The 57671-nt window shown below is 47.2% G+C and carries 49 protein-coding genes, 1 tRNA gene and 1 pseudogene; 22 read left to right on the forward strand and 29 right to left on the reverse strand.

Going from position 1 to position 57671, the window contains the following annotated elements; genetic code table 11:
* Nucleotides 1–300: pseudogene (locus tag N836_RS0137405) on the reverse strand (photosystem II q(b) protein); the annotation flags it as partial.
* 327 nt (nucleotides 301–627) lie between these two features.
* On the opposite strand from N836_RS0137405, the gene cofG reads away from it, so the two are divergent.
* Nucleotides 628–1584, forward strand: a complete 957-nt coding sequence (cofG, locus tag N836_RS46790; RefSeq protein ID WP_023071587.1) for a 7,8-didemethyl-8-hydroxy-5-deazariboflavin synthase subunit CofG — start codon at nucleotides 628–630, stop codon at nucleotides 1582–1584.
* A 23-nt stretch (nucleotides 1585–1607) separates the two neighbouring features.
* On the opposite strand, the gene N836_RS46795 is transcribed toward cofG, so the two are convergent.
* Entirely contained in the window at nucleotides 1608–2828 is a 1221-nt protein-coding gene (locus N836_RS46795) for a type IV pilus twitching motility protein PilT (RefSeq protein WP_031292016.1), read from the reverse strand.
* Between the two features lie 308 nt (nucleotides 2829–3136).
* Here N836_RS46795 and rpsB point away from each other — a divergent pair, with 308 nt between their 5' ends.
* From rpsB to N836_RS46825, 6 genes are all read left to right on the forward strand, one after another.
* Nucleotides 3137–4003 (forward strand): 30S ribosomal protein S2, encoded by an 867-nt coding sequence (gene rpsB, locus N836_RS46800; protein ID WP_023071589.1) that lies wholly within the window; start codon nucleotides 3137–3139, stop codon nucleotides 4001–4003.
* A gap of 132 nt (nucleotides 4004–4135) precedes the next feature.
* Nucleotides 4136–4903, forward strand: coding sequence for a translation elongation factor Ts (tsf, locus tag N836_RS46805; protein ID WP_023071590.1), 768 nt, complete (start codon nucleotides 4136–4138; stop codon nucleotides 4901–4903).
* Between the two features lie 207 nt (nucleotides 4904–5110).
* A complete protein-coding gene (locus N836_RS46810) occupies nucleotides 5111–6334 on the forward strand; it encodes a hypothetical protein (protein WP_023071591.1) in 1224 nt (407 codons plus the stop codon).
* On the forward strand, nucleotides 6334–8808 hold the full coding sequence (gene recG / locus N836_RS46815) for an ATP-dependent DNA helicase RecG (protein WP_023071592.1): 2475 nt from the start codon (nucleotides 6334–6336) through the stop codon (nucleotides 8806–8808). The genes N836_RS46810 and recG overlap by 1 nt, the downstream gene beginning before the upstream one ends.
* Before the next feature lie 193 nt (nucleotides 8809–9001).
* Complete coding sequence (locus tag N836_RS46820) at nucleotides 9002–10006, forward strand: trypsin-like serine peptidase (RefSeq protein WP_023071593.1); 1005 nt, start codon at nucleotides 9002–9004, stop codon at nucleotides 10004–10006.
* Nucleotides 10007–10292: 286 nt separating this feature from the next.
* Nucleotides 10293–13403 carry a CHAT domain-containing tetratricopeptide repeat protein gene (locus N836_RS46825; protein WP_023071594.1) on the forward strand — a complete coding sequence of 1037 codons (3111 nt, stop codon included), beginning with the start codon at nucleotides 10293–10295 and terminating at the stop codon, nucleotides 13401–13403.
* Nucleotides 13404–13486: 83 nt separating this feature from the next.
* Here N836_RS46825 and N836_RS46830 read toward each other — a convergent pair whose 3' ends face one another.
* Both N836_RS46830 and N836_RS0137410 read right to left on the reverse strand, forming a co-directional pair.
* Nucleotides 13487–13690, reverse strand: coding sequence for a hypothetical protein (locus tag N836_RS46830; RefSeq protein ID WP_023071595.1), 204 nt, complete (start codon nucleotides 13688–13690; stop codon nucleotides 13487–13489).
* A 646-nt stretch (nucleotides 13691–14336) separates the two neighbouring features.
* On the reverse strand, nucleotides 14337–15272 hold the full coding sequence (locus N836_RS0137410; RefSeq protein WP_235071051.1) for an ABC transporter ATP-binding protein: 936 nt from the start codon (nucleotides 15270–15272) through the stop codon (nucleotides 14337–14339).
* A gap of 86 nt (nucleotides 15273–15358) precedes the next feature.
* Here N836_RS0137410 and N836_RS46835 point away from each other — a divergent pair.
* The 4 genes from N836_RS46835 to kaiC all read left to right on the forward strand — a co-directional run bounded on the left by N836_RS46835 (nucleotide 15359) and on the right by kaiC (nucleotide 18726).
* A tRNA-Arg gene (locus N836_RS46835) sits at nucleotides 15359–15432 on the forward strand.
* A 308-nt stretch (nucleotides 15433–15740) separates the two neighbouring features.
* Nucleotides 15741–16592, forward strand: a complete 852-nt coding sequence (locus N836_RS46840; RefSeq protein WP_031292021.1) for a circadian clock protein KaiA — start codon at nucleotides 15741–15743, stop codon at nucleotides 16590–16592.
* Between the two features lie 77 nt (nucleotides 16593–16669).
* On the forward strand, nucleotides 16670–16972 hold the full coding sequence (gene kaiB / locus N836_RS0137415) for a circadian clock protein KaiB (protein ID WP_031292023.1): 303 nt from the start codon (nucleotides 16670–16672) through the stop codon (nucleotides 16970–16972).
* 197 nt (nucleotides 16973–17169) lie between these two features.
* Nucleotides 17170–18726 (forward strand): circadian clock protein KaiC, encoded by a 1557-nt coding sequence (gene kaiC / locus N836_RS46845; protein WP_023071598.1) that lies wholly within the window; start codon nucleotides 17170–17172, stop codon nucleotides 18724–18726.
* Nucleotides 18727–18756: 30 nt separating this feature from the next.
* Here kaiC and N836_RS46850 read toward each other — a convergent pair whose 3' ends face one another.
* Entirely contained in the window at nucleotides 18757–19512 is a 756-nt protein-coding gene (locus tag N836_RS46850; protein ID WP_023071599.1) for a hypothetical protein, read from the reverse strand.
* 153 nt (nucleotides 19513–19665) lie between these two features.
* Between N836_RS46850 and N836_RS46855 the strand changes: the two genes are divergently transcribed.
* Together N836_RS46855 and N836_RS46860 are read left to right on the forward strand one after the other, a co-directional pair.
* Nucleotides 19666–20091, forward strand: coding sequence for a c-type cytochrome (locus N836_RS46855; protein ID WP_023071600.1), 426 nt, complete (start codon nucleotides 19666–19668; stop codon nucleotides 20089–20091).
* A 33-nt stretch (nucleotides 20092–20124) separates the two neighbouring features.
* Nucleotides 20125–21045, forward strand: a complete 921-nt coding sequence (locus N836_RS46860; RefSeq protein ID WP_023071601.1) for an NAD(+) kinase — start codon at nucleotides 20125–20127, stop codon at nucleotides 21043–21045.
* A 14-nt stretch (nucleotides 21046–21059) separates the two neighbouring features.
* Here the strand turns inward: N836_RS46860 and N836_RS46865 are convergent, their stop codons facing one another.
* The 9 genes from N836_RS46865 to N836_RS73000 all read right to left on the reverse strand — a co-directional run bounded on the left by N836_RS46865 (nucleotide 21060) and on the right by N836_RS73000 (nucleotide 27533).
* The gene (locus tag N836_RS46865; RefSeq protein ID WP_023071602.1) at nucleotides 21060–21551 is read right to left on the reverse strand and encodes an SH3 domain-containing protein; all 492 of its coding nucleotides are present in this window, start codon (nucleotides 21549–21551) and stop codon (nucleotides 21060–21062) included.
* Nucleotides 21552–21658: 107 nt separating this feature from the next.
* The gene (locus tag N836_RS46870) at nucleotides 21659–23173 is read right to left on the reverse strand and encodes an AAA family ATPase (protein WP_023071603.1); all 1515 of its coding nucleotides are present in this window, start codon (nucleotides 23171–23173) and stop codon (nucleotides 21659–21661) included.
* A gap of 15 nt (nucleotides 23174–23188) precedes the next feature.
* On the reverse strand, nucleotides 23189–23692 hold the full coding sequence (locus N836_RS46875) for a YceD family protein (protein WP_023071604.1): 504 nt from the start codon (nucleotides 23690–23692) through the stop codon (nucleotides 23189–23191).
* A gap of 98 nt (nucleotides 23693–23790) precedes the next feature.
* A complete protein-coding gene (locus N836_RS46880) occupies nucleotides 23791–24312 on the reverse strand; it encodes a Jag family protein (protein ID WP_023071605.1) in 522 nt (173 codons plus the stop codon).
* A gap of 55 nt (nucleotides 24313–24367) precedes the next feature.
* Nucleotides 24368–25657: a membrane protein insertase YidC gene (yidC, locus tag N836_RS46885; RefSeq protein ID WP_023071606.1), complete on the reverse strand. Its 1290-nt coding sequence runs from the start codon at nucleotides 25655–25657 to the stop codon at nucleotides 24368–24370.
* A gap of 248 nt (nucleotides 25658–25905) precedes the next feature.
* The gene (locus tag N836_RS46890; RefSeq protein WP_023071607.1) at nucleotides 25906–26295 is read right to left on the reverse strand and encodes a PH domain-containing protein; all 390 of its coding nucleotides are present in this window, start codon (nucleotides 26293–26295) and stop codon (nucleotides 25906–25908) included.
* Nucleotides 26285–26665, reverse strand: a complete 381-nt coding sequence (gene rnpA, locus N836_RS0137420; protein WP_031292032.1) for a ribonuclease P protein component — start codon at nucleotides 26663–26665, stop codon at nucleotides 26285–26287. The genes N836_RS46890 and rnpA overlap by 11 nt, the downstream gene beginning before the upstream one ends.
* Nucleotides 26666–26691: 26 nt before the next feature.
* Entirely contained in the window at nucleotides 26692–26829 is a 138-nt protein-coding gene (gene rpmH / locus N836_RS74480) for a 50S ribosomal protein L34 (protein WP_071789030.1), read from the reverse strand.
* A 98-nt stretch (nucleotides 26830–26927) separates the two neighbouring features.
* Nucleotides 26928–27533 carry a DUF2808 domain-containing protein gene (locus N836_RS73000; RefSeq protein ID WP_161634942.1) on the reverse strand — a complete coding sequence of 202 codons (606 nt, stop codon included), beginning with the start codon at nucleotides 27531–27533 and terminating at the stop codon, nucleotides 26928–26930.
* An 836-nt stretch (nucleotides 27534–28369) separates the two neighbouring features.
* Between N836_RS73000 and pntA the strand changes: the two genes are divergently transcribed.
* From pntA to N836_RS46915, 4 genes are all read left to right on the forward strand, one after another.
* A complete protein-coding gene (gene pntA, locus N836_RS46900; RefSeq protein ID WP_023071610.1) occupies nucleotides 28370–29995 on the forward strand; it encodes a Re/Si-specific NAD(P)(+) transhydrogenase subunit alpha in 1626 nt (541 codons plus the stop codon).
* Nucleotides 29996–30105: 110 nt separating this feature from the next.
* On the forward strand, nucleotides 30106–31530 hold the full coding sequence (gene pntB, locus N836_RS46905; protein WP_023071611.1) for a Re/Si-specific NAD(P)(+) transhydrogenase subunit beta: 1425 nt from the start codon (nucleotides 30106–30108) through the stop codon (nucleotides 31528–31530).
* Between the two features lie 110 nt (nucleotides 31531–31640).
* A complete protein-coding gene (locus tag N836_RS46910) occupies nucleotides 31641–31949 on the forward strand; it encodes a DUF6883 domain-containing protein (RefSeq protein WP_023071612.1) in 309 nt (102 codons plus the stop codon).
* Between the two features lie 36 nt (nucleotides 31950–31985).
* Nucleotides 31986–32219 (forward strand): DUF4926 domain-containing protein, encoded by a 234-nt coding sequence (locus N836_RS46915; protein WP_023071613.1) that lies wholly within the window; start codon nucleotides 31986–31988, stop codon nucleotides 32217–32219.
* A gap of 127 nt (nucleotides 32220–32346) precedes the next feature.
* On the opposite strand, the gene N836_RS73005 is transcribed toward N836_RS46915, so the two are convergent.
* The 6 genes from N836_RS73005 to N836_RS46935 all read right to left on the reverse strand — a co-directional run bounded on the left by N836_RS73005 (nucleotide 32347) and on the right by N836_RS46935 (nucleotide 37096).
* Nucleotides 32347–33114, reverse strand: a complete 768-nt coding sequence (locus tag N836_RS73005; protein WP_081716811.1) for a YdcF family protein — start codon at nucleotides 33112–33114, stop codon at nucleotides 32347–32349.
* 126 nt (nucleotides 33115–33240) lie between these two features.
* Nucleotides 33241–34107: a vitamin K epoxide reductase family protein gene (locus N836_RS46920; RefSeq protein WP_023071615.1), complete on the reverse strand. Its 867-nt coding sequence runs from the start codon at nucleotides 34105–34107 to the stop codon at nucleotides 33241–33243.
* Between the two features lie 139 nt (nucleotides 34108–34246).
* The gene (locus N836_RS73010; protein WP_023071616.1) at nucleotides 34247–35122 is read right to left on the reverse strand and encodes an anti-sigma K factor; all 876 of its coding nucleotides are present in this window, start codon (nucleotides 35120–35122) and stop codon (nucleotides 34247–34249) included.
* Nucleotides 35122–35724, reverse strand: a complete 603-nt coding sequence (locus tag N836_RS46925) for a sigma-70 family RNA polymerase sigma factor (protein ID WP_031292038.1) — start codon at nucleotides 35722–35724, stop codon at nucleotides 35122–35124. The genes N836_RS73010 and N836_RS46925 overlap by 1 nt, the downstream gene beginning before the upstream one ends.
* Before the next feature lie 166 nt (nucleotides 35725–35890).
* Entirely contained in the window at nucleotides 35891–36754 is an 864-nt protein-coding gene (locus N836_RS46930) for a spondin domain-containing protein (protein ID WP_023071618.1), read from the reverse strand.
* Nucleotides 36755–36862: 108 nt separating this feature from the next.
* The gene (locus tag N836_RS46935; RefSeq protein ID WP_023071619.1) at nucleotides 36863–37096 is read right to left on the reverse strand and encodes a hypothetical protein; all 234 of its coding nucleotides are present in this window, start codon (nucleotides 37094–37096) and stop codon (nucleotides 36863–36865) included.
* Between the two features lie 48 nt (nucleotides 37097–37144).
* On the opposite strand from N836_RS46935, the gene fghA reads away from it, so the two are divergent.
* A complete protein-coding gene (gene fghA / locus N836_RS46940) occupies nucleotides 37145–38005 on the forward strand; it encodes an S-formylglutathione hydrolase (RefSeq protein WP_023071620.1) in 861 nt (286 codons plus the stop codon).
* A gap of 36 nt (nucleotides 38006–38041) precedes the next feature.
* Here the strand turns inward: fghA and N836_RS46945 are convergent, their stop codons facing one another.
* Nucleotides 38042–39532: a CPBP family intramembrane glutamic endopeptidase gene (locus tag N836_RS46945; protein WP_023071621.1), complete on the reverse strand. Its 1491-nt coding sequence runs from the start codon at nucleotides 39530–39532 to the stop codon at nucleotides 38042–38044.
* Between the two features lie 166 nt (nucleotides 39533–39698).
* On the opposite strand from N836_RS46945, the gene N836_RS46950 reads away from it, so the two are divergent.
* The gene (locus tag N836_RS46950; RefSeq protein WP_023071622.1) at nucleotides 39699–40808 is read left to right on the forward strand and encodes a TRAP transporter substrate-binding protein; all 1110 of its coding nucleotides are present in this window, start codon (nucleotides 39699–39701) and stop codon (nucleotides 40806–40808) included.
* A 200-nt stretch (nucleotides 40809–41008) separates the two neighbouring features.
* On the opposite strand, the gene N836_RS46955 is transcribed toward N836_RS46950, so the two are convergent.
* On the reverse strand, nucleotides 41009–42178 hold the full coding sequence (locus N836_RS46955; protein ID WP_023071623.1) for an MFS transporter: 1170 nt from the start codon (nucleotides 42176–42178) through the stop codon (nucleotides 41009–41011).
* An 800-nt stretch (nucleotides 42179–42978) separates the two neighbouring features.
* Here N836_RS46955 and N836_RS46960 point away from each other — a divergent pair.
* Nucleotides 42979–44097: a hypothetical protein gene (locus N836_RS46960; RefSeq protein ID WP_152532088.1), complete on the forward strand. Its 1119-nt coding sequence runs from the start codon at nucleotides 42979–42981 to the stop codon at nucleotides 44095–44097.
* A 51-nt stretch (nucleotides 44098–44148) separates the two neighbouring features.
* Nucleotides 44149–45555: an MBOAT family O-acyltransferase gene (locus N836_RS46965; RefSeq protein ID WP_023071625.1), complete on the forward strand. Its 1407-nt coding sequence runs from the start codon at nucleotides 44149–44151 to the stop codon at nucleotides 45553–45555.
* 42 nt (nucleotides 45556–45597) lie between these two features.
* Here the strand turns inward: N836_RS46965 and N836_RS46970 are convergent, their stop codons facing one another.
* From N836_RS46970 to N836_RS47000, 7 genes are all read right to left on the reverse strand, one after another.
* Nucleotides 45598–46929, reverse strand: a complete 1332-nt coding sequence (locus tag N836_RS46970) for a TRAP transporter large permease (protein ID WP_023071626.1) — start codon at nucleotides 46927–46929, stop codon at nucleotides 45598–45600.
* Nucleotides 46919–47491, reverse strand: a complete 573-nt coding sequence (locus tag N836_RS46975; RefSeq protein ID WP_031292042.1) for a TRAP transporter small permease subunit — start codon at nucleotides 47489–47491, stop codon at nucleotides 46919–46921. Before N836_RS46975 ends, N836_RS46970 begins: the two co-directional genes overlap by 11 nt.
* A 159-nt stretch (nucleotides 47492–47650) precedes the next feature.
* Nucleotides 47651–49057 (reverse strand): aromatic amino acid lyase, encoded by a 1407-nt coding sequence (locus tag N836_RS46980; protein ID WP_071789031.1) that lies wholly within the window; start codon nucleotides 49055–49057, stop codon nucleotides 47651–47653.
* A gap of 42 nt (nucleotides 49058–49099) precedes the next feature.
* Complete coding sequence (locus tag N836_RS46985; RefSeq protein ID WP_023071629.1) at nucleotides 49100–50323, reverse strand: ABC transporter substrate-binding protein; 1224 nt, start codon at nucleotides 50321–50323, stop codon at nucleotides 49100–49102.
* 39 nt (nucleotides 50324–50362) lie between these two features.
* On the reverse strand, nucleotides 50363–51472 hold the full coding sequence (locus N836_RS46990; protein WP_023071630.1) for a substrate-binding periplasmic protein: 1110 nt from the start codon (nucleotides 51470–51472) through the stop codon (nucleotides 50363–50365).
* A gap of 13 nt (nucleotides 51473–51485) precedes the next feature.
* A complete protein-coding gene (egtC, locus tag N836_RS46995; protein ID WP_023071631.1) occupies nucleotides 51486–52283 on the reverse strand; it encodes an ergothioneine biosynthesis protein EgtC in 798 nt (265 codons plus the stop codon).
* A 98-nt stretch (nucleotides 52284–52381) separates the two neighbouring features.
* Nucleotides 52382–52762, reverse strand: coding sequence for a DUF423 domain-containing protein (locus N836_RS47000; protein WP_023071632.1), 381 nt, complete (start codon nucleotides 52760–52762; stop codon nucleotides 52382–52384).
* A gap of 296 nt (nucleotides 52763–53058) precedes the next feature.
* On the opposite strand from N836_RS47000, the gene N836_RS47005 reads away from it, so the two are divergent.
* The gene (locus N836_RS47005) at nucleotides 53059–57624 is read left to right on the forward strand and encodes a CHAT domain-containing protein (protein ID WP_023071633.1); all 4566 of its coding nucleotides are present in this window, start codon (nucleotides 53059–53061) and stop codon (nucleotides 57622–57624) included.
* The last annotated feature ends 47 nt before the right edge of the window (nucleotides 57625–57671 follow it).

The following is a 57671-nucleotide window of genomic DNA, read 5'->3' on the forward strand; positions in this document are numbered from 1 at the left end:
AGCAGCTTCCCAGATGGGGTAGAAGTGAAGACCGATAGCGTTGGAAGAAGGAATTACAGCACCAGAAATGATGTTGTTTCCGAGAATCAAAGAACCAGCAACGGGCTCACGGATACCGTCGATGTCAACGGGAGGAGCGGCGATGAAGGCGATTACGAAACAGGCAGTGGCAGCCAGCAGTGTGGGGATCATCAGCACGCCGAACCAACCTACATAGAGGCGGTTCTCAGTGCTAGTAACCCACTCACAAAACTGATCCCACAGATTAGCGCTTTGACGCTGCTGTAGAGTAGTTGTCATGATTTATGAATCCTATAAATATTGTCGAGGTACGACAGCAGGCGAATTCGCCTGCATGCATATATTAAAATAAATACCTACTTTTGTAAACTTCCTTATCTTGAGTTTTTCTTGAGGAATCGATTCCCAACGTCATTGCTTAAGATGTTTTCGGACAAGTGTTTATCTCTCAAAACCTTTTACAAAAAGGACTTAAGCTCTCAAAATCTAGGCTCCTTGGCCTTTGTAGACCGACCTGAGCTATCCTGAGTTGAGCTCAGGCACTCAGAATTTGGCCTCTAATATTTTTGAGTAAGCACTCATTTTTTATAACGATTAGCAAAGAGGTTGGCGACATTGAGCCTGCGCATCACCTATAGTCCGGCTTATACCCTGGTGCCAACCTATGAGTGTTTCAACCAGTGTAGTTACTGCAACTTCCGAGTCCAGCCAGGCTCTGACACATGGCTCAGTCTTGCTCAAGCAAGGGTTACCCTTAGAGAATTGAAGGCGATTGAAATACTAATTCTGAGTGGGGAAGTTCATCCTCACAGCTCTCGACGCGCTGATTGGTTAGAACATATATATGCGCTCTGCCAACTGGCACTTGCAGAAGGATTTTTACCCCATACCAACGCTGGACCTTTAGGGTTTGAGGAAATGGCTAAACTCAAGCAAGCCAATGTTTCTATGGGATTAATGCTAGAGCAGCTAACACCTACATTATTGGACAGCGTTCATCGCCGTGCCCCTAGTAAACAACCGGCAGTTAGGCTAGAACAGCTAACGTGGGCAGGACAGCTACAGATTCCGTTCACAACCGGATTACTTTTAGGAATTGGTGAAACTCAAGCTGATTGGGAAGAGACACTGATTGCGATCGCGAATCTCCATCACCAATACGGCCACATCCAAGAAGTTATTCTCCAACCCCATCAACCAGGAGAACGCCAGCAGCAGCTAGGCCAACCCTGCGATGACGCCATGCTGCTAGCCGCCGTCAAACTGGCACGTCAACGACTACCTGACGACGTTACCATCCAGATCCCCCCTAATTTAGTGCAGTCTTCGCAGACACTGATTGACTGCATAGAGTCCGGTGTCAGAGATTTAGGCGGTATTGGCCCCATTGATGAAGTCAACCCGACCTACCATCACCAAAGCCTGAAGTCCCTCACAGACTTATTGCAATCCAACGGCTATAGCCTGCAGCCACGACTGCCCATTTATCCGCAACACGATGACTGGCTCTCACCCCCACTCAAACAAAAAGTCCAATCGTGGAGAACACGACTGGACTCATGACAATTAACGAACGTGCGTCAGACCTAAATCCGTCCGCGCAGCATCTGGGCCATTTCATTTTGACGAGGAGACATTTCTAGGGCCGTTTCCTCTGTAATTCGCCCTGACTCATAGAGAGCGTAGAGAGACTGGTTCATATTGCACATGCCATCAAAGGTACATTTCGGCAGTAAAGCCTCCACTTCATCAAGCTGGCCGCGCTGGATATAGTCCTTAATGGCATCTGTATTGATCATGATTTCATGAAAGGCCGCACGTTTGCCGTCCGTAGTTCGGCATAACCCCTGAGCCACAACTGCCACTAGAGATTCAGCAATGGATATCCGCACAGCGCTCTGTTGTTCAGGCTCGTACATACCTAAAATACGTTCCACCGTTTTCACAGCGCTATTGGTGTGCAAGGTACCAAACACCAGGTGACCCGTTTGAGCAGCTTTTAAGGCAATATCTACGGTTTCGCGATCGCGAATCTCACCAATCAGAATGACATCAGGATCTTCACGCAAAGAAGCCTTGAGAGCATTCTTAAATTCCAAAGTATGAATGCCAACTTCACGCTGCTTTATCAAAGATGTCCGACTGCTATGCACAAACTCCACCGGATCCTCAATGGTGACGATGTTCTTGGGCATATCCGTATTGATATAGTCAATCATCGCCGCTAGCGATGTAGATTTACCCGACCCAGTAGGTCCCGTTACCAGCACTAAACCCTTGTGATAATGACAAATATCCTTTAGCACTACAGGCAAATTCAGCTGATCGATCGTCAAGATTTTGACCGGAATCAGACGCATGACCAGCGATGGCCCCCGCAAAGTATTAAAGATGTTAATCCGCACACGCGTAAAATCAAAGTGTGCAGCGCCATCAAAGTCCATGGTCTGCTTGAAATCCTGAATCTGATCTGGCTTCAGTACTTCAGAAAGCCAACTATAGAATATCGCTTCATCTGTCGCTGGATAATCTGTAGTCTCAATTTCCCCACGATTACGAAAACGAGGAACTTCGCCCACACCCAGATGAACATCAGAGAATCCTTTATCGAAGGCTTCACGAACAATGCGTTCTAGAGTTAATCCGCCTCCAACCCTGACACCACCAGCGGATTTTGGCATCGGTGGTGGTGTAGCTGTACGAGCCCCTGCAGCCCTACCCATTCCTGGCGGTGGGGGCGGCACAGCCCGCTTCGGCGGCGGCGGTGGAGCAGAGGGCATTGAGGAGGGGCGTTGCGAATCAGTCATAAAACACCAAAAGCCTTACATAACGACGGGCAACATCAAGGAAGCACGTCTGTGCCACTTTGTGAGTTGCAGACACACTTATCAATCATCCACAGCCTACCCAAAATTGCAACCTCAAATAGCAGACTCCAGCTACGGTCATCGCTCAAGCACACCAGCTCCTTAACTGTGCTACTCTTATCTAGCTGTAAAAAATTCACACACTTGGATATTTCGGGTGTTTTAGGATCGAGCCGCCCAATTTAGGGCTATAAGCTATTACTGAGATACGCACCAAGTGGAGGTTTAACCCGAAAGGAGAAAATTAAATGCCTGTTGTAACGTTGGCTCAACTGCTTGAGTCAGGGGTTCATTTTGGTCATCAGACCCGCCGCTGGAATCCCAAAATGGATCAGTACATCTTCACTGCTCGTAATGGTGTACATATTATTGATCTAGTCCAGACCGCCAAGCTACTAGACAGTGCTTACTCATTTGTGCGTAGCTCAGCTGAGAAAGGTCAGAAGTTTTTATTTGTTGGTACCAAGCGGCAAGCAGCTGGCATTGTAGCTGAAGAGGCGAAACGCTGCGGCTCTTATTACATTAACCAGCGGTGGCTGGGCGGCATGTTAACCAACTGGACCACCATCAAAACTCGTGTAGAGCGGCTGAAGGAATTAGAGCGCATGCAGGAGACAGGTGCTTTAGCTCTCCGGCCTAAGAAAGAGGCTGCAGTTTTACGGCGTGAGCTGGAGAAATTGCAGAAGTATCTGGGCGGTATCAAGCTGATGCGACGTCTGCCCGATGTTGTCATCATGGTTGACATTAAGCGTGAATACAACGCCGTACAGGAATGTCAAAAGCTGGGGATTCCCATCGTGTCACTATTAGACACAAATTGTGACCCCGATGTGGTCGATATCCCCATTCCAGGTAATGATGACGCGATCCGGTCGATCAAATTAATCCTGGGTAGTTTAGCGAATGCGATCTACGAAGGATCCCACGGTCAGGCACCTCAGGAGCAAGGTGATGAAGACGACATTTATGCTGACTATCCGAGTGCCGAAGAAGATTATGATTATAGTGAGGCCGATGTCTCCGCCACTGGAGATGCCTCTGAAGCAGATGAAGTAGTCGCAGCAGATGAAGTAGTCGCAGCAGATGAAGTAGTCTCTGCAGTAGAGAGCGAATAACGTGCTTTAGACTTTTATGTCTTGCATAAGCAGCTGATCCTGTTGTGGGATCAGCTGCTTATGCTTCAAGCAATAGTCTTGGCATTAGCAGAGTACTTGTTTGAACGTAAAACATTAGTGTAGGAGGAGATAATGGCAGGCATTTCTGCAAAACAAGTAAAGGAACTGCGTGACACAACAGGCGCAGGCATGATGGATTGTAAAAAAGCTCTCCAGGAATCAGAAGGCGACCTGCAGAAGGCTGTCGAATGGCTCCGCCAAAAAGGCATTACTTCAGCAGCCAAAAAAGAGGGCCGGATCGCAGCTGAAGGACTGGTTGAAAGCTATATCCACACGGGTGGTCGTGTTGGCGTGCTGGTAGAAATCAACTGCGAAACAGATTTTGTTGCCCGCCGTGATGAGTTCAAAACCTTAGCTCGCGACATTGCCATGCAGATCGCCGCTTGCCCCAATGTTGAAGTGGTCAGAAGCAGCGAAATCCCTGAAGCATCCATTGCCCGCGAACGCGAAATCGAAATGGGTCGTGAGGACTTGGCCAGCAAACCCGAAAATATTCGAGCCAAAATTGTAGATGGACGTATTCAAAAGGGCTTGAAGGAAAAGTCTTTGATGGATCAGCCATTTATTAAGGATCAGAATATCACTGTTGAAGAGTTGATTAAGCAATCGGTCGCGACCCTCGGTGAAAATATTCAAGTTCGCCGATTTTCTCGCTTCACCTTGGGTGAAGGTATTGAGAAAAAGGAAGAAAACTTCGCAGAAGAAGTAGCCGCTCAGACAGGTAAGAAAAAGGCAGAGAAACCCGCCGAGACAGAAGCACCTAAAGCTGAGAAAAAGCCAGCAGATAAGGCAGCGCCTAAAGCTGAGAAAAAGAAAAATACAAAGAAAAAGAAAAAGTAATCACTACCTTGAAAGGTAATGATTACTCTTCTTAACTTATAGGGCAGGCTCTTTTGGATGCCTGCCTTAGTTTTGAGGATGAGCGATTAAGAATGTCTACATGGGATATTCTCACCCATGAGGACATTTGTCATAGGTTCTATACTAGGATTTGCAGCTTAGCCTTCGGGCTATTGCCCTATTAAAATTCTGTCTAATATCCGCCGAATGGTTAATTCAAGTGGTCATATTGAACAGCAGCTCTCCAAACTTCAAACACAAACTGCTGATATCGCCACTGAGCTTGAAGCACTAGTTGATAAGTATTTGCGAGTTTTGAGTCAGGCTGGTAAACGGCAGTTGGTACTGGCGGCATATCATGTATGCACTCAGGTTTATCCTGAAAATTTTCTAGCCCTGAGTTTGTCTCAGCGTGATCGCCTACAGCAAAAGCTACGGGAATTAGGCAATCAGATTGAAGCACAGCTCAACGATAAGTGGGATACGGCAAAGCGTCTTAGCTTACAGCCAGCTGAGGAAGATGGTCTGGCAGTCATTCGACAGCTATTTTTAGAGGCAGCTTCGGCAAGGGAAACCCCTGAAGTGGAGAACGCTTCCCCTGAGCCTGAGCGCCAGCCTGCAGCCGAGGATACATCTACGGATAGTAGTGATGATGAGCAGTGGGCTACAAACACGACCTCCGAACAGCCCACAACAACAAAGAACTCTCAAGACAAATTATTGGCTGACATCCGTTCACTCATAGACAGTGAATCACTCAATGCAGTGAAATCAAGCCAAACGCCAATCGAACCCATGCAACCTGCGCAGCTAATGAGACGGCAAATTCTCATTGAAAAAGCAATTCGAGATGTGCTGAAAGTCATCTCAGAAAAAGCGAACGAAATTTTGCAAAAGGCAGATGTGATGCCAGAGATCCCCCAGGCGCTATTAACGGCTACTGCAGAGTCAGAGCGTTTTGGGCATATTCCGATGAAAACACCCAACTTGGTCAGACTGTCGATCAAGATATTGCACGAGCCCCACAAGGAACGGTTTGAGAAGAGTGATGAGCCATCTGAACTAGACTCTGATGTAGATGAAGATGATGAGGCTAAGTCAGAAGAATGGTCTGAGGCTGAACTCTCTGCGGCCATACTTACTGAGGATGATACTGCGGAAGATGAACATGATGGTGCAGACAACCGCGCCGAGGAGACTATATCAATGCCGCAATTCCTGCAGTTAGAGTCTCTGCCTGATTTTGTCATGATTCATTTACGGCTTTCAGAAATTGAATTTGCTGAGACTAATGTTGCCGTTTGGCGTAGTCGGATTCGTAAGAAAATGGCCCATCTTAAACAAATTGGGCATGCCTATAAGGATTCTGAACGACAGCTTGCGATCGCACAAGCCGAGGACGCCTGGAGAGCAAGCTGGACCAACGACTGATGGCCAATCAGCCTGACTGGCTCCGTCTGCAAAAAGCGCTCAGTGTCGAAGCTGAAGCAGGATTTAATGACCTACAAGGTCACCAAAAACGATTTAGCGAATTTTTGCGTGATAGCTTACGCAGCTCCCCCAGCAATCTTCCTCCCATCGACCAAGAACGCTGGCGGAGTCTATCTGAAGACTTTGATAAATACAGCGCCCTCAGTTTTGCCCAACGACAGCATCTGGTCGCTGACACCCGCAGGTTTTTACAACAAAGCCGCCAGCTACTGGATAAACCCAGTCCTAAAGTCGGTGAAAACACCCCGAAATCTAACCCGCTAGCCAAGACCAAATCCCTCATCGCTAAAGCTCCAAACTCAACGCGATCGGGCCACCCCCTGGAGCAGCCCATCACCTACCTCAAGGGCATGGGTCCCAAAAACAGCGAACGTTTAGCAAAATTAGGTCTGTACACCGTGCGGGATGTGCTCTACTACTATCCCCGCGACCATTTAGACTATGCCCGTCAGGTAAAAATTCGCGATCTCACGGCAGGTGATACGGTCACGATTGTGGGCACCGTACGGCGTTGCAATTGCTTTAATAGCCCCCGTAATGCCAAACTCACTATTTTTGAACTCAGCCTTTATGACGGTACTGGCACCCTCAAAATCAGCCGCTTCTTTGCCGGAACACGCTTTCGGAATCGCGGTTGGCAAGAACGTCAAAAACGACTCTATCCTGTCGGGTCAACAGTAGCCGCATCCGGCCTCGTCAAAAAAGGGAAATATGGCATCACCCTGGATGATCCCGACCTGGAAGTACTGGGAGATGCGCAAGCAGCAATTGACTCTGACACGGTGGGGCGTATAGTCCCTGTGTATCCTCTAACTGAAGGAGTGCCAGCATCTCTGGTGCGTAAAGCAGTTGTAGCAGCTCTGCCTGCCGCTGTAGAAATTCGCGATCCATTTCCCACCGCTCTGCGGGAACAACATGGGCTGACTCAGCTACCTATGGCCATCGCCCACATCCATTTTCCACCCGATAGTGAAGCTCTAGCGATAGCCCGTCGTCGTCTGGTCTTCGATGAGTTTTTCTATCTACAACTGGGGCTACTGTCCCGTCGCCAACAGCAACAGGCACAGACCAAAATTCATATGGCGCCCACAGGAGAACTGATCGAGCAGTTCTACCATTTGCTGCCATTTCAACTGACTGGGGCTCAGTCGCGAGTAGTGCAAGAAATTTTGGTGGACTTACAGCAATCGACACCGATGAATCGATTGGTCCAGGGTGATGTAGGCTCCGGTAAAACGGTGGTAGCTGTCGTGGCCATCCTCGCTGCCATTCAGGCTGGGTATCAAGCCGCGCTCATGGCACCGACTGAAGTTCTCGCCGAGCAGCACTATCGCAAATTAGTCGAGTGGTTTAATCTGCTGCACTTACCTGTGGAGTTGCTGACGGGCTCGACCAAAACAGCTAAACGTAGAGAAATTCATTCTCAATTAGCAACTAGGGAGCTGCCTATTTTAGTCGGAACCCACGCTCTGATTGAAGATCCGGTGAAATTTAGCCGTTTGGGCCTAGTCACTATTGATGAGCAGCACCGATTTGGGGTGGCACAACGAGCCAGATTACAGCAAAAAGGAGAAAATCCTCACGTTCTGACGCTGACAGCTACCCCCATACCTCGTACTCTGGCCCTGACGCTCCATGGAGATCTAGACGTTAGTCAAATTGATGAGTTACCGCCGGGGCGAAAGCCAATTCAAACAACGCTGCTGACGGGTCGCGATCGCAACCACGCCTATGATTTGATCCGTCGAGAAATCGCCCAGGGACGCCAGGTCTACATCGTTTTACCCCTGGTGGACGAATCTGAAAAGCTAGACCTGCGTTCTGCCATCGAAGAACATCAGCGCCTGAGTGAGGTTGTCTTCCCAGAGTTTCAAGTGGGGTTACTCCATGGCCGTATGACCTCTGCTGATAAAGATGCTGCCATTACCCAATTTCGCGATCGCCACACCCAAATTTTGGTATCCACAACGGTTGTAGAGGTGGGTGTGGATGTCCCTAACACCAGCGTCATGTTAATTGAGCACGCCGAACGCTTTGGTCTATCGCAGCTACATCAGCTAAGGGGACGTGTAGGCCGAGGGGCTGACCAGTCTTACTGTTTACTAATGAGCAGCAGCAAAAGCGAAACCGCGCTACAGCGGCTTAGGGTACTAGAACAATCCCAAGATGGTTTCTTTATTGCTGAAATGGATTTGCGCTTTCGCGGCCCCGGTGAAGTCATGGGTACCCGCCAATCGGGGCTGCCAGACTTTGCCCTGGCCAGCCTGGTTCACGATCAAGAGGTGTTAGAACTCGCTCGGACAGCCGCAGAGCAGTTAATTCAACAGGACTCGACTCTGGAACTATGGCCCTTGATCAAAAAAGAATTGAACCGACGCTACATCAAGCTGATGGGTGGGGCGATCTTTACCTAGTAGCTCGTCAAGTTTAGAAATTTGGGTGATTTGTTGACTACGACATGCTCAACACCGGAGAATCGACTTCTTCTGGACCTGAGTTGTATCAAATTCTGATACCTAAAGCCTGACGCCAATCGACCAAACTAAACTGTTTTATGGATCGCCCACATTGATATCGCCCAAATCTTTAAACTCGTGAGGAGCCTCTATGAACAAGCATATCTCGGTATTCGCTATCGTGGGTCTGTTGGGCTTCAGCAGTCTGAGTGAACGCCTGCCTTCTGTTGCCCAAACCCCAGCTGATGAAGAGGCTCCTCCGGCAGTAAACCTACCCTTCAACCCATCTACCGATAGGGCTACAACGATGCCTATCAACCTGATGCAGTCTAATAACCCGTACGGCAATGATCGCGTTGTAGTTGGTCCTGACGATAGAGAGCCAGTGCAAACTCAAGCATTTCCCTGGTCAGCCATTGGCCGCCTTGATTGGATATATGAAGGACAAACTTTTGCTTCCTGCACTGCCACACTCATTGGCACAGATCTAGTTCTGACCAATTCCCATTGTCTGCTAGTGCCGAATAGGGATTCTCAAGATGTTTTGGTGACGCCCGCAATCTATGCTGACATGCCGGCCAAACTGGTGTTTAAACCGAATCTGATTGCGGGCGTCACCGACGAGGAGGCTACGGTCACCACCTTTGTCACCGGCTGGACTCCAGAATCTGAGGCTCCAGCTGATGACTGGGCGCTAATGACAATTGACCAGCCTTTGGGAGCTGCCGACCGCTATGGTCATATGGGCTGGCGACAATTAAACTTCTCAGCGGCCGAGGTGCAAAGGGAACTATTTGAAGCTATCCAACTAGTTGGATATGCGGGGGATTTTCCTACCGACACCTTGCGAGAATTTGGCAATCCGACAGAAACGGCTGGCGTTGATCCAGCCTGCAGTGTTTTAGGAGAGATTACCACTGGAGCCCTGGTCGATACCCTAGCGCACGACTGCGATACGAATCCAGGTGCATCGGGCGGGCCAATTTTTGCCTACTTCACCGATACTGATACCTATGCCATTGTAGGACTTCACTCCCGCAGCATTCCTTTGGAAAGGGCAACCACTCTGCCAAATGGCGTCTCGACCGATGTGCTCAATGGGGGTGTGCTCGTTTCACGGTGGGCAAGTCAGGCCAGAAGTCTATTAAGCCAATAAATCGTCGGCAACTTAACATCAGTTAACTGGAATTTTGCCACGTCCCAGTGCCCGAACTTCTAGAAGGAATAGGAGTGTCATATAGGTTTAGAAGAACATCAACCTTGACATGGCAGATCCCAAAACTCAATTGGCGTAAGACCTTGCAAGAAAGACAAGCATAATCAGTCCCTGTTATCCGCAGGGACTAGCTTCCACTCTGGAAAAATGCAATTATGTCCTAACTTGCAAACTCCCCCTTTTGTTTAACTCTTTTGGCAATTCAGTTCTGTTGAGGTGATTGAATATGAGCATGCACTACTGCTTCTGGATTCGAATTGGATTGAAAGGGTCAGTAGGGTTGGGCTTGCTGGCATTAGCGTTACCAAGCCTGGCGAGCCAAGGCGATAACTCAGCGCTCCTGCCTCAGCAAGTGGCTGCAATAGCCACAACAGCTGTAGATAACCAAAGCCATTTTCTGCAGCTAGCTCAGATAGGCAACACTTCAGACGCTGATAGGTTATTCCAGCAGGGGATGCAACTTTACCGAGAAGGCAGTGTCGAATCCCTGTGGCAGGCCATTCAGGTGTGGCAGCAGGCTGATCAAGAGTACCAGCAGGCAGGTAACCAGGTTGGGCAAGCCAATACCCTAACTGGCATTGGCTTTATCTACTCGGACCTAGGGGATAAGCAACAAGCCCTGAGCTACTACAATCAGGCTCTACTCTTGTGGCGCGCCACAAGGGACCGCGCCGGAGAAGCCAATACCCTCAATAACATTGGCTTTGTCTACTCGGACCTAGGGGATAAGCAACAAGCCCTGGACTACTATAATCAGGCCCTACCCTTGTGGCGTGTCGAGGGGAACCAAGTCGGAGAAGCCACTACTCTCAATAACATTGGCACTGTTTACGATGACCTAGGGGATAAGCAACAAGCCCTGAATTACTATAATCAGGCCCTAACCTTGCGGCGCGACACAAGGGACCGCGCCGGAGAGGCCAGTACACTCAATAACATTGGCACTGTTTACGATGACCTAGGGGATAAGCAACAAGCCCTGAATTACTTCAATAAGGCTCTACTCTTGTGGCGCGCTATAAGTGACCGCGCCGGAGAAGCCAGTACCCTTAATAACATTGGCGCTGTTTACGATGACCTAGGGGATAAGCAACAAGCCCTGGATTACTACAATCAGGCCCTAACCTTAAGTCGGGCCGTAAGTGACCGCGCCGGAGAAGCCCGCACCCTCCACAACATTGGCCTTGTCCACAGGACTCTAGGGAAGCAGCAGCAAGCCTTAAACTATTACAACCAAGCACTGATCTTGATGCGGGCCGTGGGGAACTGGGCCGGGGCAGGAATTACCCTCAGCAACATTGGCGCTGTCTACAGTACTCTGAGGGAACCACAGCAAGCCCTAGATTACTACTATCAAGCCCTGCCTCTGATGCGGACCGCAGGTGACCGCGGTGGAGAAGCCAATACCCTCAACAACATTGGTTTCATCTATGATGGCTTTGGTGCTAAACAGCAAGCTCTAGACTCCTATAATCAGGCTCTGCTCTTGATGCGGGCTGTAGACGACCGCAGGGGAGAAGCTGTCACCCTCAATAACATTGGCGCTGTCTACCAGGACCTAAGGGATGAGCAACAAGCCCTGGGTTACCACAATCAGGCCCTAACGTTACGACGGGCGGTGGGAGACCGCAGGGGAGAAGCTGTCACTCTGAGAAATGTGGCTAGACTTCACCGTGAGCAAGGCAATTTGTCTCTGGCACTAGAGAATATTGACCAGGCAATTGACCTGATTGAAGAATTGCGGGCCACCTTCAGTAACGCTGAGCTGCAAACCACTTACTTCTCCACCGTCCAGGGCTACTACCAATTCAAAATCGACATCCTCATGGAGCTGGGGGAGACCGAAGCCGCCTTCAACACCAGCGAAGCCGCCCGCGCTCGCACCCTGCTGGAACTACTCAACGAAGCGCAAGTCAATATTCGTCAGGGGGTAGAGCCCACACTGCTGGAGGAAGAACAGGCCTTGCAACGACAGCTGCAAAATCTCGAAAGTCGTCGAGTCGCCCTGGTGAAGCAAGACTACACCGAGACCGACCTCCAGGCACTAGATCAAGAAAGCGATGCGGTGTTGCAAAAACTGGAGCAAAAACTAGCTCAAATTCGCCAGGTCAGCCCCGCTTACGCCGAACTAAAAGCCCCCAAACCCCTCACACTGGATGAGATTCGGCAACAGGTCCTCGACTCAGACACCGTGCTGCTCCAGTATGCCTTGGGGAATGATCAGAGCTATCTATGGATAATCGGCACCGGGGCCGATGAATTTGAAACCTATATCCTCCCTGGACGGGACGAGCTGACCGCTAACAATGGTGTGGCCAAGCGTTTCAGAAAGGCCGTCAGTACTCCAGGGGCCATCGGCCTAGGCAGAAGAGTCAAGCAATCGGGCAAAGCGTTGCAGGCCGTCATCCTGCCAGAACGGCCTGAGTGGATGGCTGGTAAGCGTCTGCTGATTGCCGGTGATGGCATTCTCAATCAGATCCCCTTCGCTGCCTTGCCGGTGCCCAACCGCAGCGACTACACTCCGCTGCTAAGGGAACATGAAATACTCAGCCAGCCCTCGGCTTCCGCGATCGCTATTCTGCGGCAGGAACTGGGGGACCGCCCCCCAGCACCGAAAGCACTGGCCGTATTGGCCGACCCCATCTACTCAACTGAGGATGCGCGATTGACGGGGGAGGTCATCGCCGAAACACCTCCGACAACTGACAACGTGCCGGTGCTGGTAGCCAGTAACCTCCGCTCTCTAGCGTTAGATAACGTCCAGCGGCTACCTCATACGCGGCAAGAGGCAGACCGCATCCTCGCCCTGGTGCCTGATGAGGCTGACACTAATGCGGTCTTTGACCTCAGTGCCGACTACAACTGGGCAACGAACCCTGAGCTAGAGCAGTACCGCATGGTGCATCTGGCCACTCACGGCTTTGTCAATGAAGTCAACCCACAACTATCGGGGCTGGTGCTAGCGATGGTGAATGGCAACGGCGAGACTCGCAACGATAGCTTTTTGCGCCTGCATGACATCTTTAATCTCAGACTCAATGCCGAACTGGTGGTGCTCAGTGCTTGCCAGACGGGACGCGGGACTGAGGTTAGTGGGGAAGGTATTGTCGGCATTTCCAGGGGCTTTATGTATGCCGGCGCAGAGCGACTACTCGTATCTCTTTGGAATATCGATGACGAAAAAACCGCTGAGCTCATGGAAAAGGTCTACCGCTACATACTCGAAGACAGTCTATCCCCAGCGGCGGCGTTGCAGGCCGCTCAGCGTGACATGCTCAACGCCGAAGAATCCCCCTTCTTCTGGGCAGCTTTTACTCCGCAAGGGGAATGGCAGTAAGTCGTATAAGCTTTTCCTTCAGAAGGAACACATAGCTCAATTCTGCAACGGACACCGTGTTTCGACTTCGCCAACAGTATCCGTTACCTCCCTGCAAATAGGGTCAGTAAAGCTGACGTGCCTAGCATGCCAGCGGCTAGACCAACTCCTAACCACAGACCGAAAGGGAGAACCACTGACCGAAATGCAAGAAACTGCAGTGAAACAGGGGTAGCATTCTGTACAGAAAGGATAGCGATCGCAACCACTAAACAGGCTGGAATCAGAACAAGTAGAAACTTAGCCATAGGTTTGCTGGGCTCACCACTAATACAGATTTAAATCAAAGCTATATTAGCTGAACCTTTTGCTTCAGGTTTAAAGCAATCAAGCCTCTACTCAAAGGCAGAGGCTTAATCACTTTTATATTTTCAGTATAGAAAACGTCCGTATAAGGTTGCCAAACATTCCCTAAATGGGCACATCTAGCTAATAGGTAGGTTTCTGTATAAGTTGTTCGTATGAACTGTGCCTAAACTAACCTACGGTTTTTAGAACGTCCATAAAAGCTGCGTAAGCATACTTAAAGAAATATTAAAGTGCGCTCAACAGGTACCGAGTTTGCCAAATTCAGATTTGGTGTCATTGGTAATGGTTAACTCAAGTCACATAGACCAAAAAGGCGTCGAGACTAGTCTCGACGCCTTTTTGGATTAGATGGTTCTGTATAAGGAAACTGCTAAAAAGTCAGTCTAAATAGAGATTAGATTTAAGCTGCAAACGCAGTAGTCATAAACGTTCTTTCGAACTAAACATAGACTACCCCAGACACTTAAACAATGAACATAAACACCGAGTGAACTTCAATAAATCTGTATTGAAGTAACCTCCAAGTCATAGGATTCATCAGGCTTTAGGAAATTTCTGTAGAGCTAAAATCTTACGTATTGGGCCCTATTGATGCTGACGGGTCATTTCCAAATAAATATGCTCCAAGGTCACTGGACTACGGGCAATCGAATCGATAGGAATACCATCAAATTTATCGAGTAACTCCTTGAGTTCTAATCGCTGTGGAATCCAAAAGGCCAGCTGCCCAGCATACCGGCGCATAGTGAATCCATGGCTATTTGCCCTGGTAATGGCTGCCGCCTCATCTGTTGTCTGGAGCGTGACGACTTCCTGAGCCGGGATCCGCATTCGTAATTCTGGCAAGTTACCTTGAGCTAATAACTGCCCCTGCTTAAGAAAACCGATGCGATCGCACAGCCGTTCCGCCTCATCCAGCAGATGGGTAGTCAACAACACCGTTACCCCTTGTTGTTTGAGCTGGCGAATCAGTTCCCATACCTCGTATCGAGCTTCAATATCTAATCCTGTGGTAGGTTCATCTAGCACCACCAGCTTTGGCTGATGTACCATAGCCACTGCCATACTTAGCCGCCGTTGCATCCCACCGCTGAGCGCCCCAACCACAGACTGAGCACGGTCTTGCAGGTTTACCGCTTTGAGACAGGTTTGGATACGTTGCGATCTCAGCGATGACGACACGCCATAGATTTTGGCAAAAAATGCCAGGTTCTCACCGCAGGTCAAACTTTGATACAGCAAATTTTGCTGCGGCATCACGCCTAAATAAGTCTTGGTAGTCTTCGAAGCAGACTGACCAGCAATCAAAACCTGACCACTATCAGGTCGCAGTAAGCCACTCAGCAAATTAATAGTCGTAGTTTTTCCAGCCCCATTCGGACCCAACAGGCCGTATACCTCGCCGGGCAATAACTTGAGGGTGAGCTTCGTCAACGCCCGCCGTTGACCGAAAGCTTTTGATAAGTCTTGAATATCAAGCACACAGCCCAAATCTTGGATAACCCTACGAGGGTATGGCATTAATACCTTTAACGTAAAGTCCAAGACAGATACGAACACAAGTGATAAGATGAACCACGGTTCCTGACTAATGTATTTAGCATCAAGGGCATGTAGCTCAGCTGGATAGAGCACCAGATTCCGGTTCTGGCGGTCGGGGGTTCGAATCCCTCCATGCTCGTTTAATTCTTTTAATTGTTAGAGCACAGTAACACGATCGACACTGGCATTTTGCTAGCCAGTGTCTCCAGTAGAAACAATCTCAGAAATACAGCACAAATAAAAAATACTTAAATTTGAAGAGGCTGTAGCCCATAGCCTATATCCTTAATTTCAATAAAGGCATATGCTATGTACCGTTTGGTTGACAGATGTTCAAGCTCATATGCTATTTGAAAATAAAAATTTAAAATATTGTTCACGTAGATAAATAACAAGTTTTCAAAAAATGCAATAAATTAATCACATTGCGTAATACTTGTCTCGGTTTTGGCTGCACGCTTTCTGGTTGGAATTTATACGACTCAAGCCTCTATGGCTGAGTCTCTCAAAAAAACGCTAGCTCACAGTCCATTTGCTATCAGTTGGAGCAGAACACAAACAGAGTTTGTGCAGTGGACCATTAGCAATCGTCATCGGATTGATTGTTTGGTCGTTCAACCTGCTAACGATAGCTCGGAATTGCTCAATGAGCTGTGGGAGCGTGATATTTTGCTGCCAACTTTAGTTATATCGTCTCAGAGTGAACGAACTACCGCCGCTGAGTATTACGATGCAGTTATTCAGGTTACCCCAGCAGAACTAGATACGATTGAAAGTAAGGTTCACGAAGCAATCAATCAGTTTTTGCAACTGCCAGCCAGCCAAAATACCTTGATTGATAATGCAAGTACTTCAACGGATACTCGTGATAACCGTGTCTTTCTATTAAGTCTGCAGCAGCAGCGCTTGACTGAAAAATTACAAGAACGCTTAGGTTATTTGGGCGTGTACTACAAGCGAAATTCTCAAAATTTTGTACGCAACATGACCGTGGAGGAGCGTCATGAGTTCTTAGACCAGCTGCGTCAAGACTATCGCCAAATCATCCTGAGCTATTTTTCATCCGACGATAAGACCCTGAATCAGCGTATTGACGACTATGTGAATTTAGCTTTCTTTGCGGATGTCTCCATCTCCAAGGTTGTCGAAATTCATATGGAACTGATGGATAATTTTTCGAAGCAGCTCCATATGGAGGGTCGTAGCGAAGAAATTTTGCTGGACTATCGTCTGACGTTGATTGACGTGCTAGCTCATTTATGTGAAATGTATCGTCGGTCTATTCCCCGTGAAATTTAGTTATAGCATTCAACACTTCCCAGATAAATCTGTGGGCCTTCATGCTTCACAGTCGCCACACTTTCGGGAGCCTTCCAATGGCCTATAAAAAGACTTACATCTTAAAACTCTACGTTGCTGGAAACACACCTAACTCAACTCGCGCCTTGAGAATGCTCAATACCATATTGGAAGAAGAATTTCAGGGGGTTTATGCGCTTAAGGTGATTGACGTTTTACAAAATCCGCAGCTGGCTGAAGAAGACAAGATACTAGCAACACCTACCCTGGCAAAAATTTTGCCGCCTCCCGTCCGTAAAATCATCGGCGATCTGTCTGACCGTGAACGTGTTCTGATTGGGCTAGACTTGCTCTATGATGAGCTGAGAGAAGATGATTAGCTCCCTTATTAAATTCGCATAGCGTTTGACAGATTACACAAACTTGAGCTTCGGGATCATGGCATTGTGTCTTGGCATCCTGACGATACTTTACGCAGAATTAGCTGTAGTGCTTGCTCTCGACAACTTAACCTGTTGAAATATTAGTTATGTTATTTCCTCTCGTTGTATTTTTTTACAGGTCAATTTACTAAGCCATGACTCAGTCTTCTCAAGGTAAAGTCCCCTCGAATAGTACCTTGACGGGCGTTAAGAAAATTCGCACCATGATGGAAGGCTTTGATGACATTAGTCATGGAGGTCTACCGGCTGGCCGTTCCACCCTTGTAAGTGGCACCTCAGGTACTGGTAAAACCCTGATCGCTGTTCAGTTTCTATACAAAGGCATTACAGATTTTGATGAACCTGGTGTCTTTGTTACCTTTGAAGAGTCTCCGGCTGACATTATTCAAAATGCCTGCAGTTTTGGTTGGGACCTACAGAAATTAATTGACGACGGCAAGCTATTTATATTGGATGCATCTCCCGATCCCGAGGGGCAGGAAATAGTCGGTAATTTTGATCTTTCTGCTCTGATTGAGCGCATTCAGTATGCCATTCGCAAATATAAGGCTCGACGGGTATCAATTGACTCGGTGACGGCTGTTTTTCAGCAATATGATGCAGCTGGTGTGGTCCGGCGCGAGATTTTTCGCCTGGTAGCCCGACTGAAGCAAATGGGCGTAACCACACTGATGTCAACCGAACGAATAGATGAATACGGTCCCGTCGCTCGCTTTGGGGTAGAAGAATTCGTATCAGATAACGTGGTGATCGTTCGCAATGTGCTCGAAGGGGAACGTCGTCGCCGCACTATCGAAATTCTGAAGCTGCGGGGCACCACCCATATGAAAGGGGAGTATCCCTTTACGATTACCCAGGACGGCATCAATATTTTTCCACTGGGGGCGATGCGCCTTACTCAGCGTTCATCCAATGTCCGTGTGTCTTCTGGGGTAGAAACATTGGATAAAATGTGTGGGGGCGGCTTCTTCAAGGATTCGATTATTCTGGCAACTGGGGCAACGGGTACGGGTAAAACCCTATTGGTTAGCAAGTTTATCGAAAATGGCTGTCAAGCAAATGAGCGGGCGATCCTCTTTGCCTATGAGGAATCCAGGGCCCAACTCTCGCGAAACGCTTATTCTTGGGGAATTGATTTTGAGGAACTGGAGCGAGCTGGACTGCTCAAGATTATTTGTGCTTATCCCGAGTCTGCAGGCCTAGAGGACCATCTCCAAATTATTAAGTCTGAGATTGCCCACTTTAAGCCGTCCCGGATTGCGATTGACTCTCTTTCGGCATTAGATCGCGGGGTGAGCAATAATTCTTTCCGTCAGTTTGTCATTGGTGTGACTGGCTATGCCAAGCAGGAAGAAATCACAGGTTTCTTTACCAATACGACTGAACAGTTTATGGGCTCCCATTCAATCACGGACTCCCATATTTCCACAATTACAGACACTATTTTAATGTTGCAATATGTGGAAATTCGCGGTGAGATGTCACGAGCAATCAACGTCTTTAAGATGCGGGGTTCATGGCATGACAAAGCCATTCGGGAATACACAATTAGCGCCAATGGCCCAGAAATCAAGGACTCTTTCCGTAATCTTGAGCGGATCATCAGCGGCTCACCGACTCGGGTATCGGTGGATGAGAAAAGTGAACTATCTCGCATTATGAAAGGTGTACAGCCTAGCGATCCGGAATAAGAAATCTGGGGACTGGCAACGGCAAGGATACTAGGGTTTCATGCCGGTTATCACCAGTTGCTCGTTCAAAATTTCGATATTGTCCAGGGTCAGTCCTTGCTGATTCAGCAGATCATTGAGCCGTTGCTCTATTTCATGGGTTGAAAACCCTAGCTGTTCGGCTACATCAGCTAGGGGAAGAGTAAACTGCCCTATTCTCAGCCCCAGGTCTTGATCTAAGCTAATTTGACCATCCTGCACTTGGGGACGGGCGATGACGCCGATATAAATGTCGCGGTTGGTTAACATGGGCACGGCTTGCATAAGCTGATCTAAACCTGCTTGCAGTTCATCCGATAATCCGTCCCGAGGCAGTTCTGCCAGGTTTAGTACGGCTCCTGTTTCGATGCGATCGCCTTTGAGAATAGTCTGTAACGATTGTGCATTAGCCAAAAGTTGAGCCGCCTGGGGTTGACTCAAGAGAGCATCATTGACTAGCTGGCTTAACTGAAGTTGGTCCAGAGTCAAGCTAATCTGACCCTTTTCACCAACAATGCTAGACAGCGGCTGGTTAATAGACAGCTCACTGGAGCCATGATTTAAAGGGGACGACTGCGCATCAGCCTCTGATGAAGGGCTGTTGCTTGTACTGGCAACAGCTCGCTCAGCCGCTGCTGGTGCAACCACTATTCTGTCTGTCTGTCTGGCACTAGAGCCATTGGTAACGCTGTGCCAGCCATAGGCAAAACTGCCACCAGCCACGGCTGAGAAAACCATCAGACCGATTAATAATGCTGCTTTTTTCATGGTGTGGTGTGCCTGCCTACACTGAAATCTTTCACAGTTTAACGCTTCCATCAGCCCACAAAACTAGGCTGAAGTTCTTTGAAACTCATTGTCCGCAAGCCATTACTATGGGAAGCAAATTGCTTAGCCCTTCACCCCTAATTTTTGATTTGAATGCCGGTACCTACATCTAGCCCCGCGTTAGTTTCTCAACTGCTGCTCACCCTGCCAAAAACACTGCCACCGTTTTGGACTCAACTAAAGCGACTGCTCCTAGGCTATCTAATGTGTTCTTTAATAGTCAGCCTATGGATGAGCAGTATCCCTGTTGCTTGGGCAGATACCTCAGTTGAACTATTTGAGGTAAATTGTGCCGGCTGTCATCCGAATGGAGCCAATATTATCCGTCGCAGCAAAAATTTAAAGCAAAAGGCTCTCAAGCGTTATGGCTATGACTCTGTGGATGAGATCGCAACCCTCATCACTAATGGGAAAGGTCTTATGAGCGCTTACGGTGATCGACTTAGTGAAGATGAAGTTACTCGTCTGGCAAACTATGTCTTAGAGCAAGCGGCAGTTAACTGGAAACCAACAAAGTAATCTAAATATTGACAGGCTATTTCCCACCTCGCCGTGCAGCTTAAACAAGTCATCATTGTCCATAAAGCAGGCAATCCCCAAAGCAAAAGTTGGGCCGAAAAGTGCGCTCAGCAGGTAGAAAAACGCGGTGCCCATATATTGCTCGGCCCCAGCGGACCCAAAGATAACCCTTACCCAGTATTTCTGGCGTCAGCCCAGCAACCCATTGACCTAGCTATAGTGCTTGGCGGTGACGGTACAGCCCTCGCTGCCGCCCGCCATTTAGCCCCAGAAAAAATTCCGATTTTGGCGGTGAACGTGGGGGGACATCTAGGCTTCCTCACCGAATCATCGGATGAAATTGATGATTTTGAGGTAATTCTCGACCGTCTGTTGGCAGATCGCTATGCCGTTCAGCAGCGGATGATGCTAGGCGCTTGTATTCACGAAGGCAATCGTAGTAATCGTGAACCGCTTAGTGAGATTTACTGGGCGCTGAATGAAATGTGTGTCAAGCCCGCCTCGCCTGACCGTATGATCACCTCGATTTTAGAAATGGAAATTGATGGAGAAGTGGTCGATCAGTACCAGGGTGACGGCCTTTTAGTTAGCACACCCACTGGAACCACAGGCTACACGGTGGCTGCCAATGGTCCCATTGTGCATCCCGGTATGGATGCCATTGTGGTCACACCGATCTGTCCCCTAAGTTTATCCAGTCGACCGGTGGTAATTCCTTCTGGCAGTGTGGTGAGTATTTGGCCTCTAGCTGACCCGGCGATGACCACAAAACTGTGGATGGATGGCGTTATGGCTACTTCTATATGGCCAGGGCAACGGGTCGATATTTGGATGGCGGAACATATGGCCAAGTTTGTGCTGCTGCGTCAGAATCAGTCTTATTATCAGACGCTGCGGAATAAACTCCTGTGGGCAGGGGCTCGGATCAACTACACCAATAACCATCGCAACTAAGAAGCTGCCAATCTTTAAATTCGCTGCGTATTACCCTGGCCTTTAATCCAACCCTCTACACCGCTACCCGTACGTACCTTAAACCAACGACCCGACTCTTCTAAAACCTCTACGGTTTCGTTGTAGTCTATGCCGTCGATGGTTTCATAGTCTGCTCCTGCACCCGCTCGTACCAGCAATCCAGTGCCATAGGTAACGACCGCCTTGTATAGCACTTTGACCTCAACCGGTGACGGTTCAGGTGCGCTGACTTGAACTGCAGCAGGTTGCTCGGGGGCAGCTTCTTGGGATGCTGCTGCGTCCGGACTAGCATCACTAGCTTGTTGAGCGGCAGGTAGGTCATTTTCATAGACCGGACGCTCTGGCAAGCTTGACAGCTGAGTCAAAAAATATCGGGCCGTTGCTACCCCAGCTAGAGATATCACAAATAATGCGATCGCAACCCCACAGATAAACTTGGAGAAACCGACTAACAAATTTTGCAGGGTAAACTGCTTGGATACCATAGCTGCTGTAGAAAATCAGGGATACTCACAGAGTGTCCTACGGTTATACCGTATTTTTCGATAACTAACTAATGCTTGCCTAGAGTATAAATGCTGATTCTAGAGCGCTAACCTTCTAAATCTTTCATGCGATCGCTTAACATCGACTGCCGTGACGCCAGCCGCGCCTTACCCGATGCCGCCCAAGCCTGAAGCGCATCCACCTGATCCTTAGCCGTACGGGCTAGGGGCACTAGCTGACTAGCCGCCTCTAAAATGTCATCGACAGTGAAATCACGATTTTGACTAAAGCCAATGTGCATCGCCTCAATAATCGCCTGCTCAATTTCAGCCCCAGAGAAATCAGGCGTTTCATAGGCCAAACGACTGGTGTCATAGCTTTTGACATTATGGGGACGCAGCCGACTCAGATGCACATTGAAGATCGCATCCCGCTCAGCCTGACTGGGCAATCCCACAAAGAAAATTTCATCAAATCGTCCACGTCGCAGCAACTCTGGAGGTAGCGCCGCAATATTATTGGCCGTTGCTACCACAAATACAGGCGATGTCTTCTCCGATAGCCAGGTAATAAAGGTGCCAAACACACGGCTTGTAGTGCCAGAATCACCCCGGCCTTCAAACCCAGCAAACGCTTTATCAATCTCATCAATCCAAAGCACACAGGGAGCTAACGCCTCGGCCAGCTGAATCATCTGCCGCGTCCGCGACTCCGACTCACCCACCAAACCAGCAAATAACCGCCCAACATCTAACCGCAATAACGGCAGATGCCAGTGATGTGCGATCGCTTTAGCGGTCAAAGACTTACCTGTCCCCTGAATCCCCACTAGCATTAACCCGCGCGGATGAGGCAACCCATACTGACGAGCCCGCTCAGAAAATGAGCCGCCACGCTTAATCAGCCAGTCCTTCAAATTATCCAAACCACCAATATCAGAGATTTTTTCTGTGGCAGGGTAGAAATCTAGAATTTGAGTCTGACGAATAGTTTGACGCTTCTCTTCTAAAATCAGGTCAATATCATCAGGACTAAACGCTCCATTAGCCGCAATTCCCCGTGCTAGTACTCGCCGAATACGCTCCATGGAAAGGCCCTGACAAGAACGCACCAATGCATCCATTGCTTTAGGCTCTGGTAAATTGCCCATGGCTCCCAGCAAAGTTTCGATTTCGCGCTGAATATCCTCAACAGTCGGCAACGGAAATTCAAGCACCGTGAGCAACTCACTGAGTTCATCAGGAATTGCCAACTGCGCCGATAAAATAATCACATTCTTGGGTTGAGATTTGAGTAATCTGGCAAGATTACGAAGCTTGCGCGAAATAGCAATATCGTCTAAAAAACGATGAAAATCGCGCAGAACTAAAACCGCCGAAGCCGCAGGAGATAACTTCTCAACAAACTCTAGAGCCTGCAATGGATTTCGACGTCCAGCACCAACATCATTGGGATTACCGCGATAGCCATCGACAAAATCCCAGACATAAACAGCCCGATTACCAGTGTTAGCGGCAACCTTGGCAATCGATTCCTCCGCCCGTTCTTCTTCGCGGGTAGGAATATAAATCAACGGGTAGCGTGCCCGAATAAGCAGCCCCAACTCCTCGTAAAATGCCATAGGAAACTAACTGGACTAATCGGAAAGTTGTTGCTTCAAAGCAGAGAGAGCCGCCCAGCGTTGATCGGTCTCTGTCGAAGTCTCATCAGAGGTTAGTGGATTCGCAATTCCCTCACAAGTCTGATCACATAGCTGGCGCTGAGGTATTGCTAGACAGAACTGTTCATAGAGCCACTTAGCTGGTTCAAAATGACCTTGGGGTGGCAAGGTCTCCACAAGGTCATCAAAGCTAACTTCGACTTCTTCAGCGTACTCCTCAGGTTGAGGATCCTGCAGCCAGATAAATTCGGAAGTATCGACCTGAACACGAGCATTATAGTTCTGCAAGCATCGATGGCAGTTCAGAGTAATGATGGCCTCAGCCTGCGCTGAGACTTCTAGAAAATTGCCACGGTGCTGAACCTGAATACGCCCCTTTACTGGCGTCAGAGTCTCTAGACCACTTAGATAATCATGAACCTCAATGGTCCGAGTCTTACTCGGATCTTTAGTCAAATGAGGAATATATATCCGTTGCATGGGCCGCTGCATATTGCTGAGAAGGGCCAAAAACTAACTTTGTAGATTGCTGACATCGTGAAAACCAATCGCTTGTAGGTTTTCATCAAATACGACTATCACTCGTCTTCACCATTGGCCGGTTCTAAACCCCCTAGTGCACGTACCACCAAACGACGATCAGGTTCGCGACCCCGGCTAAAAGTTTCTAAACCACCATAGGCCTTGAGAAACGTATGTACCTGACGTCGCTCTGCGGACGATAAATCAGTTACCTCATGCTCTTCACCGGTGGCCAGCGCCTGTTCAGCCGCCTTTTCGGCAATGGCTTTGAGTTCGTCTCGGCGCTGTTGCCTATAGCCTTGTAACTCAATCGTATAGGACTGCTGCGCATCAGGCTCCTGACCAATATTTAAGACTGTATTCGCTAAGTATTGGATGGCATCTAAGACGCGACCACGATCACCTAACAAACCATCAACCTGAGCCTGGGTCAAAGAGTCATCCTCAATGGTCAGCCAAAAGCTACTATCGCCTAGTTCATCATCTACATGTTGACCAGTTACACTCGCCTCAAGCCCCTGATGCTCTAATAATTGCGATAGCCACTGAATACCACTTTGATCTTGTTGCTCGCCCATAAGTTACTCACACCTGTTCTAGAGCTTTTTATGCCATTCACAAGTGTACCGTCCTCTATCGGTTAGAGACCTTTTTTTTAGAGCCGCCGCCAGATTTCTTATTACCCTTTGAACGGTTAGAACGGTTAGAGCTAGACTTATTGGCCTTAGTAGAACCCTTGGTTGTAGACTTAGCCTGATCACTACGTTTGCCTTTATCAGCAGCAGTAGTTTTTCTAGAACCGGGTTCAAATGCCAATGCACCTCGGTCAGCACTGACCGTCGCCTTCGTTTCCTGCGCATCAACCAATGCTTGAATGTTTTCAGGCAAGGGTTCTTTAGACAAGATAAACGACTGAGCTGTCTGGAAAACGTTGGCCAAAACCATGTAGAGCAAGACGCCAGCAGGCAAGGGGAAGAACAAAAACATGCCTGAGAACAATACCGGAGTCAGCTTAGTAATGGTCTCTTGCTGAGGATTGTCGCTGGAAGATTGTCCCGATAGAAGCTGGTTGACGTAGAGACTGATACCAAAGAACAAAATCATGCCAAGGATATCCCAGTGAATTTCACCGTTATCTCCAAGGGCACCGACACGACCCAGCTCTTCAATGAATAAAAATCCTTTATTGGCAGCTAATCCTTTAACCTTTGCCTGAACGGTGACATCGCCAGGAGCTACAGCTGTGATTTGACCTTTTTCATCAATCTTGATCAAGTCTTGCCCCTTAGTCACCTCCCACATAGGTGAAAAGACGGATGGGTCCTCAGCATATTTATCAGCAAGCTGCTGCACCGATTGACCATCGGGAGTTTGCAAGCGAACGACAGCTGTATCGCCAACACCAATGCGATTACCGCCAGGCAAAACTGCAGAAACAGGAAAATGCTCGCCGTCAGCCAGATACAAATTGGACTGCTTGGCGGCAAATGCTTGAGGCTGGACTTGCTCAATCTCAGCCTGGGGCAAAATTTGCAAATTTACAGGATAGGTAATGTCTGCAAACGGTGATCCACGCAACGTGGCAAACAACGCAAAGAGGATAGGCATCTGCAGGACTACCGGGAAGCAGCCTGCCAAAGGATTACCAAACTCCTTGTAAACACTGCCCATCTCCTCTTGCAGCTTTGCAGGATCATCCTTATATCGTTCTTGGATTTCCTTCACCTTCTTCTGCATCAGAGGCTGGGTAATCTTCATACGACGCATGTTGCGAATTGACCCAGCATTAAGCGGGTAAAGCGCAAAGCGAATTAGAAGAGTTAAAGCCACAATGGCTAAACCATAGCTAGGCACAATCCCATAGAAAAAATCTAGGATTGGCAGCATTATGTTGTTCGTCAGAAATCCAATACCGAAATCCATGCGCGCTTACCGAGCAAATTGCATACCGAACTCTAATGTATCTGAATATTGCAGGTCTTAGGGTTATTCACTGCAAAAAAGGAGTAGTTATTTCACCTAGGTAAAGAAGCTTAGGATCGGTCTTCCACCGCTAAACAGACGGTTATTGCCAATTTAGCCCCGAGCAGAAAGTTATGGTTCTTTAGTCTTGTTTTATTGGCCGACCAGAGTAAAAACAGTGCCTAACCCATAACTTTCAAAATCGATATCTAGGCAGTTAGACCACTCGCTTCTCTAGCTTTAGAGGAGATGTGCTCGGTAATTTTGTCGTAGAGTTCGCGAAAACGAGGCAGAGAGCGTAACTCTAAACGACTACCGTCTTTGAGCTGCACAGCCATATCTCCCCACAGCCCAAAACCACGAGGTATAACAGCGACTCGTGTGACTTCCGAATAGATTAGATCGGTACGATTACGCCCCAGCCAGCCACCTGTGACGGAAATACGACGGCTGGTAATGCGATAGCGAACCCATAAGGCCCGAATGATCGACCCAACGGTCAGAGGAATGAACACTACTGTAATTGCCAATACGCAGTGAAAAATTAAATCGCCAATATGAGGTCCACCCTCGTAGTAAACCTCCTCCTTAATTGCCATGCAGCACCTCCAGCTCTATCAATAACTTTTCTAATTCTCGCAAAAATTCGTTATATTCGCAGGCTGTTGCTGTCGTTCGGACATTAATAACAATCCACCAGTCTCCAGAAACCCTGGGTAGCAACCGTCCAAGAGCTGCATGAATTTGGCGTTTAATGCGGTTGCGCACGACAGCTCGCTTATGCACTTTACGGCTAATGGAAACGCCAAAACGTAAACCCGACGAAGGTCCACTAGATAGACTTTCGTCGGGTGACGGATTTTTTAGGGCTTTAATGGCTAGATAACGCTTGGCGGCACGTTTTCCATGACGATAAACCTTGGAGAACGAACGCGGGGAGCGTAGTCGGTACTGCCTTGGTAATGCCACAGATGCGATCGCAGCTCAGCTAGACTCTAAACAGCTAGACGAGCACGACCTCTTTTACGACGGGCTTGAATAACACGCCGGCCATTTGTTGTACGCATGCGCGTACGAAAACCAGAAACGCGCTTACGCTTGCGAGAGGTACCGCCGAGGGTGCGCTTAGTCATGGAGATTGCTCCTAGGTCTGCTCAAACAAAATACTACTTGCGCCCATTCAGCGCGGCTTTCGATAGTAACACGTTAGAGCTAGGGCTGAAAAGTTAATCTAATCCTGATAAGCGATCAACATTTCCCAAGTACCGATATACGTAGCCAGCTCCTCACCACGAGGGACCACCTGCAGATTTACCCGCTGCATCAGTGCCCGATTAGGATTACGGACCTTCTCAAAGTCAATTACGAACGACGTGTTGGCCGGGATATCTTCAGCCAGATAAATTTCAAGCTTGTCCAGGTCCTCAGACAAATCATTGGCTCCGCTAAAGACCCGATCGTCCCAAAGCACTTCCTCAATCGCAATCTCCTCGCCCACATTACCGATGCGACCATAGCGCACTTTAATGCGGTCTAAGTCAATACGCCCTCTATATCGAGAGAACGCCTCAGGCACAGTCACAATCAGCGCAGAAACAGCAGAGTCAACCTTGTCTCCTTTGACTTCCAACAAATAACTGGCGCGAGTATTACGAGGACTATTGTTGTCCAAACTATAGGACAGACGGTATCGTGACTCTACCCCTCCAATGATGTTGAGACCATCAGAGTCATAGATATCTTGCTGGGCCAAAGTAGGCACATTCACCCCGACTGTAGTGGCTACCGACATCGCTAAGCCAATTAAGCCCAGGCGGATCAACTGTTTTAGCGCCATTTTTAACTCCTCAAGCTCACAAGTAATAAAGCAGAACTCATCTAGAACTATCATGCACGCTGGCCCTCTGCTTCGGCACTGGGGACGGTTTACATGATTGGCTCCATAAAAATACTGCTCTAGAAGGCCTTAGCAGAGTTAACTCAGCAGGCATCTTCTCCATCCAAGAGAACTGCCAAGCAACGCTCCCTAATCCAACTAGAGCCTGTAAATTTACGGAACAAAATTTTTCTTAAGATTAGCACACTCAACTTAAAGACAAAGTTGTTAGCTCTAAATGACTATGAACAGCAACAACATAGTCAGCAACTCCAGCTTCAAATTCACTTTTTAACTCAGAGCAACTATCAGCATCACTTATAAGTTTCGGCACAAAACTTTTCCAGAACTTGTCTAATTTAGATTTCCGTCAAAAAAGATAAACCTTCATGAAGAAGTGCGCACTTTTCAATATTTAAATCGACAAAATTAAAGTACGCTTAGCACTCTCTGCTAAAGGCTTAAAATTTGTTTTTACAAAGCTGAGTGAACACTTCAAGCAATCTCAAGCGACTTGAAATCATGTTTTTCAAGCTTGATGAAGGTTGAAGTCAATCTAGCATTATCTAATTTGTGCATCTAAAAAATCACTGATATCCCTTTGCTTCCAAAGGAGTTAACTGCCAATAGACGTATTGGAAATGACCATTTATGCGTCAGTATAATGACCCATTTTTAAGTTAAGTAAAACCACTAAATCTAAAGTTATTCCTGTCGGATTGAGATCAAAGACGATCCCAACTCCATAGTGTTTTTACAACAATCGTTAGCCCAGTTAGTTAACTAAAAGGATCACTATGACCATTGCACTCGATCAAAGTGCTGTTGACCAACAAACGTCACATCCAAAACCTCCAAAGCGCATCGGCATTCCAAAAGAAGTTACAGACGGAGAATGTCGTATAGCCGCTACTCCTAAAACGGTCAAAAAACTTCAGGCTCTTGGATTCGATGTGGTGATAGAGCAGGGGGCTGGAGAACGGGCCGAGTTCTCAGACCAAGCCTATCGTGAGGCAGGCTGTCAGGTAGTTGCCAACGCTATAGAGCTGTGGCAACAGACTGACATCATCCTCAAAGTTCAGCCACCAGGACATCACCCCGAGCTGAACTGTAGCGAAACCGAACTAGTGCATAGTGGTCAAACCCTAATTAGCTTTCTATGGCCTGCCCAGAACCCTGATTTGCTCAACCAGTTAGCCACCAAACAGGTGACTGCCCTGGCCATGGATTCGGTGCCCCGCATCAGCCGTGCCCAGAAAATGGATGCCCTCAGCTCCATGGCCAATGTAGCCGGGTATCGAGCCGTCATTGAAGCCGCAAATAACTTTGGTCGCTTTTTTACTGGTCAGATCACGGCAGCTGGTAAAGTTCCTCCCGCTAAGGTACTGGTCATTGGCGCTGGTGTAGCCGGTCTTGCAGCTATTGGTGCCGCCAAAAGTCTGGGGGCAATTGTCCGAGCTTTTGACACTCGACCTGTGGTGAAAGAGCAAGTCGAAAGTATGGGTGCCGAGTTTCTGGAGCTGAACTTTACAGAAGATGGCACCGGTTCTGGTGGCTATGCCAAGGTGATGAGTAAGGAGTTCATCGAGGCAGAGATGGCCCTCTTCGCTGCGCAGGCTAAAGAGGTAGACATTATTATTACTACCGCCTTGATTCCTGGTAAAAAAGCACCCCTGCTGGTAACTAAAGACACAGTAGAGCTAATGAAACCGGGCTCAGTCATCGTCGATATGGCGGCTGAGCAAGGTGGCAACTGCGAAGTCAGTCGCGCTGGTGAAGTTTATCGCCACCATGGGGTCACCATCGTTGGGCTAACAGATTTGGCTAGCCGGATGGCGGGACAATCTAGCCAGCTTTACGGCATGAACTTGTACCACCTGTTAAATGACATGGGTGGGGCTGAAGGCTACACCGTGAACTTCGACGATGAGGTGGTTCGGGGTGCCTTAGTGAGTCATGAAGGTCAGGTCACTTGGCCTGCACCCAGACCTGAAAAACCTGCGCCACCTAAGGTTGAAACGAAGACTGAGGAACCTGCTAAGACGGCTGAACCGGATGTACCAGCTGCACCTAAATTTTCATTGCCCTGGACATGGATTGGGGTTGCGATCGCAGCCCTAGCCTTAGTCGGTATTGGTATTAGCGCGCCCTCGTCCTTCCTCTCCCACTTCACCGTCTTCGTCCTGGCTTGTTTCGTTGGCTGGCAGGTGATTTGGAATGTGTCCCCGTCGTTGCATACTCCCTTGATGAGTGTGACTAATGCCATCAGCGGCATCATCATCATCGGCGGCATGTTGCAAATTTCAGGCGAACCGATGTCACCCACAGTCATTTTGGGTGCGATCGCAATCTTTATCGGCACGATCAATATCGCAGGTGGTTTCTTAGTGACCCAGCGGATGTTGAAGATGTTTCGGAAATAGATCACTTCCTGTCGTTAGCTGAGCGGAGTCGAAGCTAACGTTTTTGATTGGCGTTCCCTGAGCGGAGTCGAAGGGGACGCTCACAGACAGTTCTCTACAAGTTTCGTTTCATGTCTAACAATCTTGTTGCGGTAGCCTATTTGGTTGCCATTGTGCTCTTCATTCTCAGTTTGGGTGGTCTTTCTAACCAGGAGTCCGCCAAACGTGGCAATGTCTACGGCATTATTGGTATGGTCATTGCCCTGGTGGCCACAGCTTTAAGTTCTCAATTAACCGCTTACGGTCTACTAGTAGCGGCAATCCTACCTGCAGTAGCCATCGGTGGCCTGGTTGCATCCCGTGTAGAAATGACCGAAATGCCTGAGCTGGTGGCAATTCTCCACAGCTTTGTGGGATTGGCAGCAGTGCTGGTTGGTGTAGCTAGCTATTTACAGCCCGATGTCGACCTGGTAGGCGCTGAAGAAACGATCCACAAGTTGGAAATTTATATTGGCGTTTTTATCGGGGCAGTCACCTTTACGGGCTCTGTGGTCGCCTTTGGCAAGTTGCGGGCAATTATTAGTAGCAAACCGCTGATGTTACCAGCGCGTCATTTGCTCAATATTGCCATGCTGCTTGGCACGGTGGTATTGGGCGTTGGCTTTATGGCCGCTGAGGGTACGGATGGCTTTGGTTATGTGTTGGGAATGGTTGCGATCGCATCTATCCTGGGCATCCACCTAGTCGCCGCCATTGGTGGTGCTGATATGCCCGTAGTGATCTCCATGCTCAACAGCTATTCCGGTTGGGCCGCTGCCGCTGCAGGCTTTATGCTCTCCAATGACCTGCTGATTGTCACGGGTGCATTAGTGGGCAGCAGCGGAGCCATCCTCAGCTACATCATGTGCAAAGCCATGAACCGCTCCTTCTTTAGCGTAATTCTCGGTGGCTTTGGTCAAGGCTCTGGCAAAGGTAGCAGCAAGAGCGTTGAAGGCACCGCCAGCGAAATTGATGTCAACGGCACAATTGAACTGCTAGCCGATGCTCAGAGTGTGATTATCACCCCTGGTTATGGCATGGCCGTGGCTCAGGCACAGCATGCAGTCTCCGAAATTACGCAGCTATTAATGAAGCGTGGCGTCAATGTGCGATTTGGTATTCACCCCGTAGCCGGTCGTTTACCAGGCCACATGAATGTGCTACTGGCAGAGGCTAATGTGCCCTACGACATCGTGTTGGAAATGGATGAGATCAATGACGATTTCCCTGAAACCGATGTGGTGTTAGTGATCGGTGCCAACGATACGGTGAACCCCAGCGCTATGGAAGATCCAGATAGCCCAATTGCTGGAATGCCGGTGTTGGAAGTTTGGAAAGCGCGCCATGTGGTAGTGATGAAGCGCGGCATGTCAGCTGGCTATGCAGGTGTAGCTAATCCACTGTTCTTTAAGGACAACACCCAGATGCTGTTTGGTGATGCAAAAGCCAACACCAATGCGATTTTGGGTCGCTTGCAAGAATCTACGACTGAGCAACCTAAATTGGCAACTGCTTAGGCAAAAAACTTACTTCGAGCCTCAAGAACAATCTGAATAACTAGTCTTTGGCTTTATGACTTTGACCCTGTGCTGGGAAATCTGGCATAGGGTCTATCATCTTATTGCGAATGCGGTTACCCAATGGTGAACAAGCAATACTGGGCGATAAGTTAGAACGCTACTGCTTAAACTTTAAACATCACAAGGGTAAGGATAAAGCTGCACTATTTCGTAAACGTTTAGGCATCACATTAGCCAATAAATTAATTTTAGAAGCAGCATTACTTAATGCAGCTGCAACGCAAGGAGCTATCTTGCGTTGCGATAATGAATTTGGGCAGCAATACAACATCAAGTTTTATCTGGAAACTACGTTTGGCGCATCTTGGGTCCTGAGCTGCTGGATTATTCGAACAGGGAAACATTGCCTAGGTTAACCAATACTTATCCCGTAAGAAAATAGGAGGTTAGCAATGACACTTAATGAGTACGACATTGTAGCTCTAACCGAAGAAATCGAAGCTGAGCATCAAGAAACTAAACAACCTTTGCGCCTACGATGCGGTCAAGTAGGAACTGTCTTGATGACAGTTGAAAACAACTTTTACTTGATCGACTTTGCTGATGATGATGGCCATACTTATGCAATGGAAACTATTCCTGAAAATAAGCTCATGCTTCTGTTCTACGAGCCTATGGCAGCCTAAGGTTTGGCTAGCTTTCCAATGAAAAAGCTCTTTATTGCAATCAACTGTGGTACAGGTCCCTCAGCTAGAGTCACAGCTATTTCCAGAACTTAATTGGACTGCGGCGCAGGTGTTAGCGGGCTAGCAGTTATCTATTTTCTGGGATAAAGGCTTTCTCCATATCTAGGCACTGCCAATCCACCACTCTCTTCTCTGCCGTCGCATCGGCCCGTTGATAATCATCAGGCGTGGGTGGTAGCAGCTTCTTAGTTTTAACGTAGTACATGATGGCTAAGAACTCACGGATTATATGCTTCCGCCATTGTGAAAACTCTAGCCTGACTGGATGGGAAACAACCTCAAATCCAAAATTGCGATAGAGCAATGTCGATCGACCAGTGTGTAACCCATCGGTCACCAGCAAAATTTTAGGCTGAGCTGAGGGGACCTGCTCCAAAGCCATATACCGCTTAGTATAAAAGGCATTTTCCCAGGTGGTCGCTGCACAGGCTTCACCACTTAACTGTGCAGCCGGTACTCCCATTTTTTGAGCAAGATCAACAAGAATCGGTGCGTCGTGAGCACCGCTCATAAATATATGGGGTGCTCGCCCTGCTTTCCACAGTTCTACCGCTGCCTTGGCCCGCTGCTCGTTATAGCCGGTCCCGCTTCCTAGAACAACAATGGCATCTACAGATTCTCCTTTATCTGGCTGGGTCACCAGAACTCGCAAGCCTCGATTTATCCACCAGGGTGATAGCCCCACAACTAGCAAAATACTCACTAGCCAGCGCAGCGCCTGCCGTACCGATGGATAAAAAATGTGCTGGCAGGCTTTGCATTGATAGGGTTGTGGAAATTTAGCCTGGGCTCCATGGGGTTGCACTGAGGAATGGTTGCACCGAGGGCAATGCATAGCGACAAAGTATAGTTAGCCAACAAAAAGCGCTCATTCCCAGGAATGAGCGCTTTTATATTGATACATGTTGGAACTCAAGACATCAGGGTAAGGATAGCTGAGAGCAATATCCTGACTCCGACGTTAAGGCGTTTGATTTGTAAAATCCTGTGGACCAGTGTAGCCAGACGCTGTTGCTAAGGACTGTAGTGACTGAACTCCAGCATAAACCTGGCCATTGACTTCCCAGGTGGGATAACTTTGAACACCCGCTGTCCGACAAGCATTCGGCTGTGGGTCTATGCCTTCTTCATCACACTCGATGTAGTCAATGTGCTCCATTGCTTGCTTACCGAAGAGGGTTTGTTGGGCATGGCAATGGGGACACCACCAAGCGCCATACTTCTTCGCGCCGATAGCGGTTAAGTGCTTAGCTAGGGCAATTTCTGAATCACCTGAAGTGGTCTCTACTGCTGGTGGTGGGTTGCCAGCGGTAAAGGTGTCAGGGTTTTGCGCGTAGGCATACAAACCGGTGGTGGCAATCGTCGCAGCCAGGGCTACTGAAATACCGGGTAACAATAACTGGCCAAAGCTGTCCCAACGATTACCCACCAGGGTCAGCCCCCACAGACCCATGCTGAGTAAGGCTGATAATAAGCAAGGGACACAGGCCTCTTGCAATACACCAAACATGACGTAGAGCAAATAACCACTGAAGATGGTCATTGCAGTACTACCAATAAATAACCCCAGCCAGGTGGGGCCTTCTAAAGACTTGTTTTTGGTAACTACGGGTCCAATGGCAAATGCCCCCATAAGGAAGTATGCGATCGCACCCAGCAATGGCAGCGACAGCCCGCCTAGACGCACATAGGCACTTCCTGCTAAAGCACTATTGCCCTTAAGCATGCAGCCGATAGCCAATAGCATCCCGGCAGCGGACACACCGGCAATCAGATAGCGGGAATTACGATGAATCCAGGTGGTTGGTTGTTTACGTTTACGTGGCATTGGTCGTAAGTGTTTTTGAATAAACGGCTCAATTTAGCGTTGAGTTACCAGTTTTGAGTTGTCAGATTGCATCCTTCCCCTAGAGTGTTCTAAGTAACAAGGCCGCTAATCTACAGCTCAAAATCTAGAACTCATTTCCCTACGTACCCTCAATCGCGTAGGCCAAATTTTGCAACTCTGACATCGGCAGTTCTGCCACTAAGGCATAGAGATAAGTCTCATCACGCCAAAGGACAATGCCAGTGCCATCAGGCTGTTGCAAAGTAAGCTGTGCTGACTGAAATTCAGGAAATTCTTCCTCAGCCAGTGCCAATTGATAGGCAGATACAGTTTGATTTGTCTCTAGCCGATAGGTGAGACGCAATCCTGAGGTTTCGCCAAGCTGGCAATTACTGCCGCCTAGCAGCAGTCCTTGTTTGCTTGGAATCAGCGGCAATGCAGCCACTGTGGTTTGAAATCCCTGCAGTAGCTCCAGGATTTCGCCCGGCTGCTGCACTACAAAATCAACAGGTCCCTCAGGGTTTGTTAGAGAACGCTGGTGGTCTTGTAGTAGCTGACTTAGCCCCGACCAAGTTTGATGAATACCAGCCGAAGCTGGCGTATCTGCTAGCTCGGGCTGATGATACTGAGCCTGGAGGCTACGCACCTGGTTGTTGAGATGCAGATTGGCTACACCAAACGCGATCGCAAATCCAGCCGCCACCGTACTCATTGCCCATGGCAGTCGCAGTCGCAACCGCTTTTTGGGTTTTTGAGGGGTAGCAGTTAGCTGGTGGGCAAGTTCGGCTTGGGCAGCTGAGAGAATTTGCGATCGCAATTCCAGCTCCGGTTCCACCTCATCCAGTCCATAGGGCATCATCGCCAGTGCCTCTTGCAACGAGGTGACTTCTGCTTGCAACTCTGGCTGTTCAGCCAGTAAACTCCGAAACGTTTCCGCCTCCGACGAGGTTAAATCACCGAGCACATACCCAGCAGTCAGCTCTTGAATCTCTTGGGGCGAAAGGGGTGCAGTCATTACAAATCCTCCTTCAGCACATCTAACTGTTTACGCAGCTGCAACAAACCTCGTCGGGCCCAGCTCTTCACTGTCCCGAGAGGCACACCTAAGCGTTCTGCAATATCACGCTGGGACTGGCCCTCGTAATAACTCAGTTCCAGTACCTCTCGTTGTTGTGCCTTTAAGGTGGTCAACGCCTCACGCACCAAGGCACGCTGTTCTTGCTGAGTAATGTGCTTCATGGGGGTAGCCGCGTCAACGCCGGACTGATTTTGATGCCATTGATTCAAATACTTTTGCTGAGTTGATTGGGCTCGCAGCCGATCAATCACCCGTGAACGGGTGACCGTAGTCAAATAGCTAGCAAGGGAACCTCGATGGGGGTTATAGGACCGAGTACGCATCAGCCTCAGAAAAACCTCCTGCGTCAAATCTTCAGCCTCAGAAACTCGTTGCAATCCTTTGAGGGCGATGCCATACACCAAACTGCCGTAGCGATCATAAAGACTCGCTAACGCCGACACATCCCCTTCCCATAAACGAGCCACTAGGGCACCGTCCGCCTTATGCTCCATCACCGATCGAACAGCTTGATTTGTCGCATCTATTGCCCGAGTCACAAGTTCACTAGCCGGTTTTCATTAGGTATACGTCTGCCAATTCATATCGGATGCACTTCTCCAAAACCCCAAAATCTAGAGCCCGCAAACGGTATCGCAGGCAGCATCAAAAAAAGGAGAGCAAATGCTCTCCCCTCTGGACTTAATTTGTCAGGATAATTGTGTGCTAGTTATGTGAGGTCGCCTGTCTACGCTTGCGACTGGCAAATACTAAACCAACAGCGGCCACCAAACCCAAAATAGTCCCCGGCTCAGGTACATCTACCTGCTCAACAGTAATACGAGCCACCTGATAGCCAGGGGCAGTAAAATCGGCCCCCGTAAAGTTCAAGGGCAAACCATTAAACGGACTAGAGTCAGTAGTCGTTAAAATGCGCCCACCGGGGATAAATCCGGGATGAAACGTCACTACCCCATTTTCATCCGTCCCTGTATTGGGAGCCGATTGGCCCAAAAATGCCGTACTAGAAGCCAATTCATCATTCACCTCAGTGCCACCGTCATTGACCTCAGACCCTAAGACAATAAAGTCGGCCCCCAGAAAGTTACCCTCATCATCAAAAATCTCATGGGCTAGGGGATTACCGTTTGCAATAAATGCATCATTACTGGGCAACACCATCGACGCATAGCTGAAATATTGATTGCTAGCATCAACATCAAAAATAAAACTGGTCGATTCACCCACTTCCAAAGGAGGTGGACCATCACTAAGCAACGTACCTTGTACACCATTAGGCTGACGGGTAGCAAAATCGGCTGTCAGGGGCTCGTTGTTGCCATCTTCCACCAGCTCCTCGAATCCAGGAAAAGCATCTAGTGATTCACCGAGATCGTATAGATCAAACGTACCGTCATGGAAGCCAACCCATGCCGGTGTCAGCAAGCTACCGTTAGTCGGCGCTAGGTTTTCGATCGTTACTTTGAGCGTGGCCGCAGATGCCGCTGTTGCCATGGCAGTCATAGTTCCGATGCTGATGACAGCAGCCGTAGCCAGCCGATGGCGGGAGAAAAGCGCAAACATATTCATAGATAGAGCTATAAAACTTCAGCGGAAATATCAACCTGGCTGACGTCGAGAGCGATGGTTTTCTGTAGAAGGAGCTACAGCTGTCAAACTCGTCTGACGCAGATGAGGTTATCCCCCCGATAAGGATTTTTGATGGGTAGCGTAATTTTCTGCTGAGGGGGTTTTGAGAAACCACTGAGAAGGCTGTAACAAAAATAAGGAGTATCTGAGAAAGCCCTGAGCCCTTGGATGTTGACTCAGCACCTGATAAGGGTATTCGCCGAGAAATGACCTGGCGATCGCAATTGCAATCTCTGCTCCCGCCCAAACCATTTGTTCGAATTTCTCACCATCGGTTGCCAAGAAAATGCTGAATGCGATAGTAATACCAGCAACCCCAAAGAACTTTCTATGGCCAACGCCCAGACCAACACTCTGACACTAACCAGTCAGCATGGCTGCTTTGGTGGCACCGTCAGCATCTACAGTCATCCATCTGAACAGTGCCAATGCTCCATGACGTTTGCTGTTTACCTGCCCCCCCAGGCAAAAACCCAACCAGTGCCGGTGCTTTATTACCTATCAGGACTGACTTGCACTGAGCAAAATTTCATCACCAAAGCCGGTGCCCAGCGCTACGCCGCTCAATACGGGCTCATGCTGGTAGCTCCAGACACCAGCCCCCGTGGCGAGGATGTCCCTGACGAAGAAGGCTGGGATTTTGGCAGCGGCGCTGGCTTTTACGTAGATGCGACTGAAGCGCCCTGGGTCAAAAATTACCGCATGTATAGCTACGTGACCGAGGAATTGCCAGGGCTCATCCACAAGAATTTTTCGGTGAATGCCAAGCAGGGTATCTTTGGCCATTCCATGGGCGGTCACGGGGCCTTAGTGTGTGGCCTCCGCAATCCTCAGAAATACCAGTCAATCTCTGCCTTTGCACCGATCAGCAACCCCATGCAATGCGCCTGGGGTCAAAAGGCATTGGGCAAGTATTTAGGAGACGATCAAACCAGCTGGGCCGCTTATGACGCTAGTGAATTAGTCAAACAACGGGCTCAGTCAAAACGACCTATCTTAGTTGACCAAGGTGCAGCCGACCCCTTTCTAGAACAGCAGCAACTCAAACCTGAGGCATTCCAAGCCGCATGCGCAGCCGCAGGACAACCGTTAACCCTAAGAATGCAACCAGGGTATGACCATGGCTACTACTTTATTGCCACCTTTATGGAAGATCACATCAGACACCATGCTGCGATGTTATGCGATTAAGAAGCGCTGCAGCTTAGTTGCCTAATAAGCTGCAGCTTAGTTGCCTAATAAAAAGAGGCCGACTAGGGTAGCGCTATTCCACAGGCTATGAATCAACATCGGGGAGAGTAGATTTCGCGATCGCGCATACACCCATGCCAAAATCGTGCCAAGCAACGTCAGCGGTAGCACCTCTGAAAGACTCAGGTGAGCAGCAGCAAAAATCAAGCTACTCAACAAAATCGCACTCCAAACTGGCATATAGCGTGTGAGGGAGGGGAGTAAAAACCCACGAAACAGCACCTCTTCAAATAGAGGAGCGGCCACAGCAGCAGTGAGAAAAAACAGCAATAAGGCAACGCTGTCGCTTTCTTGTAATACCGTCTGCAACAGAGGATTATTGCCCCCCTGGCCTCGCCAAATTTGCTGATTTAAAGCTGAGATTGCGATCATTAAGGGCAAAGCAACTAAATAGCCTCCGACTCCCCATAGGGGCCAACGGCCAAATAGCTTAAATTGAAACCAGCCTTTGGGTAGGGGTCGATAAGCCCAAATCGAGCCCACCAGCACGGCAATCCCGCTAACGGACATTAGCAGATAAAAAATCATGGCATACAGAGCCCGTCCACGACTACTAGTGGCCGCAAAGCTCATGCCCGAGAGCTGCAGCACAAACGGGATTAGCAGCTGACCAACAAAGAAAAAGCCAACAATCAGCACCTGCCAGATAATTTCACCGTCCCAGGGCACATCCCACGCTGAGAGCGCTTTACCCAACAACGATTCTCCTCGACGGGTAGCCACCTGCACCCCCAGAAAAATCAGTAGCCCCAATCCGATGATGCAGCCAACAACAGGGGCAGTGCCAACAGCGACTAACTTCACTAGCTTGGATTGAGCAGCGGCTTGTTCTTGCGCCTGTAGCTGTGTCAGGTCGACAGAACGGTCGTCTAAGGTATAAAGCTGTTCTAAAGCCCGATACTGAAACCAGCCATTAAGCTGTCTACTGATAACGGTTTCAGTCATTGGGGTAATCGTTGGCGAGGTCTCCCATAATCCCAACACAACGGTGGCCACATCAGCAATTGAGCTATCGCCTTCAGCCAATGGCAGCAAACGCTGGCGGACTTCATTGATATCTTTTTGCTGGGTAGCAATGATGCCTAGCTTTAGGTCAATCTCATTGATCAGCGTTTGCTGCTGGGTGATAGCAGTTTCAAATTTCTCAAGCTGGGGATTGGAGTCATTGTTTTGACTTTCGAGTTGTTTTTGCGATCGCGCCACCCCGGCCATCGCTTCCTGACGCACCGACTTGTATTGCTTGGCTACGGTCTCCAGCGGTTTAGCCCCCAGTAAGGCGTTGCCCAGCTGCTTAAATTCATCACTTTCTAGCTCGTCCCACTCAGACGCTTGTAAAAGCAGATCGCTCTGATAAAGCTGCAGCTGCCCTGTCACCTGAGGCTGGGAAAAGCTTTCGTACAACGATGAAGCTAACACCAGCGCGACAAGGCCGGTCAAAATTGATAAAACAACCCGCTTTAGCGTCATTAGAAATCAAAAGACAATCTAGGCATTATCGCATTTGCTCCCTTTATTAACGACTATTGCCAAGGTTATTAATTCTCTATGGCAAAGTGATTTAATGGTGCCTGAGCTACTTGTATAGACTGATACACGCTCATTTTTTCATCATACCCGCAAGGCTTTAGTCACTATGAGACGTCGACAGTTAATTGGTTATGGCTTGACTGGCGCGGCCAGTAGCGCGGCATTAACGGCCTGTGCTCAATCAACCACACCCACTGCCGCAAGTGATGGGGCCACATTGCCAACGGTGCGATGGAAAATGGCCACTAGCTGGCCCAAATCGCTGGATACGCTCTATGGTGCAGCTGAAATTGTGTGCGATCGCATTGCTGCCATGACCGATGGTCGGTTTACCATTGAACCCTACGCTGGTGGCGAAATCGTTCCTGGCCTACAGGTGCTAGATGCTGTGCAGAATGGCACCGTGGAATGTGGCCACAGCGCAGCCTATTACTATGTCGGCAAAAGCCCAGCCCTAGCATTTGGCACTACTGTGCCCTTTGGCCTGAACGCCCAACAGCAGAACGCCTGGCTCTACCACGGCGGAGGATTAGAAGCCATGCAGAAGCTCTATGCAACTTTTAATGCGATTACCTTTCCAGCCGGCAATACCGGAGTCCAAATGGGGGGGTGGTTTAATAAAGAGATCGCAACAGCTGCAGACCTCAAGGGACTCAAAATGCGGATTCCTGGCTTAGGTGGCAAGGTCATGGCCAAATTAGGCGTAAACGTTCAGAATCTCCCCGGCAGCGAAATTTTTGTGGCCCTGGAACGGGGGACTATTGACGCCGCTGAATGGGTTGGCCCTTACGACGATGAAAAATTAGGACTCCAAGACATCGCTCAGTTTTATTACTATCCCGGGTGGTGGGAACCCGGTCCCTCTTTTGACATGATGATCAATATGGATGCCTGGACATCCTTACCACCAACCTACCAAGAAGTCGTTAAGACCGCCTGTATAGAGTCGAATATGAGTACTCTGGCCAAATACGATGCCGTCAATGGAGCCGCTCTCAAAAGCCTGCTCGACTCTGGAGCTCAGCTCAGACCGTTCAGCGACGAGATCCTGGCCGCTGCTGAAAAAGCCGCCTTTGAAATCTACGAAGAAACCGCCAGTCAGGATGCCACCTTTAAGGAGATCTACGATCAGTGGAAGTCCTTCCGTGATTCTGTCTATAGTTGGAATCGACTTAATGAGTTAGGTTTCGCAGGGTTTGCCAACCAAGAAGCTTAGCAGTAAGCCACTAAATATCAACTTACAATTCGGCAGCAGTTCACAGCTGTTTTCTTTAGAATTCCGCTCTTTTGTGACGCAGTTGCAGAGTTGGTTAGGACTATTGAGAGACCGAAAATATCACTACTAACAGTATTTTCCTTCGTCTTCCGTCCTCACTCTTCCGTCCTTCGCCATCGTCGTAGCCTAGTTTATCGTGCTTATGGTTGCTTCGCTACAACACAACCTGCTGCTACTGCAAAGCTGATAGCCGCGATTAACAACGATACGGTCAAACCAAGATTGGCTCCCACACCACTCAATACACTGATGGCAACAGCTCCACCGCTGAAGTAGAGACCGGTCCCTAAGCCTGCTTTTGAGGCGGGCACCATCGATAGGGCATAGGGTAAGGTGCCATTGGCAACCAGGCTAAAGGCAATGCCGATTGCGATCGCAACCACAACCGCCACCCCTGCCGACCCCATCATCATGGTCACACCTGTAGCCACGATCAATCCAACAAAACCAAAGAACATCGCTGTCCGATTCCCCAAACGTGTAGCCAACTGACCACAGGGCAACGCACTCAGCGCCACTGTGACAAATAGCACCACCATGATCAACTTTGGCTGACTAAAACCAGTTGCCGCTACTGCTGCAGAAAAACTCTGCAGCAATAACCGTAGCCCTGAAGCCACACCTACTCCCGTCATAAAGACCCAAGGCAAATTTGCCCATTGCATCGGCGCATTAGCTCCCACAGACAAAGGAGAATTAGCCACCGTTTTATTTGGGTGAACCTGCCTTAGCACCAAGGCTGCTAATAGCAACACCACCGTACCAATCGAAAATGCAGTCAGGGGACCTAACCCTAAAATAAAATCACTGGCGATGGGTGCCATAGCGCCGGTCACTCCACCTACCATCGTCAAAACACTAGCAGCTTGAGGTAAGTCAGACTCAAACGCATAGCGCCCTAGCAGCGATAAGGCAGGGCTGCGAAAAATGGTCATCGCCAATGCCCAAGCTACTAGAGCTACAGGCATTAGCAATTTCAACGATAGACCGCCAAGCACAACCAACGGGATACCCATAAAGCAAAGAGCAGAAGCAATCATGCCCAGAGCAATTTGCGGAAAACGACTGCCTACCCAATGCTGACGCTGGTCAGAGAAACTCCCCATCAGGGGTTCCATCAATGCCCCCATGGCATTTTCAATCACCAATAGCATTGTGGCTAAACTGGCTGAAAATCCCAGAGCCAGTAATAAATCATCCAAGTAGAGATTGTAAATCACCCAAGTCAGGGAAATCGCCCCTTGGACAGCCGCTAGGCCTAAGACCTGCAACCAGAGAATTCGTCGTCCTACTAAAGCTGAAGTACCCATACGCATCACCTTATAAGTCAATAACAGGGACCTAAAGCAGCAACACCTTGCAAGATGAACACATTGAAATCAACTTAGCGTGCTTACAAAGAATAGTCATTCATGATTTACGGGGTATTTCTGGCCAGTGGGGAACTACCCCAATCGGCAATAGCATAGCGTTCCAGCCAATAAAGCAAATGAATAGAACGCTCTAGTGTTTTCACCGCTTGGCATTAAACCAGGTTTTTAGGGCAGCGCAGCCCGTTGATGTAGTGGAGTTTTTTCACCTGACTACCCCACACGTCATATAAATCTTACTTACCAAGAACTAGCTTGACAGCAATGCTCTGATAAACAGCGAGAACCATACATTCTCAACATCTACATAACCATCACTTCACTATGTAGAGCCGATCAATCAGTAAATCTGGCCCAATAGCTGATGCTTACTGATGCTTAGCAAAAACTTTTAGTCATTTTCAAACAGGGAACTTCTAACCTCTCTGAATTGTCATATCAAGTTACGTAAATTTTCACATAGCTGTTCTCCTGGTGACTAAAGCTTAGCAAGTACACCCTATAAGCAAAAATTCTAGAGCTACCAAAATCTCTCAGAGGGCTCCTCAACATAGAATTCAGTATTGGATATCCCCCTCAGCTTTTCCAATTCTAGGGACATTTATCTTAAGTCCATCAAGCTGAGTGAATATACGGGGATCAGACAGCATATTTGATACTGCTTATACAAGCTCTCAGAAAATCATTGAAGAGAGGTAATTCACCTCTGGAATTCAATAGATAGCCAACAATAATCTGCGATGAATCAAGCTACGAAACCTAGAAAAAGAATAGCAGTGAAGTTTCCATCTACAAAAAACAACACTCTCATTAAAGTCTTAAAATACAGCTTATTAGCAGGACTTTCAGTTTTCATCACATCTCATTCTTTAACTCAAATAATAACGCCTCCCAAAATCCCTCAAAACATAGGTTTTATCAGTCCCAAAAAAACTTACTATCAAGCCCATAAAGACAACTACAACACGCTATTCTTTGGCTCTAGCAGAGTCTTAAATCACATCAATCCAGAAGTCATCGATCAAGTAGCTAAATCAGAAGGTTTAGAGATTAGCAGTTATAATTTTGGCATACCTGCTATACGAGAAATACACAGCTATGTTCTTCTGAGAGACGTGCTGCAAGATGCACCAGAACATTTAGAGTGGGTATTTATTGAAATCTCGTTAGATAAGGGATATGAGCCTATTGCCAATGCTCGAACAAAACGCTCAATTTACTGGCATACTTTCAGCAATACACGCATCGCAATTGAATACATCATCAATTCTGAGGAATCGGCATTCAACAAAGCTATTTTAATTAGCAGTCACATCCTCCCGTATATATATCATCAATTAAATATAGGTATTATTTCCAATCACCTATGGCCCTCAGAAACTCAAAGCTTAGAAAGCCAAAGAGATCAGAAAATATATGAAGCCAATAAGGGTTTTCTAGGCATAACCAGCAATCATTACAATGACTTAAGACAGTTATTTTTAGCTGACCAATTCGATTATCAAAAAGATGTCAAAAAACTGATTAATTACCACAAAAATAGAACAGAAAAAGATAATGATCTACCTGACAATAAGCGTATTTTACTAAGTAAGATCATAGACACGGTCCATGCAGCAGGAGCAACTCCATTTTTTATCATTACACCGACATTAAATACTGCTCAAGATTTATATCAAGCTCATGAGGAAGATTTAATTCCTACTTTATTTGCCTATAACAATCCATCTGATTATCCACAATTTTATGATGCAGAGAATCGCCATGATCCAGAGCATCTAAACATTCAAACTGCTAATAATTTTAGTCAAGAGCTAGCACAAGATTTTATTCAGGCAATTAAAACTAAAAATTTCTAAACTCAATTAACTGTTTAAGTTCAGGATCTATAATTTTTAGTTTTTATCATTATGATTTTTACAGAATTTAGATTTATTCTGTTTTTTATATTGGTATTTTCAATCTATTGGAAATTGCCAAACAAAACCTGGAAGAAGCTTTGGTTACTTATTTGCAGTTACATATTCTATGGGATATGGGATTGGAGATTTTTATCCCTTATTATTGGCTCTACTTTTGTAGACTACATGACAGGGCTTAAAATCTATGATAGTAATACTCAAATCGCCAAAAAAGCCTGGTTGACACTCAGTCTATCTATTAACCTTGGAATTCTTGGTTTCTTCAAATACTATAATTTCTTTGTTGATTCACTGGTCCATCTATTTGACACCACAGGCCTGTCATTCAACTCAATTAATATTAATATTATCCTGCCTGCTGGCATCAGTTTTTATACATTACAAACCCTCAGTTACTCACTAGATATCTATTTTGGTAAGCTGACGCCCCAAAAAAACTTTTTGAATTTAGCGTGCTTTGTCGCATTTTTCCCTCAACTTTTAGCAGGTCCTATTGTTCGAGCATCAGACTTTCTGCCTCAACTCACAGCTATTCAAAAATTTAGAAATGTCAATGTAAAAGCCTGTTTAGTGCTCTTTATAGTAGGCTTCTTCAAAAAGGCATGTATATCGGATAATTTAGCGCCCTTTGTAGACAATTATTTTTCAGCAGTTGATAGCTACACCGCTTTAAGTGGCTGGTTGGCAACTATGTCCTATGCTGTTCAAATTTATTGTGATTTTTCTGGTTACTCTGATATGGCCATCGCCTGCGCAGGGTTATTAGGCTATAACCTCTGTGTCAATTTTGATGCCCCATATTTCTCAAGTAGCATCACAGAATTTTGGAGAAGATGGCACATTAGCCTATCAAACTGGTTAAGAGATTACTTATACATTCCTTTAGGAGGAAATCGTGATGGCACAATTGCTACATACCGAAACCTGATAATCACTATGCTGATTGGTGGTCTCTGGCATGGAGCTGCTTGGAGATTCGTTGTCTGGGGAGCACTTCATGGGATTGCACTAGTGTGTCATAAGGAGTGGAGTCAGCTTTGGAATAAGAAAAGCCTAATTAATCAAACCTCTAAAATTTGGGGAGTTGGTATCACTTTTTATTGGGTATGTTTCACATGGATTTTCTTTCGCGCTAATAGCTTTATCGATGCATTATCAGTCGCCAAAGCGTACGTCTTATTTCAATCTCCAGGTAGTCAACAACTTGAGCCCCGTCTTTGGTTAATTTTGGTCGGTCTTGCAGCGTTACATTGGGTATCTGCTCGCATGTCCTGGACACAGATCATCGAAAAACTGCCTAATCAGGTATTCGCCATCGGATATGGATACACGGTGGCAGTCGTCATGCTGCTGATGTCCACAGGCTATGCACCGTTTATATATTTCCAGTTTTAGTAGGGTTTTCCAGTTGCTTCCCTAGAGGACACTTGCATATTTTTAACTACTAATCGACGGCAACCAGTTCACCAAAGATGGAAACGCAATAATTGCTACTAATACCAGCAACTGCAGTGCAATAAATGGCACAACGCCTCGATAGATATTGGCTGTAGAGACATCTTTAGGAGCCACACCACGTAGATAAAATAGGGCAAATCCAAACGGTGGGGTTAAAAATGACGTTTGCATATTAGCTCCAATAATCACCCCATACCACACTAGGTCTAGGCCCAACTGTTGAGCTACTGGTGCAAATAGAGGAATCACAATAAAGGCAATTTCAAAAAAGTCGATAAAAAAGCCGAGGATAAAAATCGTCACCATGCTGACGACTAAAAAGCCGAGGCTACCTCCAGGTAAATTGGTCAGCACATCAAAAATAAAGCTATCTCCCCGTAATCCGCGAAACACCAAACTGAAGGCTGTAGACCCCAACAGGATAAAAATCACCATGGTGGTGGTTCGCAGTGTGCTGTCACAAACTTCCCGCAAACTGCTGATAGTTAGCTGCCGATTAAAGGCCGCCAATATCATGGCACCAACAGCTCCCAAAGCACCCGCTTCTGTCGGTGTAGCAATACCAAAGAAAATGCTGCCTAACACCAGCAAAATCAGCACTAGCGGTGGCACCATCACTTTACAGACCTTAAAAACTAGGGCTTGCCCCCTAGTTTTTAATAAGTCTGGGGGTAACGCAGGCAGTAAATCAGGTCGGACCAAGGCAATGACAGCGACATGTACAACGAATACCCCAGCCATCAGCAACCCTGGGATAAATGATCCCAAAAATAAATCCCCAACAGATACGCCTAGCTGATCGGCTAAAACGACCAGCACAATGCTAGGTGGGATGATTTGGCCAAGGGTGCCTGACGCAGCAATAACACCTGTCGCAACGTCCTTGTTATAGCCATGGCGCAGCATCGTCGGTAGGGAAATTAGCCCCATGGTGACTACCGTAGCGGCAACAACTCCGGTTGTTGCCGCTAGCAGTGCGCCTACAACAACGACTGCGATCGCTAACCCACCCCGCAGTCGACCAAACAGGCTGCCCATGGTTTCCAGCAGGTTTTCTGCAATCCCCGACTTCTCCAACATGGCTCCCATAAAAATAAAGTAGGGAATCGCCAGTAGAGTGAAATTATTCATAATGCCGAAGATTCGCTGCGGCATCGCAGTCAGAAAGACAGGGTCAAATACACCCAGGGCAATACCAATAGAACCAAACAGTATGGCTACCCCTCCCAGGGAAAACGCCACCGGATAACCCAGCGATAGGAGCACCAGGGCTCCGCCAAACATCAGCGGCCCCAACCAATCAGTTAGCATCTCCAGCCTCCCTATTGAGATCATCACGGGTTTCGTCTGCCGGTAAATTCCCCGAGAAAATCGCCCAATTTTTAATCGCTTCTGAAATGCCCTGCAAGATCAGCAGCCCAAAACTCACCAAAATCATGGTCTTGATGGGAAACCGCAGTAGACCACCAGGGTCCGGCGATGTTTCCCATACCACCCAGGATCTAACGACCGTTCCCCAAGAGAAATAAATTACCAGGGCCGAAAACGGGATCAAGAAAAGTATTGTCCCGATAAAGTCAGCCAAGGCTTTTTGGCGACGAGACCAGCGATCGTAAAATACGTCAACTCGAACATGACCACCTTTTTGTAGAGTGTAGGCAGCCCCTAGTAGAAAGACGATATCAAATAGATACCATTGAGTTTCAATCAGCGCGTTAGAACTCAAATTTTGGCCGACTAAATTGCCTAGATAGCGACCCATGACATTCCAGGTACCCATGCCAATCATCGCTAGCACTAACCAGTAGGCAAACTTTCCTACTTGATTAGTAAATGCATCTATCCTACGAGCAACAGAAAGTAAGGAGCGCAAAACCTATTGCCAATTTTCTACCGTCGTATTTTATACCGCCGAGGCAGCGTATCCTGAGCAAGGGAACAATTTGCAATCTTGCATACAGTAATTCAGACCTCAGATTTGGGGTATCTCCTGCAAGAGTTGGATAAGGTTTTAGCGATCGCATCTAAGGCATCAGGCAGTGAGACCAATACATTCTGCAAATAAAGCCTTGGCATCAGACAAAGCCCCTGCCTCTACCGCTAGCCTAATTTTTGCAATTGCGTCACCTAAACTAGCATTGCCAAGCACATACTCATTAATTTCATTATTCTCGTATTTCTTATTAGCAAATAGGTCACAACAGGTCACATTAATATAAAGCTCAAGAATTAAAAGATGAGTGCAATTTTGATATAAATCATCTAGCTGAGAACATACATTGACACCATATGTCCATAGATCTTCAATTCCTTGTGAAGTATCTGAACCAGAAGCAAAGATCCTTCTACTCACTAACTGTCGACTTTTTTCCAAAATGCTCTGCATAAGTTTTGGATACTGAATAAATTGCAAAGCATTATGGGCATGAGCCCCATCACTGGGTATTCCTTGAACGGCACCACATAGTAGATACTTAGTCCTACTGACACTTGCCCACATCAATATCAATATGGACTCAATTAGTGCTCCAGATTTAATACTCAATGAAGGAGCAAGAAAACTAGATTGTGACAAGGGAAATTCAAAATCAGAAAAATATAAAGGATTACTCGATGGTAATTCGAGCAATCCATCAATTTCTAACAAAAAGCTATAAATTGAATCTGTTAAGCTGTCTAACAGCTGCGGGGTTGATCGAATAGAGATCGGATTTTGCCGTTCGTAATCAGAATATTTACTACCTATATACTTTTCTAAGTACTGTCTCAATAACTCGCTGTGATGCCTTACTAAAGGAGTATAAAAGTTGCTCTTGTTTGCCCCCACCAGTACGTTGTTTAATTTGGTAGTCTCTAAAAAAAGCATCCAAATACAACTAATTTTTCTAACTAGCGCAATAGAATAGCCAACATGAATGAATGAACCGTTGACCAAAGCCATAACTTCACCTGGCCCGGCATAATATTCGTCATTATTTTCTGCATATTTCAGAACAGAAGCCGCCCAGTGAGAACCAGGGATGACATCGCCGCAGGAGTAGGAAGAATCTTTTGGGATTTTGGGTATAAATCTGACATCATTAAGCGCTCTCAAAATAATGTCATACAGCTTTAGTGAAATGCCGGTGCCACCTGCGGCCAGGGAATACGCTTTTGCATAATTGATGCAGGCAGTCTCATATTTCGAGTACCAGGGCTCAACACCTATCGTATGACTACTCAAAAAATCTGTATTAAACTTTTGAATTTCCGCCTCAGGCAGAACTTCTGTATCGCGATGACCAACCCGTGTATTGGCACCATACATCCGAGAAGATGGCTGAGCAAGTAAGGATAAAAAAAACGATCGCTCACGTTCTATTCTATCCCTTGCAGCATACCAGTCAGTTGGAAGCTCATGACCTGCGATGTGATCCAAACATTTTTGCAAGCGTTTCATAGTATGGATTAACTTTCAACAGTTAATAGAACAGAGCTGTCACTATCTGTCATTAGCATCTGCAGTTGCAAGGCGTATTTTTTTAGCTATTTCACGAGCCGCCGCCGGATCAAGATTACGCTGACGTAGCTCAAAAATACAATTAATTAGCTGTTTTGTAGTGATTACATTTTCTAATTTCAGTAAAGACTCAGACAAACCTGGAATGCTATCAAGCGCTTTCTGACTAACCAATGGAATCGCCTCATAAGAGGGAAAGAAAGATTCAGCATCAGTTAACGTCAAAACCCTAGGTTGATACAGTTCTGGATCTGTTTCATATCCCACAAATACATCTGCAATTTTATTATTCAGTAATTCATATCGAGCCGTTATATTACAGGGCTCCACCCTCAGAAAATTCAGATTGTACCTTGAAGCTAAACCCAAGTAACAATCTTTTCGATTGAGAAATTCAGGATCTGCAGAAAAAGTTAATTCATGAGCGGCCCAACGTAGATCAGCTATTTCCAGAATTCCATATTTTTCAGCTGTTTCCTGATGCATTACTATGCTGTAACCCTCTGATGCACCTAAAGGTCTCATCCATCGCAGGCCAAGCTTACTGCCATATTGATTAAGGTTCTCAATTAATTCATCTAAGGACTTTTTTTGATGGTTGATATTGAAAAATTGAAGACATGTTCCTGTAAAGTCAACATACATATCAATCCAATTATTTTGTAGGTCAGCAAAGTTTTTTAAGCTCCCCCCATTAGGTACCCTTAATTCACATTGTGTTCCTGGTACCGTATTTTCAATCCAATCAGCCAAAAAATGAGCAAAAAATACCTGTGAAACATCAAGTTTTGAGCCAATAATCAGACGTTTCTGTTGCAAACGTTCCCCTGCCGTTATATCTCGACCTGCCAATATTGGCCAAAGTGCCTGTTCCGCAGTGCTTAGTTGCACAGAGATATCATTTTTGACCTCATCAACTTTTGACTGGATATTCTGTACTTGTCGTGATATTTCAACTTCTATATCTTGTCCTGGTAACTTCAGAGTAAATGACGTGATTGCCTGAGCTAAAGCAAGTAAAAGAAATGGCAAAAATAGCAATCCTAACAAGACCAGAACTTGGTTAGTTGCCCGCAACCATTCCAAAATTCCTAACTCGGATAAAAGCAGTACAACTAATAATCCTATGTAGGCAATAAAAACAATTGCAAAACCAGTATTAGCTATAAGGCCAGACGGAAACGTATATTTTTTTCTATTAGGCATGATTCCCCTCAGAAGTTCTGTGCTAGCTAGGCTTTTGACCTAAATACTTCCTCCAATGTCTAATGCTCTAGCATCGACAAAAAGTATCTGTCTTCTGAGGGGGCCATTTAAGATGCGAACCTGCACTAATTCATCTATATCATTGAGACCATCTAAATCACTTGAAATACTTGCATTCAGATAAGAATCAGGCCACATCTCAACCACTGCTTTGGTGCCATTAGCTAATAAGATATAGTTTTTATCTTGCTTATCAAAAAGAGCTTTCAGTTGTCCATCACTAGAAAATGGATGTAAAATCACCAGTCTTTTTTCATCGATTTTATTGAGAACTCTTGTTGCAATCTTATCAATTCCTTCTTGACCTAACGATCTAAGCGCAGAATCAAATTCCTCAATTAAGCGTTTATTACTTGGATTTTTCTTAGATGCCATCAGATAGAATGGCACACTGTACAATGGAATATGTTGAATATCTTGCTGCTGCCGAGGAAAATTTTCTCGCAGCACTTCTTTACCAACCTCTGTTGCTTCCGCCACCATTTGCACTTGAGAATTGGTAAGCAGTTTTGAAAATGCATCAACATTATCTTTAGCAAAAAATGATGTCTGAGATATTTTTTGGATATCTGGCGGATAACGATATCCTTCGATAGGTAGTAGCTTGTATCCTTTAAGAGACTGAAAAGATTGAAACTGCAGCAGTTCAGGATTATTTTTGAGGTTAAAGAAAATGGATGTCTCTACATCTAAAATAGGACTTGAGAAATAAAAGTCTTTTTCCCTGTCTGGGGTTTTTATGTAGGGAAAAATACCTCGTATATCGTGGTTCACTTCACTTTCGTATGCTGCCTCTTGACCTAGGAACCATGGCATGAATTTAAATTCAGCTTGGTAACCAGCTTCCTTCATTGCTTCGAAAATAACTGCTGAGGCAATGCCATACTCGTCCACCATTTCTCCACTAAAAGGAGAATATTCTCCAGCGACGAAAATAGCTGGCTTAATGGTTTCCGCTACCTGAGGATTTGAAGAGCCATAAATAATAAAAAAAACAGCTAGAACTGGTATTAGTAGTGACAACATCAAAGCTGTTGACCAGTCGACAGTCTTTTTTTCATTGAGCTTATATTTTAGTAGCGGTTCCATTCTTTTAACTTGTCTATATGTTTTCAATATGATTGCTATGAATACGAGGTTGCAAATCTCTGGCTGTAACTGTCAAGCTCTGGGTTTGAGCCAACGGTTCCCAATCATCTTCAAATAAAGGCTCAGAGGCGAGAATAATGCCTTCAGCCTGGCGCAGTAAATAAAATGAAGGCGCTTTGGCTTGATTATCAAACCGGGCTGCCACTAGCTGCTGACCATCACTGAGGACAATTACACCTGAGACCCTCACATCATAGGTGTTGGCTAAAGACTGAACGATTTCAATAGCCTGTTCTAAGGCACCCAAAAGCTTTAGCTGAGGCTCAAGCTCTAACAAATGGGTAATCAGCGCAAAAATATGTTCAGAGTCCGTTAGACCGTAGATATTTTGATAAGCGACATCACCAATTAAATCGCGCATGGGGCGATAGAGAGTTTGGCGAAACTTATCAATATAGCCATTGTGAACAAATAGAAGCTGACCATGGCGAAACGGCTGACAGTTACTAAAGTCTAGGGGTAAGCCTGGTGTAGCACTCCGAATATTGGCAACAAATGATCGAGCTTGAATGTAGCGGCATAGATGCGGCAAGTTGGCGTCATTCCAAATGGGAAGCACATTCCGATATACAAAAGGCTCCACGGTAATATCGTCAGGATGATGCCAGCCAAGGCCAAACCCATCAGCATTCAGCAACGCGACTTCCAATTCCTTAGGTTGATAACTTTGCACCAGCAGGGAATGCTCGGGCTTGAGAATAAGCTCTTCGAGGGGAATAGGTACGCCTAAATAGGCAAGTAAACGGCACATGGCAGTCGGAGACAGAAAAAGCTGAATTCACGATTTTTGTGCCTTGAAATTAACCACATGGAGGCACACTCAAAACACAAAATTTATATCCTGATTCTTTAGTTTGTCAGAGAGAAAGCAGCCGTGGCTAAAAGTGCCCAGCCAATTATCAGGGCCAGTCCACCGATGGGGGCTACAGCACCTAGGACTTTGATACCAGATAGGCTCAAGCCGTAGAGACTACCGGAAAAAATCACAATACCGAGAATAAAGGCCCAACTAGCGTAGCTAAACCAGCGATTATCAGGAATTTGTAGCCATAGAAGTCCTACCAGGAGCAAAGCCAGGGAATGATACATCTGGTAGCGGGTGCCGATCTCAAAGGTGCCTAGGGCTTTCTCAGTCAGCTGTGCTTTGAGGGCATGGGCTCCAAAAGCACCACCTGCCACAGATAGACCACCTAAGATGGATGCGATCGCAATACACAGACGAGCAGTCATAGTGTAGTTAGAAAAACGAACTTCTACAGAGTAAACAATGCTCTGCCACTCTGTCTTAGGGATTGTGATTAAAGCAACCGATGTTGATTTACTTCAGCAAATCTTATTGTCAAGTTGGCTAGTTTTACGTAGGGTGTTTTATCGGAATGGCTGGTCTCATCCGTGAAAAAACAATCGAGAACTCCCCCACTCTGGAATCAAACCAATTTTTTATGGAGCAATCGCGATAGCGCCCCCACAACTTATCGCTGTTGTTGTTTGAACTCTTAATCATTCTCAATTGAGTCTGAGTGCTAATGGACGTCTTGACCAAAGCAACAGTAGTGTTTACATTACTGCCCTTGATTGGCAGTGGAATCACCGATACAGCACTCGCCCAACCCATCGTCCCCAGGGATCAAACAACCCAGGTCAATGTTTCAGACAATGGCCTCATCAACATCAGTGGTGGCACACAATCAGCAGGCAATCTTTTCCATCGCTTTGAGCAATTCAATCTCAACCAACAGGAGACCGCTAACTTTATAACCAGCTCAAACACCCACACAGTACTGAGCGAAATAATCGGTGGTACTGCATCCAATATTGATGGTCTCCTACAAATTACCGGTAGCAATGCCGATCTTTATTTAGTGAATCCGGCTGGGCTCATCTTCGGCCCCCATGCTCGTCTTAATCTCAATGGTTCATTTACAGCCACAACGGCCACTCATCTTGGTACTCCCCATCAATGGCTCGACCTTCTCAGTGATGCGGACTACAGCACGTTAGTCACTCCACCGAGCCATTTTGGCTTTAGTCGTCCAGCCACCATCGTTAACCACGGGCAACTGACCGTTCGCGCCGGAGAAAGCCTAAGACTGTTAGCCCCTCAGGTCATCAATACAGGGACATTAAACGCTCCTGAGGGTGAAATCACCCTTTTTGCCCCAGACCCTGGTCAAACTATTCGCCTAGAACAGGTCGATGGCTTACTGAGCCTGGAAATTAGTACTGATGCTGAGGTTACAGACACTCTACCTGCATTGATGACGGGAGGAAATCTATCCCACAGTAATGAGCTAGTTGTCAGTAATGATGGCGAAGTCAACCTGGTCTATCGCGATATTACCAGCGAACACCAGCCGTCTTTTAGCCTTCAGAATACTGGAAATCTTTCTACTCAAGGAATAACAGGGGGAGAAATCAATCTCTTAGGCCATAGCATTCAGGTACTTGATAGTACATTAAATGCTTCGGGCACAACCGCAGGGGGGATCATTCGAATCGGCGGCGATTTTCACGGAGAAGGCGGATTACCACACGCTACCCAGATCAGTATCACTGGTGAGACTACTCTACTCGCCGACACCATCGAGGGTGATGGCGGCCAAGTAGCCGTCTGGTCAGACCACACCACTATCTTTGATGGCCAGATATCAGCACAATCTGCAACAGGGAATGGGGGCCTGGTAGAAACCTCAGGGCTCCATGAACTGATTATTGGCGACAACGCGACTGTAACAACAACTGCGGAACAAGGAATCGCGGGCCTATGGCTCATTGACCCCATGGAGCTTAGTGTCGTTGATGCCGGTGTGGGAAGCATTGACACCGATACTAACGACGCTTTTAGCAGTAGCATTAGCGCTGCCACCATCGTTGCGGCTTTGGACAACACCAATGTCACGTTACAGAGCACCCACTCCATCACTATCAACACAGCCATTGATGCCAGTCAAAATAGTGCTCAGAACAACTTATTCCTCGACACAGATAGCTTAAATCTCAACGAATACATAACTCTCAAAGGCAGTGGTCAGCTCTCCGGATCAGCTAATACGGTTTATATAGGAGAGAATGGCAGCATTCAAAATGGCATCGATGCAGTTGCCCACGGAGGCACCGTCACCCTGGCAGAAACAATCTATCGAGAGGGAAATACCATCACCATTGATCATCCTCTAACTCTCATGGGCCAAGGTCAAGAGAGGACTTATATTAGTGGTGATATTGATAACAGTGGTACTGGTAACCATCGAGTCTTTGAAATTACAAGTCAAGGAAACAACGTTAATCTGCTTGGGTTAACCATCCAGGATGGTCTCAGTATCTCGGAAGGTGCCGGGCTCAGAAATTTTGGCGACACTGTTGCCATTAGTGATGTCAGATTTACCAATAATGAATCGACAGGGAGTACTCGGGATGGTGGCGCTGTTCACAATAAAGGCTCGCTCACTCTATCTGACACCATTTTTGATCATAATCGCACTAGCTCTAACGGTGGTGCGATTGACATCGCTGAAGGCTCAGCCATAGTTGTTGATAGCATGTTTACCAATAATCAATCTGGAGACAATGCTGGTGCCATCAACGTTGCCTCCTCTGGAACGCTTCATCTCTCTAATAGTGAGTTCTCTTCAAATATCGCAGGAGCTAACGGTGGTGCAATCTTTAGTGCAGGAGCTCTCACTATTGGCACAGCTAACTTCACTAGCAACAGAGCCGCTCATACAGGTGGAGCAATTTTTCTAAGTGACGATAGTGAGATCAGAGCCAGTCACTTCTTAGACAACATGGCAAAAAGGGGAGGCGGACTCTATAACCAGGGAGATCTAACACTATTGCAGAGTACAGTTGCGAATAACCAGGCCACAGGCACAGATACCTATGATGGTGGAGGCGGCATTCTCAATTACACAGGTGGTCATATCGTAATTGATAGCACACTGATTAGTAATAATTTATCGGCCAACAGTGGAGGCGGTATTCTGAACCTGGCTACCGATGCTCACACTGAGATTGCGATCGCAAATAGCTCAATTGTCAGTAACCAGGCTGCTACCCTTGGTGGCGGCATTGAAGTTGCCGGCATCCTAGGATTTGAGAATCTTTCACAATTAAACGTCACTAACAGCACCGTTTCAAGCAATCAAGCAATCACAGGTGCTGGCATTCGGACTGTTGGCCCCACGACTCTAATTAATACAACTATCGCCAACAATATGGCCACCAGTTCCGGAGGAGGCATCTCCGACAATGTTATAACAGCGACCTCACCAGCACTCATTAACACCCTAGTAGCCAATAATAGTGCTCCCATAAACCCGGATGTGGAAGGTCATTTCGTGGATCAAGGCCACAACCTGGTTGGCATTAACCAAGGGAGCACTGGATTTACCCTGAGCCCCCTCATCGGGACAAACAGCAGGCCGTTAGATCCAAAACTGACTGCCCTCAATAACCAACTGGGCTCGTTGCCCTCCCATCAACTGCTCCACAATAGCCCAGCTGCAAATACTGGTGATAATTCAGTGGCCAGCCCCAGCGATCAACATGGACGATCCAGAATTATTGGCAACATCATTGATATCGGGGCAGTTGAAAGCAATATTCTCCCTGCAGTCAGACCAACCTCTAGCAATAGTCCAACGCCCGCATCTCAGCCCTCGCCATCTCCGCTTCCACAACACCTTCAAGGTGATGCTCCAACAATGCCATTGATACACCTGAATAATGGCCATATCTCAATTCAAGAAAACACCAAGCAGCCTCTAGACTTAGAGGCAACATCCCCTAGACACATCAGTACCACCACCAGACGGGTCCATTCCTTTGATCAAGAAGCTTTTCAATCCCTAGAAAACTCTTTTAGTCAGGACTATCAAGAATATTGGCAACTACCGCAAACACAGCCAATGACACTGCAGTCTATTCAACAGACCCTTCATCAAGCTAACCAGCAATATCAAACTGAGTCAGCCATCATCTATGCCATCTTTGTGCCAAAGTCTCCCATAAGAGACGATATCAAGGGCTCTATCTTGCCCCGCACTCAGTACACACCCAACTCAGAGGACCAACTATTACTCATCCTAGTATCTGCCAATGGTGAGCCCATACAGCAGTTGGTTGATGTCTCACGGACCGAGTTAACTCAACAGGCTAAGCTATTCCGATTAGCTGTCTCAGACCCAGCAGATCCCGTTAGTTATAAAGCCTTAGCCCGCCAAATGTATGGATGGCTTTTGGCACCTTTACAACAAGACTTAGCCCAAAAGCAAATTGAGCATGTCATTTACTCCCTCGATCAAGGTCTAAGAACAATCCCACTCGCCGCCATGATGCAAGCAGAGACTTTTCTGATTGAACAATATGGAGTTTCTCTCATCCCTAGTATGGGATTAACACAGCCCCAGTTTGACCGTTCTGATGCCAACCTGCGAGCACTGGTGGCTGGGGCTAATCAGTTTAGGAACTTCGAATATCTGCCTGCAGTTCCACTTGAACTTGACATTGTTGCCCAAAGTACCGGAGCCAGTAATATTCTCCTTAATGAAACATTTACACTAGATAACTTTCTAGATTTACAAACATCTCAGCAACCCAAACTGTTGCATCTCGCCACCCATGCAGAATTTAATGCAGGTAGCCTAGATCGTTCTTTTATTCAATTTTGGGATGAACCATTAACATTCCACCAGATGAGAGCGCTCAGCTGGTCAGAGCTAGAACTGCTAATCTTGAGTGCCTGCGGCACGGCTCTCAGCAGCCCTGAGGCCGAGTTGGGCTTTACTGGATTAGCCGCAGCTGCAGGCATTGAGACCGCCATAGGTAGCCTATGGAACGTCTCAGATGTGGGGACGTTAGCCTTAATGGCCGAGTTTTACAGTCAGTTGCCTAAAACTATCTTGCGGTCAACATCTCTACAAAAGGCACAACTCTCGTTGATTCAAGGGGAAACCCATATCAACAAAAATGTATTAACTACCTCCCAGGGCACTCTTCAGCTTGCCGCAGAGTGGGACTTACCAAAAGCTGCAGATTTTTCTCACCCCTTCTACTGGGCAGGGTTTACCCTTGTTGGTAACCCCTGGCAGTAATCTCTAATCATCATTGCGGGCCTCAACAATAGCGACATAAAAAGTGA

The sequence above is a fragment of the Leptolyngbya sp. Heron Island J genome (assembly GCF_000482245.1).
Taxonomy (GTDB): Bacteria; Cyanobacteriota; Cyanobacteriia; order Phormidesmidales; family Phormidesmidaceae; genus Leptothoe.

Coding starts and splice junctions, on each gene's coding strand:
- N836_RS46880 (WP_023071605.1), bottom strand. CDS start 24,312: ATGGGCGAGCAACAAGATCAAAGTGGTATTCAGTGGCTATCGCAATTA.
- N836_RS46950 (WP_023071622.1), top strand. CDS start 39,699: ATGAGACGTCGACAGTTAATTGGTTATGGCTTGACTGGCGCGGCCAGT.
- kaiB (WP_031292023.1), top strand. CDS start 16,670: ATGGCCTATAAAAAGACTTACATCTTAAAACTCTACGTTGCTGGAAAC.
- N836_RS46930 (WP_023071618.1), bottom strand. CDS start 36,754: ATGAATATGTTTGCGCTTTTCTCCCGCCATCGGCTGGCTACGGCTGCT.
- N836_RS73005 (WP_081716811.1), bottom strand. CDS start 33,114: ATGCATTGCCCTCGGTGCAACCATTCCTCAGTGCAACCCCATGGAGCC.
- N836_RS46910 (WP_023071612.1), top strand. CDS start 31,641: ATGCGGTTACCCAATGGTGAACAAGCAATACTGGGCGATAAGTTAGAA.
- N836_RS46915 (WP_023071613.1), top strand. CDS start 31,986: ATGACACTTAATGAGTACGACATTGTAGCTCTAACCGAAGAAATCGAA.
- N836_RS46865 (WP_023071602.1), bottom strand. CDS start 21,551: ATGGTATCCAAGCAGTTTACCCTGCAAAATTTGTTAGTCGGTTTCTCC.
- pntB (WP_023071611.1), top strand. CDS start 30,106: ATGTCTAACAATCTTGTTGCGGTAGCCTATTTGGTTGCCATTGTGCTC.
- N836_RS47005 (WP_023071633.1), top strand. CDS start 53,059: ATGGACGTCTTGACCAAAGCAACAGTAGTGTTTACATTACTGCCCTTG.
- N836_RS46990 (WP_023071630.1), bottom strand. CDS start 51,472: ATGGAACCGCTACTAAAATATAAGCTCAATGAAAAAAAGACTGTCGAC.
- N836_RS73010 (WP_023071616.1), bottom strand. CDS start 35,122: ATGACTGCACCCCTTTCGCCCCAAGAGATTCAAGAGCTGACTGCTGGG.
- kaiC (WP_023071598.1), top strand. CDS start 17,170: ATGACTCAGTCTTCTCAAGGTAAAGTCCCCTCGAATAGTACCTTGACG.
- N836_RS46970 (WP_023071626.1), bottom strand. CDS start 46,929: ATGCTAACTGATTGGTTGGGGCCGCTGATGTTTGGCGGAGCCCTGGTG.
- N836_RS0137410 (WP_235071051.1), bottom strand. CDS start 15,272: ATGCCATACCCTCGTAGGGTTATCCAAGATTTGGGCTGTGTGCTTGAT.
- N836_RS46890 (WP_023071607.1), bottom strand. CDS start 26,295: ATGGCAATTAAGGAGGAGGTTTACTACGAGGGTGGACCTCATATTGGC.
- tsf (WP_023071590.1), top strand. CDS start 4,136: ATGGCAGGCATTTCTGCAAAACAAGTAAAGGAACTGCGTGACACAACA.
- N836_RS46870 (WP_023071603.1), bottom strand. CDS start 23,173: ATGGCATTTTACGAGGAGTTGGGGCTGCTTATTCGGGCACGCTACCCG.
- N836_RS46820 (WP_023071593.1), top strand. CDS start 9,002: ATGAACAAGCATATCTCGGTATTCGCTATCGTGGGTCTGTTGGGCTTC.
- egtC (WP_023071631.1), bottom strand. CDS start 52,283: ATGTGCCGTTTACTTGCCTATTTAGGCGTACCTATTCCCCTCGAAGAG.
- N836_RS46850 (WP_023071599.1), bottom strand. CDS start 19,512: ATGAAAAAAGCAGCATTATTAATCGGTCTGATGGTTTTCTCAGCCGTG.
- N836_RS46945 (WP_023071621.1), bottom strand. CDS start 39,532: ATGACGCTAAAGCGGGTTGTTTTATCAATTTTGACCGGCCTTGTCGCG.
- N836_RS73000 (WP_161634942.1), bottom strand. CDS start 27,533: ATGGCGCTAAAACAGTTGATCCGCCTGGGCTTAATTGGCTTAGCGATG.
- N836_RS46830 (WP_023071595.1), bottom strand. CDS start 13,690: ATGGCTAAGTTTCTACTTGTTCTGATTCCAGCCTGTTTAGTGGTTGCG.
- recG (WP_023071592.1), top strand. CDS start 6,334: ATGGCCAATCAGCCTGACTGGCTCCGTCTGCAAAAAGCGCTCAGTGTC.
- N836_RS46855 (WP_023071600.1), top strand. CDS start 19,666: ATGCCGGTACCTACATCTAGCCCCGCGTTAGTTTCTCAACTGCTGCTC.
- N836_RS46980 (WP_071789031.1), bottom strand. CDS start 49,057: ATGAAACGCTTGCAAAAATGTTTGGATCACATCGCAGGTCATGAGCTT.
- N836_RS46985 (WP_023071629.1), bottom strand. CDS start 50,323: ATGCCTAATAGAAAAAAATATACGTTTCCGTCTGGCCTTATAGCTAAT.
- N836_RS46810 (WP_023071591.1), top strand. CDS start 5,111: ATGGTTAATTCAAGTGGTCATATTGAACAGCAGCTCTCCAAACTTCAA.
- N836_RS46920 (WP_023071615.1), bottom strand. CDS start 34,107: ATGCCACGTAAACGTAAACAACCAACCACCTGGATTCATCGTAATTCC.
- N836_RS47000 (WP_023071632.1), bottom strand. CDS start 52,762: ATGACTGCTCGTCTGTGTATTGCGATCGCATCCATCTTAGGTGGTCTA.
- N836_RS46825 (WP_023071594.1), top strand. CDS start 10,293: ATGAGCATGCACTACTGCTTCTGGATTCGAATTGGATTGAAAGGGTCA.
- fghA (WP_023071620.1), top strand. CDS start 37,145: ATGGCCAACGCCCAGACCAACACTCTGACACTAACCAGTCAGCATGGC.
- N836_RS46955 (WP_023071623.1), bottom strand. CDS start 42,178: ATGGGTACTTCAGCTTTAGTAGGACGACGAATTCTCTGGTTGCAGGTC.
- rpsB (WP_023071589.1), top strand. CDS start 3,137: ATGCCTGTTGTAACGTTGGCTCAACTGCTTGAGTCAGGGGTTCATTTT.
- yidC (WP_023071606.1), bottom strand. CDS start 25,657: ATGGATTTCGGTATTGGATTTCTGACGAACAACATAATGCTGCCAATC.
- N836_RS46965 (WP_023071625.1), top strand. CDS start 44,149: ATGATTTTTACAGAATTTAGATTTATTCTGTTTTTTATATTGGTATTT.
- rpmH (WP_071789030.1), bottom strand. CDS start 26,829: ATGACTAAGCGCACCCTCGGCGGTACCTCTCGCAAGCGTAAGCGCGTT.
- pntA (WP_023071610.1), top strand. CDS start 28,370: ATGACCATTGCACTCGATCAAAGTGCTGTTGACCAACAAACGTCACAT.
- N836_RS46960 (WP_152532088.1), top strand. CDS start 42,979: ATGAATCAAGCTACGAAACCTAGAAAAAGAATAGCAGTGAAGTTTCCA.
- N836_RS46875 (WP_023071604.1), bottom strand. CDS start 23,692: ATGCAACGGATATATATTCCTCATTTGACTAAAGATCCGAGTAAGACT.
- N836_RS46795 (WP_031292016.1), bottom strand. CDS start 2,828: ATGACTGATTCGCAACGCCCCTCCTCAATGCCCTCTGCTCCACCGCCG.